Source organism: Gilliamella sp. G0441 (assembly GCF_050589305.1).
GTDB lineage: Bacteria > Pseudomonadota > Gammaproteobacteria > Enterobacterales > Orbaceae > Gilliamella.
This window is the reverse complement of sequence record NZ_JBNRJF010000011.1, coordinates 1-57,671: the sequence shown is the minus strand read 5'-3', so window position 1 is coordinate 57,671 and position 57,671 is coordinate 1. Positions and strand designations below refer to the sequence as shown.

The 57,671-nt window shown below is 34.0% G+C and carries 52 protein-coding genes, 1 other RNA gene and 1 pseudogene (1 of these 54 running past the window's edge); 21 read left to right on the top strand and 33 right to left on the bottom strand.

Annotation, left to right across the window (positions count from 1 at the left end):
• Positions 1-248 carry the 3' portion of a hypothetical protein gene (locus ACKJXD_RS09635; RefSeq protein ID WP_430876168.1) on the top strand. 184 nt of this gene lie to the left of the window's left edge, so 248 of the gene's 432 nt are visible here — the last part of the coding sequence; its start codon lies off the left edge, out of view; the stop codon is at positions 246-248.
• Positions 249-392: 144 nt separating this feature from the next.
• Here ACKJXD_RS09635 and ACKJXD_RS09630 read toward each other — a convergent pair whose 3' ends face one another.
• Positions 393-863: a hypothetical protein gene (locus ACKJXD_RS09630; RefSeq protein WP_430876167.1), complete on the bottom strand. Its 471-nt coding sequence runs from the start codon at positions 861-863 to the stop codon at positions 393-395.
• Positions 864-1,789: 926 nt separating this feature from the next.
• Here ACKJXD_RS09630 and ACKJXD_RS09625 point away from each other — a divergent pair.
• A complete protein-coding gene (locus ACKJXD_RS09625; RefSeq protein WP_430876166.1) occupies positions 1,790-2,743 on the top strand; it encodes a reverse transcriptase domain-containing protein in 954 nt (317 codons plus the stop codon).
• A 4-nt stretch (positions 2,744-2,747) separates the two neighbouring features.
• Positions 2,748-4,100 carry an AAA family ATPase gene (locus ACKJXD_RS09620; protein ID WP_430876165.1) on the top strand — a complete coding sequence of 451 codons (1,353 nt, stop codon included), beginning with the start codon at positions 2,748-2,750 and terminating at the stop codon, positions 4,098-4,100.
• A 792-nt stretch (positions 4,101-4,892) separates the two neighbouring features.
• Here ACKJXD_RS09620 and ACKJXD_RS09615 read toward each other — a convergent pair.
• The 5 genes and pseudogenes from ACKJXD_RS09615 to ssrA all read right to left on the bottom strand — a co-directional run bounded on the left by ACKJXD_RS09615 (position 4,893) and on the right by ssrA (position 6,670).
• Complete coding sequence (locus tag ACKJXD_RS09615; protein WP_430876164.1) at positions 4,893-5,270, bottom strand: tyrosine-type recombinase/integrase; 378 nt, start codon at positions 5,268-5,270, stop codon at positions 4,893-4,895.
• Positions 5,271-5,279: 9 nt separating this feature from the next.
• Entirely contained in the window at positions 5,280-5,777 is a 498-nt protein-coding gene (locus ACKJXD_RS09610) for a phage integrase central domain-containing protein (RefSeq protein ID WP_430876163.1), read from the bottom strand.
• Positions 5,758-5,946 (bottom strand): annotated as a pseudogene (locus ACKJXD_RS09605) (integrase arm-type DNA-binding domain-containing protein); the annotation flags it as partial. The pseudogene ACKJXD_RS09605 and the gene ACKJXD_RS09610, both read right to left, overlap by 20 nt.
• A 20-nt stretch (positions 5,947-5,966) precedes the next feature.
• Positions 5,967-6,119 carry a hypothetical protein gene (locus ACKJXD_RS09600; RefSeq protein WP_430876162.1) on the bottom strand — a complete coding sequence of 51 codons (153 nt, stop codon included), beginning with the start codon at positions 6,117-6,119 and terminating at the stop codon, positions 5,967-5,969.
• A 186-nt stretch (positions 6,120-6,305) separates the two neighbouring features.
• Positions 6,306-6,670, bottom strand: a transfer-messenger RNA (tmRNA) gene (gene ssrA, locus ACKJXD_RS09595).
• 653 nt (positions 6,671-7,323) lie between these two features.
• Between ssrA and ACKJXD_RS09590 the strand changes: the two genes are divergently transcribed.
• Positions 7,324-8,217 carry a DMT family transporter gene (locus tag ACKJXD_RS09590; RefSeq protein ID WP_294829289.1) on the top strand — a complete coding sequence of 298 codons (894 nt, stop codon included), beginning with the start codon at positions 7,324-7,326 and terminating at the stop codon, positions 8,215-8,217.
• An 80-nt stretch (positions 8,218-8,297) separates the two neighbouring features.
• Here the strand turns inward: ACKJXD_RS09590 and ACKJXD_RS09585 are convergent, their stop codons facing one another.
• Together ACKJXD_RS09585 and mprF are read right to left on the bottom strand one after the other, a co-directional pair.
• Positions 8,298-9,578, bottom strand: a complete 1,281-nt coding sequence (locus ACKJXD_RS09585; RefSeq protein WP_430876161.1) for a virulence factor family protein — start codon at positions 9,576-9,578, stop codon at positions 8,298-8,300.
• A gap of 1 nt (position 9,579) precedes the next feature.
• Entirely contained in the window at positions 9,580-12,183 is a 2,604-nt protein-coding gene (gene mprF, locus ACKJXD_RS09580; protein ID WP_430876160.1) for a bifunctional lysylphosphatidylglycerol flippase/synthetase MprF, read from the bottom strand.
• A 446-nt stretch (positions 12,184-12,629) separates the two neighbouring features.
• Between mprF and ACKJXD_RS09575 the strand changes: the two genes are divergently transcribed.
• Both ACKJXD_RS09575 and ACKJXD_RS09570 read left to right on the top strand, forming a co-directional pair.
• Positions 12,630-13,298 carry an HD domain-containing protein gene (locus ACKJXD_RS09575; RefSeq protein ID WP_430876159.1) on the top strand — a complete coding sequence of 223 codons (669 nt, stop codon included), beginning with the start codon at positions 12,630-12,632 and terminating at the stop codon, positions 13,296-13,298.
• A 68-nt stretch (positions 13,299-13,366) separates the two neighbouring features.
• Positions 13,367-14,209, top strand: coding sequence for an aldo/keto reductase (locus tag ACKJXD_RS09570; RefSeq protein ID WP_294829300.1), 843 nt, complete (start codon positions 13,367-13,369; stop codon positions 14,207-14,209).
• Between the two features lie 39 nt (positions 14,210-14,248).
• Here the strand turns inward: ACKJXD_RS09570 and ACKJXD_RS09565 are convergent, their stop codons facing one another.
• The 6 genes from ACKJXD_RS09565 to ACKJXD_RS09540 form a co-directional block, all read right to left on the bottom strand.
• Complete coding sequence (locus ACKJXD_RS09565; RefSeq protein ID WP_430876158.1) at positions 14,249-15,172, bottom strand: AEC family transporter; 924 nt, start codon at positions 15,170-15,172, stop codon at positions 14,249-14,251.
• Between the two features lie 24 nt (positions 15,173-15,196).
• Positions 15,197-17,851, bottom strand: a complete 2,655-nt coding sequence (gene glnD, locus ACKJXD_RS09560) for a bifunctional uridylyltransferase/uridylyl-removing protein GlnD (protein ID WP_430876157.1) — start codon at positions 17,849-17,851, stop codon at positions 15,197-15,199.
• Positions 17,852-17,950: 99 nt separating this feature from the next.
• The gene (locus tag ACKJXD_RS09555) at positions 17,951-18,391 is read right to left on the bottom strand and encodes a hypothetical protein (RefSeq protein WP_220215644.1); all 441 of its coding nucleotides are present in this window, start codon (positions 18,389-18,391) and stop codon (positions 17,951-17,953) included.
• Between the two features lie 359 nt (positions 18,392-18,750).
• A complete protein-coding gene (nrdB, locus tag ACKJXD_RS09550) occupies positions 18,751-19,881 on the bottom strand; it encodes a class Ia ribonucleoside-diphosphate reductase subunit beta (RefSeq protein ID WP_363317376.1) in 1,131 nt (376 codons plus the stop codon).
• Positions 19,882-20,017: 136 nt separating this feature from the next.
• Positions 20,018-22,303 carry a class 1a ribonucleoside-diphosphate reductase subunit alpha gene (gene nrdA, locus ACKJXD_RS09545; protein WP_430876156.1) on the bottom strand — a complete coding sequence of 762 codons (2,286 nt, stop codon included), beginning with the start codon at positions 22,301-22,303 and terminating at the stop codon, positions 20,018-20,020.
• Between the two features lie 203 nt (positions 22,304-22,506).
• Complete coding sequence (locus tag ACKJXD_RS09540; protein ID WP_220215641.1) at positions 22,507-23,847, bottom strand: replication-associated recombination protein A; 1,341 nt, start codon at positions 23,845-23,847, stop codon at positions 22,507-22,509.
• Between the two features lie 177 nt (positions 23,848-24,024).
• On the opposite strand from ACKJXD_RS09540, the gene lolA reads away from it, so the two are divergent.
• Positions 24,025-24,618 (top strand): outer membrane lipoprotein chaperone LolA, encoded by a 594-nt coding sequence (gene lolA / locus ACKJXD_RS09535; RefSeq protein WP_220215640.1) that lies wholly within the window; start codon positions 24,025-24,027, stop codon positions 24,616-24,618.
• Positions 24,619-24,782: 164 nt separating this feature from the next.
• Here the strand turns inward: lolA and ACKJXD_RS09530 are convergent, their stop codons facing one another.
• Positions 24,783-25,562, bottom strand: coding sequence for an FCD domain-containing protein (locus ACKJXD_RS09530; protein ID WP_430876155.1), 780 nt, complete (start codon positions 25,560-25,562; stop codon positions 24,783-24,785).
• A 688-nt stretch (positions 25,563-26,250) separates the two neighbouring features.
• Between ACKJXD_RS09530 and ACKJXD_RS09525 the strand changes: the two genes are divergently transcribed.
• The 3 genes from ACKJXD_RS09525 to ACKJXD_RS09515 are packed head-to-tail and all read left to right on the top strand — an operon-like array spanning position 26,251 to position 29,695.
• The gene (locus ACKJXD_RS09525; protein WP_220215638.1) at positions 26,251-27,492 is read left to right on the top strand and encodes an oligosaccharide MFS transporter; all 1,242 of its coding nucleotides are present in this window, start codon (positions 26,251-26,253) and stop codon (positions 27,490-27,492) included.
• A gap of 58 nt (positions 27,493-27,550) precedes the next feature.
• Positions 27,551-28,669 carry a glycoside hydrolase family 172 protein gene (locus tag ACKJXD_RS09520; protein WP_430876154.1) on the top strand — a complete coding sequence of 373 codons (1,119 nt, stop codon included), beginning with the start codon at positions 27,551-27,553 and terminating at the stop codon, positions 28,667-28,669.
• 15 nt (positions 28,670-28,684) lie between these two features.
• A complete protein-coding gene (locus tag ACKJXD_RS09515) occupies positions 28,685-29,695 on the top strand; it encodes a LacI family DNA-binding transcriptional regulator (RefSeq protein ID WP_220215636.1) in 1,011 nt (336 codons plus the stop codon).
• A 19-nt stretch (positions 29,696-29,714) separates the two neighbouring features.
• Here ACKJXD_RS09515 and smpB read toward each other — a convergent pair whose 3' ends face one another.
• Entirely contained in the window at positions 29,715-30,197 is a 483-nt protein-coding gene (gene smpB, locus ACKJXD_RS09510) for an SsrA-binding protein SmpB (protein WP_220215635.1), read from the bottom strand.
• A gap of 67 nt (positions 30,198-30,264) precedes the next feature.
• Between smpB and ACKJXD_RS09505 the strand changes: the two genes are divergently transcribed.
• From ACKJXD_RS09505 to ACKJXD_RS09485, 5 genes are read left to right on the top strand one after another with little or no spacing between them, the layout of a single operon-like run.
• Positions 30,265-30,693, top strand: coding sequence for a type II toxin-antitoxin system RatA family toxin (locus ACKJXD_RS09505; RefSeq protein WP_294826902.1), 429 nt, complete (start codon positions 30,265-30,267; stop codon positions 30,691-30,693).
• 1 nt (position 30,694) lies between these two features.
• Positions 30,695-30,967: an RnfH family protein gene (locus ACKJXD_RS09500; protein ID WP_220215633.1), complete on the top strand. Its 273-nt coding sequence runs from the start codon at positions 30,695-30,697 to the stop codon at positions 30,965-30,967.
• Between the two features lie 23 nt (positions 30,968-30,990).
• Entirely contained in the window at positions 30,991-31,425 is a 435-nt protein-coding gene (gene zur, locus ACKJXD_RS09495) for a zinc uptake transcriptional repressor Zur (protein ID WP_220215632.1), read from the top strand.
• On the top strand, positions 31,404-31,772 hold the full coding sequence (locus tag ACKJXD_RS09490; RefSeq protein ID WP_220215631.1) for an EamA family transporter: 369 nt from the start codon (positions 31,404-31,406) through the stop codon (positions 31,770-31,772). The genes zur and ACKJXD_RS09490 overlap by 22 nt, the downstream gene beginning before the upstream one ends.
• Positions 31,769-32,152 carry a DMT family transporter gene (locus ACKJXD_RS09485; protein ID WP_430876153.1) on the top strand — a complete coding sequence of 128 codons (384 nt, stop codon included), beginning with the start codon at positions 31,769-31,771 and terminating at the stop codon, positions 32,150-32,152. Before ACKJXD_RS09490 ends, ACKJXD_RS09485 begins: the two co-directional genes overlap by 4 nt.
• Before the next feature lie 455 nt (positions 32,153-32,607).
• Here ACKJXD_RS09485 and mutT read toward each other — a convergent pair whose 3' ends face one another.
• The 5 genes from mutT to ACKJXD_RS09460 form a co-directional block, all read right to left on the bottom strand.
• Positions 32,608-33,012: an 8-oxo-dGTP diphosphatase MutT gene (mutT, locus tag ACKJXD_RS09480; RefSeq protein WP_220215629.1), complete on the bottom strand. Its 405-nt coding sequence runs from the start codon at positions 33,010-33,012 to the stop codon at positions 32,608-32,610.
• 117 nt (positions 33,013-33,129) lie between these two features.
• Positions 33,130-35,856 (bottom strand): preprotein translocase subunit SecA, encoded by a 2,727-nt coding sequence (gene secA, locus ACKJXD_RS09475; RefSeq protein WP_430876152.1) that lies wholly within the window; start codon positions 35,854-35,856, stop codon positions 33,130-33,132.
• A gap of 85 nt (positions 35,857-35,941) precedes the next feature.
• Positions 35,942-36,280 carry a hypothetical protein gene (locus ACKJXD_RS09470; protein ID WP_220215628.1) on the bottom strand — a complete coding sequence of 113 codons (339 nt, stop codon included), beginning with the start codon at positions 36,278-36,280 and terminating at the stop codon, positions 35,942-35,944.
• A 146-nt stretch (positions 36,281-36,426) separates the two neighbouring features.
• Complete coding sequence (locus ACKJXD_RS09465; protein WP_430876151.1) at positions 36,427-37,977, bottom strand: multicopper oxidase family protein; 1,551 nt, start codon at positions 37,975-37,977, stop codon at positions 36,427-36,429.
• A gap of 129 nt (positions 37,978-38,106) precedes the next feature.
• Positions 38,107-38,469: a hypothetical protein gene (locus ACKJXD_RS09460; protein ID WP_430876150.1), complete on the bottom strand. Its 363-nt coding sequence runs from the start codon at positions 38,467-38,469 to the stop codon at positions 38,107-38,109.
• Positions 38,470-38,787: 318 nt separating this feature from the next.
• Between ACKJXD_RS09460 and ACKJXD_RS09455 the strand changes: the two genes are divergently transcribed.
• Positions 38,788-39,852 carry an MJ1255/VC2487 family glycosyltransferase gene (locus ACKJXD_RS09455; RefSeq protein WP_430876149.1) on the top strand — a complete coding sequence of 355 codons (1,065 nt, stop codon included), beginning with the start codon at positions 38,788-38,790 and terminating at the stop codon, positions 39,850-39,852.
• Positions 39,853-39,862: 10 nt separating this feature from the next.
• Entirely contained in the window at positions 39,863-40,378 is a 516-nt protein-coding gene (folA, locus tag ACKJXD_RS09450; RefSeq protein WP_430876148.1) for a type 3 dihydrofolate reductase, read from the top strand.
• A 48-nt stretch (positions 40,379-40,426) separates the two neighbouring features.
• Here folA and relA read toward each other — a convergent pair whose 3' ends face one another.
• The 11 genes from relA to trmB form a co-directional block, all read right to left on the bottom strand.
• Positions 40,427-42,685, bottom strand: a complete 2,259-nt coding sequence (relA, locus tag ACKJXD_RS09445) for a GTP diphosphokinase (RefSeq protein ID WP_220215623.1) — start codon at positions 42,683-42,685, stop codon at positions 40,427-40,429.
• A gap of 2 nt (positions 42,686-42,687) precedes the next feature.
• Complete coding sequence (gene rlmD, locus ACKJXD_RS09440) at positions 42,688-44,025, bottom strand: 23S rRNA (uracil(1939)-C(5))-methyltransferase RlmD (protein WP_430876147.1); 1,338 nt, start codon at positions 44,023-44,025, stop codon at positions 42,688-42,690.
• Between the two features lie 12 nt (positions 44,026-44,037).
• On the bottom strand, positions 44,038-44,526 hold the full coding sequence (coaD, locus tag ACKJXD_RS09435; protein WP_220215621.1) for a pantetheine-phosphate adenylyltransferase: 489 nt from the start codon (positions 44,524-44,526) through the stop codon (positions 44,038-44,040).
• A gap of 250 nt (positions 44,527-44,776) precedes the next feature.
• Complete coding sequence (gene galM, locus ACKJXD_RS09430) at positions 44,777-45,772, bottom strand: galactose-1-epimerase (RefSeq protein WP_430876146.1); 996 nt, start codon at positions 45,770-45,772, stop codon at positions 44,777-44,779.
• Entirely contained in the window at positions 45,763-46,920 is a 1,158-nt protein-coding gene (galK, locus tag ACKJXD_RS09425) for a galactokinase (RefSeq protein ID WP_430876145.1), read from the bottom strand. Before galK ends, galM begins: the two co-directional genes overlap by 10 nt.
• On the bottom strand, positions 46,921-47,970 hold the full coding sequence (gene galT / locus ACKJXD_RS09420; RefSeq protein ID WP_430876144.1) for a galactose-1-phosphate uridylyltransferase: 1,050 nt from the start codon (positions 47,968-47,970) through the stop codon (positions 46,921-46,923).
• Between the two features lie 45 nt (positions 47,971-48,015).
• Positions 48,016-49,032, bottom strand: a complete 1,017-nt coding sequence (galE, locus tag ACKJXD_RS09415; RefSeq protein ID WP_220215617.1) for a UDP-glucose 4-epimerase GalE — start codon at positions 49,030-49,032, stop codon at positions 48,016-48,018.
• A gap of 36 nt (positions 49,033-49,068) precedes the next feature.
• Positions 49,069-50,349: an MFS transporter gene (locus ACKJXD_RS09410; protein ID WP_430876143.1), complete on the bottom strand. Its 1,281-nt coding sequence runs from the start codon at positions 50,347-50,349 to the stop codon at positions 49,069-49,071.
• 331 nt (positions 50,350-50,680) lie between these two features.
• Entirely contained in the window at positions 50,681-51,838 is a 1,158-nt protein-coding gene (locus ACKJXD_RS09405) for a histidine-type phosphatase (RefSeq protein WP_430876142.1), read from the bottom strand.
• Complete coding sequence (gene nfsA / locus ACKJXD_RS09400) at positions 51,838-52,563, bottom strand: oxygen-insensitive NADPH nitroreductase (RefSeq protein ID WP_430876141.1); 726 nt, start codon at positions 52,561-52,563, stop codon at positions 51,838-51,840. Before nfsA ends, ACKJXD_RS09405 begins: the two co-directional genes overlap by 1 nt.
• Before the next feature lie 18 nt (positions 52,564-52,581).
• On the bottom strand, positions 52,582-53,283 hold the full coding sequence (trmB, locus tag ACKJXD_RS09395; RefSeq protein WP_430876140.1) for a tRNA (guanosine(46)-N7)-methyltransferase TrmB: 702 nt from the start codon (positions 53,281-53,283) through the stop codon (positions 52,582-52,584).
• Positions 53,284-53,553: 270 nt separating this feature from the next.
• Here trmB and ACKJXD_RS09390 point away from each other — a divergent pair, with 270 nt between their 5' ends.
• The gene (locus tag ACKJXD_RS09390; RefSeq protein WP_294826857.1) at positions 53,554-54,501 is read left to right on the top strand and encodes a ribose-phosphate pyrophosphokinase; all 948 of its coding nucleotides are present in this window, start codon (positions 53,554-53,556) and stop codon (positions 54,499-54,501) included.
• Between the two features lie 87 nt (positions 54,502-54,588).
• Positions 54,589-55,173 carry an aminoacyl-tRNA hydrolase gene (gene pth / locus ACKJXD_RS09385; protein ID WP_363317374.1) on the top strand — a complete coding sequence of 195 codons (585 nt, stop codon included), beginning with the start codon at positions 54,589-54,591 and terminating at the stop codon, positions 55,171-55,173.
• Between the two features lie 92 nt (positions 55,174-55,265).
• Here the strand turns inward: pth and ACKJXD_RS09380 are convergent, their stop codons facing one another.
• The gene (locus ACKJXD_RS09380) at positions 55,266-55,712 is read right to left on the bottom strand and encodes a DUF3597 domain-containing protein (RefSeq protein ID WP_220215612.1); all 447 of its coding nucleotides are present in this window, start codon (positions 55,710-55,712) and stop codon (positions 55,266-55,268) included.
• Positions 55,713-56,605: 893 nt separating this feature from the next.
• Here ACKJXD_RS09380 and ACKJXD_RS09375 point away from each other — a divergent pair.
• Together ACKJXD_RS09375 and ACKJXD_RS09370 are read left to right on the top strand one after the other, a co-directional pair.
• Positions 56,606-56,809, top strand: coding sequence for a heavy-metal-associated domain-containing protein (locus ACKJXD_RS09375; RefSeq protein WP_430876139.1), 204 nt, complete (start codon positions 56,606-56,608; stop codon positions 56,807-56,809).
• A 741-nt stretch (positions 56,810-57,550) separates the two neighbouring features.
• The coding region (locus ACKJXD_RS09370; protein WP_430876188.1) for an ESPR domain-containing protein at positions 57,551-57,671 on the top strand (121 nt) is incomplete at its 3' end.

Below are 57,671 nucleotides of genomic sequence, written 5' to 3'. Positions count from 1 at the left end.
CTGAGTATAATGAGATGTACGTTATGCCAGATGATTGGCTAGAAGAATTTGAAAACTTATTATCTCAGTTATGCTGGAGTCATGTTAATGTGATTGAAACTTATTCAGGTAACCGTTTTGTATGGCAAGCTAATAAATTTGATTTAGAACAAATAGTCGCCACAACTGAATGGCATAGAATTGTCTATGATTCTTATCATGAATTAAAGGAAATTGAGTTTCAATCAACTACCATCTATAATCGGTAGTTATTGTCAAATAAGACAAAATGCTGATATGTTAATTAAAATAGAAAGTTTTTATGGTGATTCATTACTCTCTGGCAAAGTCTCATTTGTTCATTAGAAATCTATAGCAACAAAATATTTCTTTTGATTGTTTCAGCATCATTTTTATTTACACGGATATTTTAACTTTAAAGCTTGAATATAAATAGCTGCTACATTCAAATCTTCATATATTTCTTTTTGTCTATTAGTTAATCTTGAATAAAAATTTTTGAGTAATTCTAATTCGTCATCGGCTTTAATTAACTCAGATGGTGGTCGACAATAAAGCTCATTCTGAAATTCTATTCTATATGCAGTTTTTGTCATTGAAATGGAACGAATCATACTAGTTAAATAACCAAAACCAAAAAAATATGCTTCCTTATTGCTTTCTTTTTGGTTTATTAAACCAATTAATTCATTATAAGAAAGATAGCCATTTTCTTTCATGGGAGAAAACCAGTCATATTGATTAGCTGAAATATTTAAAGATGGCAATACTAACAATAGAATGGATAAGTATCTTTTTATCATGCTGTAAATTCCCTTAATAAAATAATTATTTTGTATATATAAAATTATAACATTTACCATTATATGACACCTTAACTTTTGTAAACCTTTCGCTCTCACCAAGTCATTAATTCCTTGCGCAGTTCAAGATAATTGGAATGATTATAAATACGTCATTCTTCGTTTTTATCGTTATTAGCAAGGCGGGATTTGTTGGGGGTCAATACTTGTATTAAGGTAAGTGTTTTCATCTCAAAATTGTTTAGGGACTTCTTTAATTTTCCTATCAATACACCTCCAATATGTCACAAAGAAATTATTAAACGAAATTATGTAACATAGAATTCTATTCTAAAATGTACCAATTTGGGTTAGATTTACTAGGATTAATTTGGATAGGTTGGAAACGGATAAATATTAATTATCAACTTTTCAATTAATTGAGATGTTTAATGGATTGCTATGGAAAAATAATTTGGTGGAGCTGGGGGGAGTTGAATTTAAATTATAACAGATTGAAATATATATTAAATTAAATTCATTTAAAATATAAAGCACCCAAAAAAGTACCTATATTTTATTTTAACACCAAATTATAACAAATAGTTTAAACCATAATATTCATATTTTATTGAAAGACATTATATTACATAAGCTTTAATATCAATAGTAATAAAGGTGATAATTATGATTTTAATAATTTATTATTTTTTAGGAGGTTTGCCATATTAACAATTAGTTTTTTGTTATTGATGTTTCTTTTGACTAAAATTATAGAATATATTATTCTAGAAACATGCCAGTGACTAGGAGTATCTCCAGTCGATAAGCTGGCCTCTACAGGTCCATCAGATACATTTACTGATGCGGTATAGTTTGGTATTAACTAACTTGTACCGCACATTGTAAATTTCTATATCAATTTAACTTATCCTTCAATTATTTACTCTTTTAAAACTTATGTTAATATCAAATAGTTTTTACAGAATGATTGGAAGGAATATGACATGTCTCAAGACAAGCTCAGTTTAGAAATGCTTTTTAACTCTATGTATCATGGTAAATATAGTTATCAGGACTTCATATCTTCTAATGTTGAAAATTATATTCAACATATAAGCAATAAAATCGTTAAGACAAATAAAACTTTTAAAGTCTACCATTCATTCTTAAATCTATTTTTATTTGACTATTTACCTATAAACGAAAATGTAGTTTTCTCTTACAGAAAAGGGGTGAACATTTACGATTTGCTTATTGTTCATCGTAACAGTAAATTTTTCTTTCAAACAGATCTTAAACACTTTTTTCCAAGTATCACAAGTGAAGATATTAAAAAGCTTATTGAAAAAAATATCGATATGTTTCCAGTAGTCAAAAAGGATATTGAAACTCATATTGACAGAATAATAACTCTTACTACTATTAATAATTATTTAGCTGTTGGATACTCAACCTCTCCAAATTTAAGTAATTCGATTTTATTTGACTTTGACAACTCACTATCTGATTTCTGCCAAAAATTGAATATTAAATATACTAGATATTCTGATGATTTAATTTTTTCATCTTTAGAGAAAGAAAATTTGCAAAAAGTTGAAATTGAAATAAGTAGATTATTAGAAATTTTATTCAGTGGTAGAATACAGTTAAATACAAAAAAAAGTAAATACAATCATCAAGGAAATAAAGTAAAAATACTTGGTGCAATAATTCTTCCTAATGGTCAAATTTCAGTCGATAAAAAGATAAAAACAAAAATAGAAACAGCTATATATCTTTATTTAAATGACCGCAATAAATTTGATGATTTTTTAGAAAAAAATTATGAAAAAGGTATTAACCAAATATCTGGGACTTTTAATTACATAAAAACTATTGATTATGATTACCTTAAAAAATTAAAAAAGAAATATGGTTCAACTGTCATAAATATGTTTTTAAATCAATCAATAGGCTAATTATATGAGTTTCAGAATTCATTTAACTGATATTCAACATGTCAAAAATGCTTCATTTTCATTAGAATTGGGAAAAAACAAATTAATTTGCCTTGTAGGGAAAAACGGCATTGGAAAAACAACATTAATTAAGTCAATTAGAAATATATTATATACAGACACTTTTATAAAAACATCATCTGAATACATATTCACTGAGAAAAGTAAAATTGAATATCAAATCAAAGACATAACTTATAATTTTAATTATGAACCCAATCTTCGGTTTTTAAATTGCAAAGACCTTATTGACGAAAATGTAAAAAACATTGTAGACGTTGAACTTGCAGCACCTCATGGTAACAGATTTAATTTTTTTAAAAACATCAGTCGATTAGATCGAATCATAAGAAAAGCAATTGTATTAAAAGATTACCTACCGCCATCCAATCTAATCCATTTTCTTAACTCAGTCTATTCTACAAATAAATTTGATAATCTAGTTCAAATAAAAATCAAAAATTCTTTTTATTATTGTTTAGTACTATCTAACTATAGATATATAAGAGAAGATTATTTTAGTTCTGGTGAATATTTTTTAATAAATTTATATAAGAAAATTGAGAATAATTGTAAATGTATATTTATCGATGAGATAGATATATCTTTAGATGCAGCAGCACAAGTAAAATTAATAAATTTTCTACGCAATTATTGTGAAGAAAAACAAATTAATATTATATTTACAACACATTCCCTAGCTTTAATGAAAACATTGCAAGATGATGAGTTATTTTATTTAAGTAATATTGAAGAAAATCTTGTAGTTGAAAACAAATCATTTAACTACATTAAAAGCATCTTATTTGGATTCAAGGGTTGGGATAAATATATATTAACTGAAGATAAAATATTAAAAAATTTTCTTATTTATTTAATAGGATTACATTGTAAAAACACATTTTATGAATATCAAATAATCTATATTGGAGGTGCGAAAAATGTTGTAGATTTAATGGAGCGTAACTCAAATGAAGAATTTTTTTCAGATAGTAGAAATGTTATAACTGTACTTGATGGTGATCAACGTAATCATGGTTATGTCCAAAATAAAAATAATATTCATTTTCTTCCTTTTGAAAGCATAGAAAAAGCATTGTTAGAAAAATATAACCAAAATAAAAATTCATTACCTACATTCCCCGAATACATAGATACTAATTTTACTAATGGCAAAAAATTGGTTAAGCAATTTAAAAATCTTAATCTAATGTCTGAAAATGATATTTTTGCATTTTTATATTCTGAATATGAGCAAGAACTTGAAGGTTTATGTAACCAGCTGAAAGTTTTTTTAATCAGCAGGGATAATATATAATATTCTTCTAGAAAATTTTTATAAGCCAACTGCAAGTTTCATTTTAAATGTTTTTCTAAAAATTCGCCACATATTAAATTTTTATCCTCAGGAATATTCATTATGAAATCGTCAAAATAACGACAGTTTTCCTTAAATTCAAATTTCGTATTTTCTCCCGTCAAAATATTATATAAGGGAATGTTGACATAAAAGTATTTAATATTATCAATTAAGTCATATAATTTATTCGGTAATTTTTTTGATTCAAGAAAAGTCTTTACTGATACAAAATTTTTGTCATTTACATATTCTCTAGTCTTAACTAAAAGAATGGCTTTTTTAAAATTCGTTTAGTTTTATGAATCCTTTTCTTTAAATGATAATAAGTTTCTTTTCTGATATAACCGTGTCCAATGAAAAAATCTTGGTAAAATTTAACTATTAATGAAGTGTCATATTGTTTTATCTCTTTTAGTTTTCTATATAACAAGAGGTATTTTAAATCATTAAGACGCATAGTAAAATGAGCAAGAGAATTCTGTTCAAAAAATGTATTTTTTTAATTCTTATCTTTATCCCCTATTTCTTTATCTTCATAAACAATCTTCATTTCAAAATCAGAGATTAATTTAATAACATCATTTATATGCATTAAACCATCGTCATTCAAATATTATTGATTTAAACAAAATTTATATTGATAAAATTTAATAATTTCATGGTTTAGATATTTTATCATTTTGTCCATCCACTTAAGTTACATATATATAAATGTAAATTTAGAATCATCCTATGTGTAATGTATTTTTATTATATCAATAGCATTTCATTGTATGGATAATTCAAATCATCAAAAACAAAATCAGCCCACCATTGCATTAATTCTTTACGCTGTTCAAAATAATCTGAACGATTATATGAACTTCTGATAGTATTTTTATCGGTATGTGATAAGGCTGCTTCAATAATATCTGAATTAAATTTACCTGATTCATTAGCAGCGGTGCTTGCAATAGATCTTAACCCATGTGAAACTAATTTCCCTGTGTAACCTGCACGTTTTAATGCTGCATTGACAGTTTGACTATTCATTGGCTTATTTACATGAATATTACTTGGAAATACATATGGACTATTTGAACTGATTAGTTGCATTTTATGTAGAATTTTTAATGCTTGTTGCGACAATGGAATCTTTTATTCTACACCCATCTTCATTCTTTCTGCTGGAATTACCCACACTTTATTAGCTATATCTATCTCACTCCATTTGGTTGCAGCTGATTCATTTGGTCTTGTCATTGTGCGTAGCTGCCAAAAAAATAACAATCTTGTAGATAATGTTATATTTGTTGAGATCATATCATTAACTAAATCAGGTAAATCTTTAGGAGAAATAGTTAACATATGTTTCTTTTGGGGTGATAGAAATACTTTCCCTAATTCTGATGATGGAATAGCATCAATGATACCAATATTCATGGCATAAACAAAAATTTCATGTATTCTTTGTGAAATTCTTTTTACTGTTTCAAGAGATCCTTTTTGTTCAATTGGCTTTATTGCATCTACTAATATTTTACGTTTTAAATCAATTATTGGGATATTTCCGATTAAATTAAAAATATGCAATTCTAGGGAACGCCAAATATCTTTTGCTGTATCTTCTTTGACTCTAGTTTTTTTTGACTTCAAACCAATCTTTTGCAACAGATTTGAAAGTATTTTGTTTTTGATTAAGCAATTTTTGTTTCTCTTGTTCAAGATGAACTTGAGGATCTATATTTTTTGCAACTAAAGCCCTATATTTATCCTTAGTTTTTCTTGCATCGGCTAAACTAACACTTGGATAAGAACCTAAACTTAATTTCGCACGACCTTTGGTTAATGGTCTGTAATATCGAAACTGCCAATGCTTTTTCCCTTAGGAGTTACAATTAATTGTAATCCCTCACCATCATGTAAGGTGTAGTCCTTGTCTTTAGGTTTGGCTGTTTTGATTTCTGTATCTGTTAATGGTTTTACTATTCTGACCATAAAAACCTCATTTTGGGTACCTTAAAAATTAGAAGCATATTTAAGGTACCTAATTAAGTACCTAAAAAACGTAGATTTAATGAGACCGTTATTGATGAATATAGACAAATAAAACACCAAAAACCTTGATAATTCAGAAATTATAAGGTTTTTAAAGATATTATTGGACTTGGTAAGATAATAGGTTGGTGGAGCTGGGGGGAGTTGAACCCCCGTCCGAAATTTCTACATCCTTGGTACTACATGCGTAGTTTGTCTTTAGATTTCGCCTACCTGCTGCGGACAAACACGCTACCGATAGACTAGCTTGATTAAGTTTAATGCTTCCGCCCCAAGCAAGGCTTCCACACGATCTCGTTTGGGTTTGACTCCTCTTTATCCCCGTCCTACGAGCGGAGGCTAGGGAGAGAAGGCTCTATGCAGGTTATTAAGCTGCTAGTGCGTAGTTTTCGTCGTTTGCGACTATTTTTTTGCGGTTTATTTACGAGGCCAACCGCACCTCGGCATGCACCTTGGGTTTCGCAAATCCCGTCGAATCCAGAATCAGCCCCAATTGTGATAAGTAACGTAATACAATATCGGGGCATTATAGGTGAAATCAAGGATGAAAACAAGTTGGCTTAGTCTTGGTTGAACAATGAAGTTTTTTCTAATTTAGTTTTACTCATTTTGTAAACATTATACCGTTTCTTCTGAAAATGAGAGTTTATGAAAAATGTTGAAGAAAATTTGCTAGAAAGTGTGGCAGGTTATTAAGTATTATTTTAAAAAAGCAAAAAAGTTTACTTTTTTTGAAAAAAATTTAATTAAATAAATATTAAAAATCAAATGGTTAAAAAATAATTTTATAAAAACTCAAAAATATCTGAAATTAAATTGAACTTTTTCTGTTTTTGCTTGTCTATATTAACAGATTACGTTTTTTCATTTTTTGCCCTCCACTCGAATTTCGGGTGGATTTTTTTTATCTATTATTTTCCTTCTTTATATTTATCTATCATTATAACGACTTTAATTTGTTTGCACACAATAGAGCATAGCATTAGTATAAATGTATATTATTAAATAGCGTTATTTTTAACAATATCAAGTGAGCAATGGACATAATTTTTGTATTATTCCTAATATATTTATCAATGCACTTTAAAAGGTGATTAAAAATTTACTCAGAGACGGCTACATTGCTGTAAGTTTCGAGGTCTATATGTTATTAACAAAAAGAACACAGGGGCATTTAATTGCATTAATGACTGTGTTTTTTTGGGGAACGACGTTTATTTCCACCAAAACATTATTAATTGAGTTTAAACCGATAGAGATTTTATTTTTTCGTTTTTTACTGGGTTATGTAACTCTCTGGATTCTATGCCCGCGTTTGTTAGTCTGGCAAGGAGTAAAACAAGAGTTTATTTTTCTTTGTGCTGGATTATGTGGCATTACCTGCTATTTTTTATGTGAAAATATTGCATTAACCTATACTACTGCTTCAAATGTTGGAATTATCACAACATTAGCCCCCATTTTTACTGCGCTATTAGCTATGTTTTTTCTCAAGGCTGAAACACCACCCAAACGTTTTTATATCGGTTGTTTATTTGCCTCGGTTGGCGTTGGGTTAATCTGCTTTAATGGCAAATATGTGCTTTCCATGAATCCTCTTGGCGATTTGCTTGCCATGCTTGCTTGTTTGTTTTGGGGATGTTATTCGATCTTAACTAAAAAAAGCAGTAATCGAGGGTATAACACCATTTTATTAACCCGACGATTCTTTTTTTATGGTTTATTGCTCATGCTTCCTGCACTTTATTTATTCGATTTTAAACTGAATTTAGACCGATTTAGCAATACTACCAATCTATTTAATATTCTATTTTTAGGCGTTGGGGCATCTGCAATTTGCTTTGCATCTTGGAATTATGCGGTGAAATTAGTGGGGGCTGTAAAAATTAGTATTTATCTTTATCTGGTTCCTATTTTAACAATTATTGGGGCAGTGCTTATGTTGAATGAACCGTTTACTTGGCTTGCTGCGTTTGGCACATTATTTACGCTCTGTGGTGTTTTATTATCCGAAAGAAAAATTAAAATAAAAAAATAGGTTAATTTATATTACTGTTTTAATCTTAAAAATTAAAGGAGAAATCTCCTCTTTTTTTGTTATCTAAAACGTAGATCTTATTAGTTTATGCGCTTATCAATGGCATTCATCATAATTTGACCTAAATGTTGATAATTTTCGTCAAAATGGTGTCCTCCGGGGAGTTCAAAAGCTTCGCCTTTCATTTCTGGTTGCAAGCAGCCTGTGTCTGTTTTTTCTTCAGCCCCATAAATACAAAATAACTTATTGGCGGGTATTTTGTTTACTTCAGCAGCCGTTTGCATTTCATTACCCGATTGACCAAGCCAACCGCTAATTTCAATCTCGAAGTTTGCACTTTTTGAGAAAGCGAGCAAAATTATAGCTTGTACGCTTTTTTGATCAGTGGCTGACAGACGATTGTACAGTGCCGGTAAGATATCACCACCAAATGAATAGCCAGCAAGAATGAATTGAGTAGTTCCCCATTTTTGGCGGTATTGTTGCATTAAGTCGCTTAGATCTTTAGCGCTTCGCTCAACCGAACGGTGTTGCCAAAAAAGTTTTAGCGCATCAACGCCCACCACTGCGTAACCATGTGATGCCATATATTCGGCTGACACTTTATCCAGATCACGCCATCCACCATCACCAGAATAATATAGTGTGACAGTATTGGGGTGAACGTCGTTCCCGTTTGTGGGTAATGCTATAACGGGTAAGTTTTTATGTTCATCAAATAAAATAAATGATAAATGTGAACTTAATAATTCAACTGGTGATGCTAAATATTCACCTATTGATGTGGTCACATTAATCTTTTTTTGTTGCCTAGGAAATACCGCAACTTGATCTTCTGGTGGATTATTCCAAATGACTTGCCAAGTACCATGGCTTGCTTGAGCAGGTAATGGATCATCACAATCTTTATGATCTAACGTAAATTCAATTGATAGTGCTTTAGCATTCGCTTGTTGCTGTTGAGCTAACCAACGATAAGCAAATGCGGCACCTTCTTGCATACCTGCTACAACATAATTTCTTTCATTTAATATTTTGGTCGCATAATTAAATCGGCTGAGCTGTTCATGACAAGTTGCTTGTGGTTTTAACTCAAATTGAACTAATTTTGCTCCTGTTTTTTGCGAGAGATCTAAGAGTTGTTGTGGAGTAAAATGATTGGTTTTAGTTGCAACAATAACTGCAGCAGCTTCGGCTGAATGTTTAGGCGTTGCCATTAATACCGAGAATTCTTGATTTATTGGGATGTTTTTAATCGTAGCCGTTGCATGACCTTTGGTAAAATACCAAATAGCACCAGCAAATAAACTCGTTAATATCACCATTATAACAAGTAAGCGATAGCGGATAATTTTTTTCATTTTATCGACTCTTCTTCCTTTTTAATCCTGTTATGCCCCCCGATATGAGTAAAGTCGTATCAAGTATTGCCATAAAAGGATCTAAGCCAGCCGGTACAGCCATATAACGCGGTTCCCAATGCGTGGCAAATTTTTCTTTAAATCGTCGTAAACCTTGGAAGTTATAAAAGCGTCCACCTCGTTTAAAGACTAATGCGCCTAATCTTTGAATTAATGGCGCGCCATGTCGTCGTTGCATTCCTGCAAGCGGAACCATTCCCAAACTAAAGAATTTAAACCCCTGATTCTTATAATGAAGGATTAATCCAACCATAAAAAATTCCATGGTTAATTTAGGAATGCCTTGTTTTACTCGCATTAAATCAATACTGGCATACTGTTTTTGATTGGTTTCGAGCAAATTAACAAAAGCGATAATTTGCCCTTCATGTTTGATGACAGCAATAGTAAAGTGATCAAGATATTCTTTGGAAAATGTCCCTAGCGAAAATTGTTTTTCTTTGGCATTTTTTCCTTTTAACCATTCGTCAGATACTGCTTTTAATTCATCATAAGGTGCTGTAGATGATGTGTAAAATTCAATTGACAGTCCATCACGCTGTCCTCGATTCCAGGTATAGCGAAGATCTTTGTTACCTTTATTGGCTAGATCAAATTTATCTAAATCGACTAAGGCTTCTTCCCCTAATTTAACGGCTTGTAATCCAATATCCATATACAGAGGTAAATTCGCTGCTTTAACTTGGTAGAAAACAGGGCGTAAATGGTGTTGATCGCAAAGGTCTCGAAATGTCCAGATTAAATCTGGGCGATCGGCACAATCTCCAATCGGATCGTAAAGTGCTACCATACTTCGACCTTGTTTAGCGTACATGATGAAGGCTGTTTGTGATTCATTAAACAGAAGTGACTTATCACCTGCTAAGGCAAGTCCTCCTTCAGGTTGTTTGGATTCTGAAATAATTTGATAGGTGGTATTTAGCTCTTTCTTTGTTGGTTTTGTCAAAATGGGTAATGCAGGACGAAATAACCAAAATAACATAATGCCACTTAATAGAATAAAACTACCTAAAGCCGCACGCAATGCTCGTGGCACTCGGCTGTCTAATTCTAATTGCCACCACAATGAGTGGCTATAAGGTTCATCTTGATAGATAAAAAATATTAACCATACTAGAAAAGCGATCAAACAAAAACAGATTACAAACGATTTGAAAGATAATGGTAATATGCTCAAACGATTTTTTCGATAAAAAGCATATCGGTATTTGATAAGTAAAAGGGCAATAACAAATAAGGTGAATGCTTCAAACCAATGAAATCCACGTATTATTGAAAGTATACTACCAATAAATAATAAAACGACTGACAAACTCCATGCCATGAGTAAACGTCGTCGTAATCCCATTGCAAGCAATAAACATAGTACACCGATTAAACTCGATATTAAATGAGCAAAATTGACAACTTTATTCGGAATAAAGGTATTCACAAATTGTGCATTAAAACCGGGAGTAATACTCGAAAACATCATCACTATACCAGCAAAAAAAACAGTAGCAGCAATGACTGGAGCCACTAAACCTGTTTCATCTTCCTTGACTTGATTTGTGGCTAAATGATGTTTTGTTTCGTTCAAAAGTAGCAATATGCCAGCAATGATTAACGGGATAAAAATATAAATAATTCGATAAATCACTAAAGCAAGAGTCAATGATGCGGGACCTATTTCAGTTGAAAAAGCGCCAAGCATTATTGCTTCAAATACGCCAACACCAGCAGGGATATGACTAAGAACGCCTGCAACCAAAGCAAGAGTATAAACTAAGATAAAGCTGATAAAGTTAGGTTGCACAGGCAATAAAAAATAGAGGATTGAACCGGCTAAAATGACATCAAACAAGGTAATTATAAATTGAAAAGATGCTAAGCGAATAGAGGGCAATCTAATTGACCAATGCCATAATTTAACTGATTGATATGCATGATTGGATTTTTCGGGTAATCGATGAAAATAGAAAAAACTGAACAACAATAGATACATTACAATAATTGTGTAACTTAATAACTTTACGAAGATTACCGAAATATGTAAGGACTGTAGGACTTCATTAGATTGAGTGAGAGCGGCAATAGCAGCAAGTAGAGGTAACGAAGCACCCAATGAAAGTGTGGCAAAAATTGACATTCTGGCAATATCTATCGTGTTTAGGCCATATTGAAAATATAGTCGACATCTTACTGCACCACCTGATAGTGCAGATAAACCAATTGCATTGCCAACGGCTGAAGCACAAATACCACCTAATGTGATAACGGATAATTTCAATTTTACGCCAGCATAACGCATAGCTGACCATTCATAACCGATTAACATGAGGTAACTTCCTATTGCGGACAAACAGGATAATAAAACTGCATGAATGGAAAGTTGATGTAGAGCCAGCTTTAAATCATTGATATTAATTTCTTTAAGCAAATGCCAACAGACAAATAGTGCAATTAAAAATATTGAAAGACCTAATAGTAGCGCTAAGAATTGGCGATAGCGAGTGAAGTATTCTATAAGTTGCCAAGGCAAAACTTTACGCGCTGATATTTTCACTTAGTCAACCCCAAAAGTTGCTTTAATCCGGTTTAAAAAGTTAATTCTACCGATCGGATTTCATGAAAACAATCGAGAGATATTAAAGAAAATATAAAAAAAGATAAATTTTCTACATTTTTCTGTTTATTTCAGAGGGAAATGATATTTTTAATATATTTCACGGTAGCTTTTATATTAGTCATGTCTTTAATTGTTTATTGCCAAGTAGGACTTTGTGATAAATTGTTTCTATTAAAATTTAGCTAAAATTATTTAGATTAACAATTGGAATCAAGAATAACTCACTATAATCTTGAGTTAAAAAATCATCTTTCTGTGATGATTGATATATTTAATCAATATGATCTTTTAATTAAATGCTTAGCTTAGTGATATAAAATAGTAATATCCGTTTTTAATTTGAAAAATGGTATTAATAAGCTTATTGAATCAGGAATTAAAAAATGTTAGATCAACAAAAAATTATCAATAATGTTCAAACTTTTGTTAAACAAAAACTTGCTGACGATTTTTCTGGTCATGATATGGCGCATATTGAAAGAGTGGTTAAATTAGCACAACAAATTTTAAAACATGAACCAACAGCCAATCACTTTATCGTGATTTTGAGTGCTTATCTTCATGATGTTATCGATGAAAAAGTGGTATCAGATGTGAATCACGCCATTAATGAGTTACACGATTTTTTGATTCAACAAACTATCAGCCAAAACAAAATAGAACACATTTTTGACATTATTGAAAATATGTCATATCGAAAAAATCTTACTCAAAAAAAGGCGTTATCGTTAGAGGGACAAATTGTGCAAGATGCAGATCGATTGGATGCCATTGGTGCTATTGGTATCGCTCGGACTTTTTATTACGGAGGGAACAAGCACAATATTATGTATGATCCCACTATATTACCCAGAACATTATTAAATGAAGAAAACTATAAACAGCCTAATACAGTGATAAACCATTTTTATGAAAAACTTTTTTTACTCAAAGATAGGATGAATACACAAGTTGCTAAAAAAATCGCATTAAAGCGTCACGCTATATTGGTTGAGTTTGTGAAGCAATTCGAAAAAGAGTGGGGTGGTGATGAAGAAGAGATAATACTCTAAATTAATTGATAATATCTATATGATCGATATAATTAATCAATAATCTGAATAAAATAGAAGAGGTTATCATGACGATTTCGATCAACAGTAAAGTTATGCTTAGTCATCATGTTGCAATGCAGCAACTCGGTTTTGGCACCTATCAATTAACTGATTTTGATGAATTATCATGTGCAGTAAATGCGGCTATTAATGCGGGGTATCGAGCGTTTGATACCGCTCAGCTTTATCAAAACGAAAAGCAACTCGGGCAAATTCTTAAAGATTGCCATGTCGCACGTGATAAATTGTTTATTACCACTAAAATCAATAATAGCAATCAAGGTTATGATAAAACATTAGCGGGTTTTGATCAGTCGCTAAAAGATTTACAGCTTGATTACCTCGATCTTTTTTTAGTTCACTGGCCATTAAGCGACACTTTTTTTGATACATGGAAGGCGTTCGAAAAACTGTATGAAGAAAAGCGTGTGAGGGCAATCGGCGTTTGTAATTTTCAAATCTCGCATTTAGAATTACTCTCAACCAAAGCAAACATTAAGCCAATGATTAATCAAATCGAGATTCATCCTTATTTAACTCAAATCGAATTAGTTGAATATTTACGACAACAGAAGATAGCTATTGAAGCTTGGTCTCCGCTAGCACGCAATAAAGTTATTACTGATCCTTTACTAATTGAAATCGGTAATAAATATCAAAAATCAGCATCACAAGTGACATTACGCTGGCATATTCAAAATGGTTACATTGTGATCCCTAAATCAGCACATCCGGATCGAATTGCGCAGAATGCCAATATTTTTGATTTCGAACTCACTCCAGATGAAATACAAGCGATTAATGGACTTAACCAAAATCTACGCGTAGGGCCGAATCCAGATAACGTTTATCAAAAAAATGGTTTTTGATGGTGAAAGATAAGATCTCTCAGCTCGAGAGATCATGAATCAATATGGGATAGGTGCTCCAACCAAAGATAGAACAATAGGTAGGGTAATTAAACTGATTAAAGTGCTGAAAAAAGTGGCACTTGATACGAGTTCTGGGTGCGTATCAAATTGAACCGACATTAACGTCGTGTTTGCTGCACTTGGCATCGCTGCTAGTACGATTAGCACTTGCTTATATACTGGCGCAATAGGCATGAAGTAGACCATGGCACAAGCAACAATTGGCGATAGAATCATCCTTGTGAGGAGTGCAAAAGATAATTTTGGATAATCCAGTTGAGTGATTTTTATTTTCGCTAATTGCATACCTAATATTATCATAATCACCACGATGGATGCGTCACCAATCATCCCAATTGACGTCATAATCGATTTGGACAAAGGAATGTTACAAAGCTGAAAAAGGATACCTAAAAAAGCTCCATACGCCACAGGCATGCGAATAACTTTGTTAATGACATCTTTTTGCGTAACGATATCATCACGAGCACTTCCTTTTGCGGCATAATAGATACCTATGGTACTCATGACAAATTGTTGTAGCACCATCATAATTACGCCCAAATTAAAACCAACTGCCCCAAAAAAGACAAGTAGTACCGGTGTGCCATAATTGCCATTGTTCATAAAACAAGCGCTTAAAATCATTGCACAACGTTCTTTGCTGGAATATTTCATCAAAAAAGACCAGAGTGAAATAATAATCACCAAAACAACACAGAGACCAAAAATATAGCAAATATAAAATAAGTATTCTGTTGTTAAGGTATGCGTATAAAATGTTTTAAATGCCAAAAAGGGTGAAAGCACATACAGTGACATTTTGGACAGATTTGCCACATCAAAATGTAAGATTTTCTGTGCAATAAATCCCACCACGAAAATGCAAAAAATAGGAAACAAAATAGTAAAAAATTGCATAGGTATTATCTTTAATTTAATTGATTAATTCATTGCATCAAGTGCAACAATAATGGATTGTTTTACTTTATGACAGGTATCATCATCAAGGGCATGATTATGTTTGTTGGTTAAAATAAACAAATCCTCGATATGTTCGCCGATAGTCGCAATTTTGGCACTTCTTAACGAAATCTCCAAGTTGGCAAAAACCTCACCAACGCACGCCAAAAGTCCTGGTCTATCTAAAGCAATCAATTCCATGTAGGTTTGACTTTCGTTAAAGGATGATAAAAAGTTAATTTGTGTCGGCACTGAAAAAGAGCGTAATCGTTGCTTTGGTGGTTTTACGGTAACACCTTTATAAACCGGTTGTTGTAGTGTTTTTTCAAGTGCTTTTATTATACCTTCGTGGCGATCAGGCTGAACGGTATTGCCGTTAGGCTCAAGAACAATAAAGGTATCAAGCGCAAATCCTTGTTTATTGGTAATGATAAGTGCTTCAAGGATATTTAAATTGTGCATACTTAAGTTGTTACAAGCGGTAGCAAACAAATAAGGTCGGTCTGGTGAATATATAACGATTTCTGTGCCACCATGATACGGTGTTGGATTAATCATTACTAAAGTTTGCGTTAAGTCGTGGTTTAACAAATTTTGGGCATGCCAAACAATTTGTTCAGTGTTGTAACGTAAAAAGTAATCAACACGAAAGTTTAGCCAGAAGTTTTTGATGTGTTGTTCATCATAATTTTGTGCAATTAAGCTAGTTAGTGCATCTTGCTTGTGCTGACGAGCAATACTCCGCTGTTCAGGTATTTGGTGAATACCAATGTCAAATAAGTGTTCGGCATTAAAATACAGTTGACGTATTAAGCTTTGTTTCCAACTGTTCCAAAGCGTTTCGTTCGTCGCACAAACATCTGCAACAGTTAAACAAAGTAAATATTGTAGGCGACGGCGACTTTTAACCTGTTGAACAAATTCTTGAATCACAGCAGGATCTTGTAAATCGCGATTTTGTGCCGTGACTGACATCAGTAAATGATAGCGTACTAACCAAACAATTAGATCGGTATCTTTTGTTTCAAGCTCATGTAATTGACAAAATTTTTCAACTAATTTGGCACCAATTTCAGAATGATCGCCATGATGACCTTTACCAATATCGTGAAATAACCCCGTAATAATTAACAGTTCAGGTCTGGATAATTTAGCAAATACGGTTGAGCTATTAGGATGTTTCTGTTTTCCTTGTTCTGATTTTAAACTATCTAGCTCTACGAGTAATCGTATCGTATGTTCATCAACCGTATAGGTATGAAATAGATCAAATTGCATCATGCCAGCAATATGTTTCCAACCAGGTATATAGACCGCTAAAATACCATAACGATGCATGGGTAAAATTGCTTTTGCAATGGCATCCGGATGCTTAATGATTAACATAAATAGTGTTCTGGCTTTAGGGTGTTCACATAATAATGTGGTAAGTTTTCGCCTTGCAGAGCGTAACTGACGAATGGTATTAGAATAGAGACCGATGATTTGAGTATTGAGCAAAATGGTGTAAAACAGCTGTAATATCATTGTCGGATCTTTTTTAAAGATACTATCATCTTTTACATCAATTAATTTTTCTCGGATTTGAAAGTGCTCATCGATATCATAGGGTTTATTGCTTGGATTAATTTCAAGAATAGATTCATCAAATAATTGCAGTAACATCTGATTTAGCTCGGTAACGTTATGTGCAATTCGATAGTAATCATGCATCATTTGTTCAACAGGTGCGTTTCCTTGACCTTGATAGCCTAACAGCTTGGCGATACTTAATTGGCGATCAAAAAGCAAGCGGTTGTCATAGCGAGTAATGACACTATGAAGCGCAAAACGAATACGCCATAAAAATTTACGACAAGTTTTGAATTCGTCTACCTCTTCGGGAGTGAGATAGTGAAAATCAGCAATTTTTTGTAAAAATTCATCGCCAAAGTGACGAATCGCAATCCATTGAATGATCTGCATATCACGTAGACCGCCGGGACTATTTTTTAAATCAGGTTCAAGATTATAAGTTGTACTGTGATATTGCTGATGTCGGGCTTGCTGTTCGGCAATCTTAGCACGATAAAAAGCAGGAGAAGGCCAGATTTTATCACTAAAAATGTGTTGTCGTAGTGCATGTAATAATGGATCATTACCGGCAACTAATCTTGATTCAATTAGATTGGTCATGATAGTAATATCATTCTTGGCTTCTTGCAAACATGTTTTTAGCGTTCTGACACTATGACCTATATCCAAATGAAGATCCCAAAGCAATCGTACTAACTCGCTGACTTGTTTTTCGATGTCATGATTAAGTGGGTAATCACTTAATATTAAAATATCAATATCTGATAGAGGATGTAGCTCTGCTCGTCCATAGCCTCCGACAGCGATTAATGCAATACGATTTTTTTTTAAATGTGATGAAGTTTGAGCTGGAATTTGATAATAACACCATAATCGTGCTAGTAATTTATCGATAAATTGACTGCGTAGATGCACTAATTCATCAATGTCTGCATTCTGTTTAAATTGCATTATCGACCATTGTTGAAACTGATCAAGTTGCATTTTAAGATGATGAATATTGATTTCATCATCTCTAAAATCTAGCGGTGAAATAGGATAAAACAAATGCGCTTGCGTCATGGGAATTATATTAAATTAAAAAATTCAATTATTGTATATCGTCCCCTTTATTAAGATAGCTGTCAAGCCACAGTTTATACTATTAATCTTTTAGAAAATTTATTGTGTTATGCGGTCACAGGTGACTTCTACCTTGATTTTTTTGTTTCTCATCTCATTATTATCAAAATTGATTTCAGTTAACTCTGAAGTTTGGAATTTATTTTGTGATACATAATTGATAGTTTTTTGTACTTTGTAAGTAATTCCATTATTTGATTGGATTTTTTCTTCATTATTGTAGTAAGAATGTAAATTGTAAGGATAAGATTCGTTAGTACCAAAATTGAAATATAGCGTATTGTTTTTCATGAAATATTTGATTTTCCCATTGTCTGTTTTTATAGGGGAATAATCTTCAAATTTGCCATCTTTCCATTTTGCTTCTTGACCGATAAGAGTGCATTCCCAATCACCTATAAGCATCTCTTCTGTCACTTTGTTTTCACCACAACCAACCAAAACAAAACCGATAAGGCTACTCAATAAAAGTTTTTTCATATTAAAACCCATGTTTAATGTAAGTAAAAAATGAATTAATTTTTTTAAGATTGATTAACGATACCGCTTTAAAAGGTTAAAACAATTACAATATAACACATATTCATTAAATTTAAGGTTAAAATATTTAAATTAGATAATTTTTTGTTAATTTGTTTTTGCTTTTTTTTAATTAATCTTATTTTAATCATACAATTAATATTGTCATTAATCAATTATTGAGCGCTATTTATATCAATGGAAAAAATAATTTTGATACTTAATTGTAAATTTGATTAACCATCAAAGACAAAACTTGCCCAGGTTTGAATATAAAACCTAGGCAAGTCTGAATAAAAAAGTATTAGTGAAAAGATTAACTATAAAGTGAAATCACTCAAATCATCTTCATTGATTTCAGAATCAATTTGACCGACTAGATAAGAGCTCATTTCGGCTTCTTGTGGGGCAACTTGTACATTGTCGGATACTAACCAATTGTTGATCCATGGAATCGGGTTAGATTTGACTTCGTATGGTAGTTTAAGCCCGACCGCTTGCATGCGAATATTGGTGATATATTCAACATATTGACATAAAATATCTTTATTTAAGCCAATCATTGAACCGCCTTCAAATAAGTATGCTGCCCACTCTTTTTCTTGATTCGCTGCTTGTAAAAAAAGATCATAGCAGTCTTGTTCACACTCTTTAGCTATTTCAGCCATTTCGGGATCATCTTCACCACTACGAAGCGTATTAATCATAAATTGAGTTCCCGTTAAGTGTAGGGCTTCATCACGGGCAATGAGTTTGATGATTTTTGCATTTCCTTCCATTAGTTCTCGTTCAGCGAAAGCAAAAGAACAAGCAAAGCTGACATAAAAACGAATGGCCTCAAGGGCATTAACACTCATTAAGCAAAGGTACAGTTTCTTTTTCAATTCACGTAAACTTATGGTAATGGTTTTATTGTTAACTGTGTGTTTACCTTCACCTAATAAGTTGTAATAACTCGCATAGCTAATTAGATCATCATAATAACCCGCAATGTCACCCGCACGTTTTTGGATCTCTTTATTTGTCACAATGTCATCAAATACCACAGAAGGATCATTGACAATGTTACGTATGATGTGTGTGTAAGAGCGAGAGTGAATCGTCTCTGAAAACGACCACGTTTCTACCCAAGTTTCAAGTTCAGGAATTGAAATTAAAGGGAGTAAAGCAACGTTTGGACTACGACCTTGAATCGAATCCAATAATGTTTGGTATTTTAAATTACTAATAAAAATATGTTTTTCATGCTCGGGTAGCGCAGCATAGTCAATGCGGTCTTGAGATATATCGACTTCTTCCGGACGCCAAAAAAACGAAAGTTGTTTTTCGATTAATTTTTCAAACATTTCATATTTTTGTTGGTCATAACGCGCCACATTAACCGGTTGACCAAGAAACATGGGTTCTTTAAGCTGATCGTTATGTACATGCGAAAAGGTACTGTAATTCATATTCATAATCGTACTCCTAACTGATTTTAGTTGCTTTTACCACTACCTATCGATAGCAAAAAAGGGCAATTATTGGGGATTAAAATCCCCATCGAACGTTTTTAAAGTAATGCTTTATTTTTGTCGAAAAAGGCAATTAAATTTTACAAGCTCCGCCTTCACAACCGTCATCACTTTCAGTTAGTGCAATATCCCCTTGAATATCTTCCGCCCCATCACGTGTGTTATGGTAATAGAGTGTTTTGACTCCAAATTTATATGCGGTTAATAAATCAGCAAGTAACTGTTTCATCGGTACTTTGTCATTCGGGAATTTTGTCGGATCATAATTGGTGTTAGCCGAAATTGATTGATCGATAAATTTCTGCATGATACCAACTAGTTGTAAATAGCCCGTATTATTAGGAATTTGCCACAGCAGTTCATAGAAATTTTTTAAATCTTTATAGTCAGGTACCACTTGCTTTAAGATGCCATCTTTTGAGGCTTTGACACTGACATATCCTCGTGGCGGCTCAATACCATTAGTCGCATTAGATATTTGCGAAGACGTTTCAGAAGGCATTAATGCCGATAAGGTTGAATTACGTAAACCATGAGTTTTAATTGATTCACGCAGTGCTTCCCAATCATAATGTAATGGCTCTTTTGTAATGGTATCAAGATCCTTTTTATAGGTATCTATCGGTAATATACCTTGTGAATAGGTCGTTTCGTTAAATAAGTTACATGCACCTTTTTCTTTCGCTAAGTTATTGGATGCTTTTAAAAGATAATATTGCATCGCTTCAAATGTGCGATGAGTTAAATTATTAGCGCTACCGTCTGAATATTTTACCCCATGTTTTGCTAAATAATAGGCATAGTTAATGACACCAATGCCTAATGTACGGCGATTAATGGATGAATTGCGAGCTGCAGGAACAGGATAATCCTGATAATCAAGCAGTGAATCAAGGGCACGAACCGTTAAATCGGCGAGCTCTTCAAAATCATCTAACGATTGAATTTCACCTAAATTAAAGGCAGATAGTGTACATAGTGCTATTTCACCCTTTTCATCGTTAACATTATTCAACGGTTTAGTTGGTAACGCAATTTCCATACATAAATTAGATTGATGTACAGGTGCAAGCTGAGCATTGAATGGACTGTGAGTATTACAGTGGTCAACATTTTGAATATAAATACGTCCTGTTGATGCACGTTCTTGCATTAACAAGGCAAAGAGTTCTACCGCTTTTACCACTCTTTTTCGGATATTCACATCTTGTTCATATTGATGATACAGCGCATCAAATTTTGCTTGATCGGCAAAAAATGCCTCGTATAGACCCGGTACATCTGACGGACTGAAAAGCGTAATGTTTTCGTTTTGGATTAAGCGTTGATACATTAATTTATTAATCTGAACACCATAATCCAAATGTCTAACACGGTTTTCTTCAACACCTCGATTATTACGTAAAACCAATAGACTTTCGACTTCTAAATGCCAAAGTGGATAAAATACCGTTGCAGCACCACCACGAACTCCGCCTTGTGAACAAGATTTTACCGCCGTTTGAAAATATTTATAGAATGGGATACAGCCAGTGTGGAAAGCTTCACCACCACGAATTGAACTACCCAGTGCTCTAATTTTGCCCGCATTGACCCCAATGCCTGCACGTTGTGACACATATTTGACGATTGCGCTTGCCGTCGCATTAATGGAATCTAAGCTGTCGTCACATTCGATAAGTACACATGAACTAAATTGGCGTGTTGGGGTGCGAACACCAGCCATAATTGGCGTTGGCAATGAAATTTTAAATGTTGAAACCGCATCATAAAAGCGTTTGATATAGCTAAGACGTGTATCTTTAGGGTAATTAGCAAAAAGACAAGCTGCAACTAAAATGTATAGAAACTGTGCACTTTCATAGATTTCGCCAGTTACCCGATTTTGAACTAAGTATTTACCTTCAAGTTGTTTAACTGCCGCATATGAAAAAGACATATCACGCCAATGGTCGACGATTTTGTCCATTTGTTCAAACTCTTCTTGAGTATAATCTTCAAGCAGGTGTTTGTCATAACGGTCACTTGCGACAAGGTTCTTAACGTGCTCGTAAAGTGGTGGGGGAGTAAATTGGTTGTAAGCTTTTTTACGTAAATGAAAAATGGCTAATCGTGCTGCCAAATATTGGTAATCAGGTGCATCTTGCGATATAAGATCGGCTGCTGCTCGAATGATTGTTTCGTGAATATCTGAAGTTCGTATACCATCATAAAATTGAATATGTGAACGCAATTCAACTTGGGATACCGAAACATTTTCTAATCCTTCCGCTGCCCAAGTGATAACCTTGTGAATTTTATCAAGATTGATAGGTTCTTTCTTACCATCTCGTTTGGTCACAAATATTGATTTATTCATTTTCCATCCAGTTTTATCCCGTTTTTTTGAGGTGCCTATCATAATTGATATTTGTCAAAATATACAATATGTAGTGCCTATCAATCATTTTATTACTATATATAGTGTGTTTTTGGGCTTGTCAATAAAAATTAAATTTGTTAACTATCGGTTAGTAAACGTTTTTTTTTGTTATAAAAGGAAACTGCTTTGAAAGGTTTTACTTATGAATCATTTTTTTTATAGCGTTGCTGTGAACTCGATTTATTTTGTGCTTCTAGCCATGCCAGCTTATCGGCATAATTTTTTTCTGCGCCTCGATCAGTTGGATGGTAATACTTGCTATCAGCCAATTCTGGTGGAAAATAATTTTCACCTGCTGCAAAAGCATTCGGTTCATCATGAGCATAACGATATTGTGCTCCATAACCTAAATTTTTCATTAAACTGGTTGGTGCATTACGTAAATGTTCAGGCACATCGTAATCAGGTTTTGATTGTGCATCAATCATAGCCTGTTTAAATGCCAGATAAACAGCGTTACTTTTGGGAGCGCACGCCAAATAGACAATAGCTTGAGCGATAGCGCGTTCACCTTCTGCTGGACCAACACGCGTAAAACAATCCCATGCCGCTAAAGCAACTTGCATTGCTCGTGGATCGGCATTACCGACATCTTCAGAGGCAATTGCCAGTAGTCGACGAGCAACATAAAGGGGATCTCCACCAGCAGTAATGATTCTTGCGTACCAGTAAAGGGCAGCGTCGGGCGCAGAACCACGAATTGATTTATGCACGGCTGAAATCAAATCATAATATCGGTCACCTTGGTTATCGAATCTGGCACTGCGCTCACCCATGACTTCCTTAAGTAACGCTGGTGTTAGTTCATTGCCATCGGACATATCCACTAATAATTCAAGTGTATTCAGTGCACGTCTGGCATCTCCCCCAACAAATTCGGCAATCTGTTTTTTTGTTTCTGGTAATAACACGATATGTTTATTGCCATAACCTCGAACAGGATCATCAATAGCTTGTTGTAAAATATTTTCGATATCGGCATTGGTTAATGATTTAAGTAAATAAACCCTAGCGCGTGATAACAAAGCAGAATTGAGTTCAAATGATGGATTTTCGGTCGTTGCACCAATGAATGTGACCGTACCATTTTCAACATAGGGCAAGAATGCATCTTGTTGGCTTTTATTAAAACGATGTACTTCATCAACAAATAAGATTGTGCGGATTCCAGCTTGTTGATTGATTTTTGCACGCTCAATGGCTTCACGAATGTCTTTAATTCCGGATGTGACTGCCGATATTCTTTCGACTTTAGCATGAGCATGATGCGCTATAATTTCAGCTAATGTGGTTTTCCCCGTTCCCGGTGGCCCCCATAAAATCATGGAATGAAGATTGCCAGCTTCTATCGCTTTAGGTAATGGTTTCCCCGCTCCTAGTAACTGAGTTTGTCCAATGTATTCAGATAAATTACGTGGACGCATTTTTGCCGCTAAAGGCTGAAATTCATCGGTCGTAAAATCAAATGACATGCTAGGCATAACGGGTAGTATCCAAGTTTTAAAAGTTCATTATATTATATACTTGTTAATTGATAAGTGAAAAAGAAAAGAAAATAACTTTTCGAACTTAACGAAAAACGGTAATATTTTGACCTAATAAGTTTTTGAAATAAGATTTAACGCTTTGTTATAGATAATAAAAAGTAAGGATTCGTTATGAAAAAGTTTTTAGTGTTAATGGGATTATTAGTTAGCGTATCCGCATGGGCTGGTGATAAAGAAGTATTACAACAACGATTAGATAAGGTCGAAGGATTTTATGCACGCTTTTCTCAAAATGTGAAAACCGCTGATAACCAATTGGTTCAGGAAGGAAAAGGCGATCTTTGGGTAACAAGACCTTACTATTTCAATTGGAAAATGACTGAACCAGATGAAACGACAGTAATCTCTGATGGTAAAAATATGTGGATATATACCCCTGCCGTTGAACAAGTGACCGTCATGAATTTAAAAAAGGCTGTTGATAACCGTTTAATGTTGTTGATAACAGATAGTCATAACCCAATTTGGGATAGTTATGATGTTAGTCGTAAACAAGATTCTTTTACTTTAAAACCAAATGATGATTCTAATCAGAATTTTATAATTTCTGTCTTACCTAATGGCATGATTTCAAATTTTACGATTATTGAAGAAGATGGACAACGCAGTTTTTATGATCTATCTCGCCAAAAACTTGGAAAGGTTACGCTTAGTCAGTTTCAATTTACCCCACCAGTTGGTGTAGAAATTGATGATCAAAGATAAATTGTAAATAGAAATTAAACTTGTATTTATTAGCGATTTGACGCTATTTAACGTTGGGTCTTATACACAATATAGCGTCAATTAATTCGGATAAAGTCAAATTTTTTGATTTTAAATTAGTTGATAGCTATGCGTTAGCCAAAGCTTGATGGGGCTAGAGCTTATTAATCAAATTCATTTACGTTGATACTAATGACAGGATTATCCGAAAAAAGATAATGATCGCGTTTAGTTTCAAAATCTTTGTTGGCAGCCTCAAAAAGTGTTTTCTTGGTATTTTCAAGATGTTGCCACATGGCTAATTTTGCGGCTTTAGGATCTCGGTTTATAAGTGCTTCGATAATTTTATTGTGTTCTTCTAACCAATTATTGATTGTGTCCTCGGGAGCTTGTTCATGAAGTTTTTTCCACAATGGATTCAACGTTCGTTGTTGCCATGTCTCTTTGACAATCATTGTAAGTGCATTATTCCTTGTTATCATCGCAATTTGAGTATGGAATTTTAAATCCCAGTTTGGATCTCGCTGATGATCACCTTTTTCGGCATTATGTTGAATTTCCAGTAATTTGACAATATCTTCTTTAGTTATTTGAGTCGCTGCAAATTCTGCAATATTACTTTCAATAAGCTGTCGAGCTTGTAACAGTTCAAAAGGCCCACTTTTAACGAAATTTAAACCAGGTGATGTTGCTGAGAGATTTCTTGGTGAACTGTTACCAATAACATGGATACCTGACCCTTTGCGTGCTAATACAAATCCCTCAACTTCAAGCATTATAATTGCTTCCCTGACTACTGAACGTCCTACCTTGAGTTCTTCACAAACTAATCGTTCTGAAGGTAACTTACTGCCTACCGGATAAATACCACTAATTATACGGTTTTTCAGTTCTGTAGCTATGACTTGATAAAGCCTATGATGCTCATTTCGTTTTTGGGTCATAATTTATTTTTTAATATCCCTAAGTTGTTTAAATTTAACCTTAAAATAACATCTAATTGATTAGAGTTAAATAATATTACTCTAATTTTTTTTATACTTTTTATGCAAATATTTACATAACTGACAAGTCAATAAACAGCCTTTGTTTGTTGTTATAATTTGGCTAAATGATGTGTGTCAACTTTTTCGATTGTCATATATGTTTTTGTTCAAATTGGCTGTATTTTCTTTATCATTCTATATGTAATACAGATTAGCTTTATTGTGCTTATAAGGCAGGTTTACTATTACTATAAAATGAAAAATTTTAGCTACATTAAAAAGCTATTTATTGAATGTTATTCTAAGATTTTTAGATGTCTAAAATATTCCGAAAAATTAATGTTTAAACTTGTTTCTATGATTCAAGATCCAAATAAATTTTTTAAGGTGACCAACTTTTAAATTTATATGACATATTTTCTTAAATTGTTAGGATAAGTTAGCTTACATTTCTTTTCCAATTGATTAGGGTTTGCTATTCAAGTAGTTAGAATTATGTGTGATAACTTTATCTTATAGCGTTTATTTTATTTTATTTCTAAAAATAATTTTTGATATTGATCACATTTATCCAACAAACTCTTTAAAGCTAAATTTTTAGCTCTTCATACTCCTTCTTAGTGGTTAACTCTTCATAGGATAAATTATGACAAGTGCATTTTATAAAAAGCCAACTTATTGGTTTGCTTCGTGTTATAGCTTTATGTATTACGCAGCAGGCAGTTTTGTTTTCTCTTTTTATGCAATCTGGCTCAGTAAGGAAATAGGTTTAACAGCAAAGCAAACAGGTATTATTTATTCATTTAACTATTTTATATCGCTAATTATTATGATTCTTTATGGGATCTATCAAGATAAATTAGTTTTGAAAAAACATCTTATTTGGTTTCAAAGTATTATTATTACTTGTGCCGCACCTGCATTAATCTATGTTTATGAACCACTGTTACGCCATAGTTTTTATATCGGTGTGATTTTTGGTAGTTTTTTTCTTGGTTTTGGTTGGGTTGCAGGGATGGGGCTGATTGATTCATATTGTGAAAAAATTAGTCGGGCATTTGGGTTTGAATTTGGTCAATGCCGTACCTGGGGCTGTATTGCTTATGCAGTAGGAACGTTTTTCGCAGGAATCTTGATCAGTATTAATCCTCATCTTAATTTTTGGGCAGCGTCGATTGTCGGTATCTGTTTTATGATTTTGAACCTCAATTTCAAACCTGACTTAACTCAATCCTCGAGTGTGGTGTTTCAAAAGAAAGAAAAATTAACCTTTAATGAAATTCTTTCTGTGTTTGCGCTCAAAAAATTTTGGATATTTGTAATTTATGTACTAGGTACTTATAGTCTTTATAATATTTATGATCAGCAATTGTTCCCCGTTTATTTTACGCAACAATTTACCGATGTAAATGATGGTTATCGTTTATATGGTTTATTAAATTCTTTTCAAGTTTTTTTAGAAGCGGCAGTGATGTTTTGTGTGCCCTTTGTTGTTAATCGTGTTGGCGCAAAAAATGCACTTATCTTTGCTGCTTTCATATCGGCTTCCCGGATATTCTTAACTGGTCATGTTAATAGCATTGTTATTATATCGATAATTAAACTGATGCATTGTTTAGAAATCTCAACCATTTTAGTCTCTGTATTTAAATATATTGATAATAATTTTAATGCACGTCTTTCAGCCACTGTTTTTTTAATTGGCTATCAAGTTGCCGGTTCAGTCGGCGTAATATTGTTCTCAACTTATGTCGGTGATGTTTACGATACAGCAGGTGCTGCGACGACTTTTAATAATCTGGGGTTAGTCGTATTGGGCTTTATGATTTTTGCGATTTTTTTCTTAAGCCGAGATAAAAGATTAGGCAATACAGAACAAAAAAATTGACCATAAATTTACCAAACTTTGATATTTAGAATTTAATAAAATATATTAAGGATTTAAAATGAATATATTCAATTCAGTGACACAATTTAACTTTGAACAGACTCGAACTATTTCACCTGAAAATATGACCGGTGAAAAAGGTAAATCTTGTATGAAAGCGAGTGCTTTAGGTCCTAGCCGTAAAGGACAAGGTTGTATCTCGATTCCGGCAGGGAAAAAAATAAATATTGCGGAAATTAACGGGCCTGCTGAAATTAGGCATATGTGGTTTACCTTAACGGATAGGACACATCGAGGAAGTTTTGTATTGCGAGATGTGGTCATTCGGATTTATTGGGATGATGAAACCGTCCCATCGGTTGAAAGCCCTATAGGGGATTTTTTCTGTAATGGTTTTGGAGCACGGTGTGATATTAATTCAATGCCAATTGTGGTTAACCCAACCGGTGGTTTCAATAGTTATTTCAGAATGCCATTTAATAAAAGGGCTAGAATCGAAATTCACAATGAGCATGAAGCTGATTTACAACATTTCTTTTTTACCATTAACTATGCCATCATGCCAAAACCGTTTGAGCAACCACTTTATTTTCATGCGCAATGGCGCCGTCAACGAGTTACGAATTTTGCTCAAGATTATGTTATTTTAGATAATGTTAATGGGCATGGTTATTATGTTGGCACATATCTAGCCTTAACAGCTTTAGAACGTTATTGGTGGGGAGAAGGGGAGTTCAAATTCTATCTCGATGATGATAGTGATTATCCAACGCAACATTCAACTGGTTCAGAAGATTATTTTGGTGGAGCTTGGGCGTTCCATAACCGCGACAGTCAAGGAAGACCAAAAGCGAAATGTTTCCAAACTTTGTTTATGGGTTATCCTTATCAAACTAATCGTGATGCAACACGAGACTTTTTTCAAACAGGCGATTCAAATCCAGTACATGGTTTTGGTGATGATGCGCTTCCTATGCATGGCCTATATCGTTGGCATTTACCTGATCCAGTCGCTTTTCATAAGAATATCAAACTAGCTTTTCAACAAATTGGCAATGATGATATCAGGTTATACGAACGTTGCGATGATATTTCAAGTGTAGCTTATTGGTATCAAAATCCGTCGGAAAATCATAATCCTACTTTTCCCAATAAACAACAACGTACGCCAAGATAGACTGGAAGGTGAAATATGACGAGTAATAAATTAAGAATCAATGATATTGCTCGTTTGGCTGGCGTGTCGGCAACGACCGTCAGTCATATCTTTAATAAACGGGATAAGAAATATCGTATTTCACCGCAAACACGACAAAAAGTACTGTCAATTGCCGAACAATATAGAGAACAATCGCATATTCGACGATATTTGGTGAAGGCAAATAGTACAAATACAATTGGTGTTATTGTTCCGGATATGTCGAATTCATTTTTTTCAATGTTCTTACATCATCTGGAAGCGTCATTTCGAGAAAAAAATATACAGCTGTTAATTACATGTAGCCATTATAATAAGGATGTTGAAATTAATGTTGCACAAAATTTGGTAGAGCGTAAAGTGGATGCGATGATAGTGGTAACGTCATTGGATACAGATGATTTTTATTTGAGTATCAATCAACATACACCCGTTCTGTTTTTTGATCGTTACATTGAACAGACTAGATTACCGTTTATAACCAGCGAAGCAAGGTCTGCTGTTGCTAATCTAATAGAACCTTATGCTAAAAACTTAGATGAATTTTATTTTATTGGCTGTGATACTCAATTAACCTCGATTCAATCAAGGTTAGAAGGGTTTAAGCAAGGTTTAATAAAAGTAGGGTTAACTCCAAAACCTCATTGGATTGTGTGTGATGATTATTGCCCAAATAAGGGTTATGAGTTATTGAAACGTTTACACATAGAGTTGGGGCGTTTACCTAAAGCAATTTTTACGCCATCAGGTAATATTTTACAGGAGATATTAAGTTATTTAGTTGAAAGTAAAGTTAAACCAGAAAATATTTGTCTTTGTTCCTACGATTATAATATCTATCTTAATTATTCAAACTATCCTATAGATGCTATCGCCCAAGATTTTGAAACAATGGCACTCACTTGTGTGAGCGTGATTGCTGATTTAATCAATTTCAAAGAGCTAAAGCACAATGCATTTTTCATCAGTCCCATGATTATACGTCATCGTGGAACTGATGATTAAGGGGGGATGATCTAAAAAATTAGCGATTAGCGTTTTTCATAATGCGAGCCTTATCAACTTGCCATTGACGCTCTTTGATATCGGTACGTTTATCATACTCTTTTTTACCTTTTGCAATACCGATTTTCACTTTTGCCCAAGCATTTTTCCAGTATAACGAAAGTGCAACAACGGTATAACCTTGTCGGTTGATTTGACCAAATAATGAATTTAACTCACGCTCATTTAATAACAATTTGCGGTTACGCATCGGTTCGCAAACCACATGTGTGGAAGCGACATTAAGCGGGGTTATGGTTGCGCCAAATAGCCATGCTTCACCATCTTTGAGTAGAACATAGCTATCACTGATATTAACTTTTCCTGCACGCAGGGATTTAACTTCCCAACCTTGAAGGGATAATCCTGCCTCAATTTCCTCTTCAATAAAGTACTCATGGCGGGCACGTTTATTAAGAGCAATGGTTGCTGAACCGGGTTTGTGTGATTTTTTCTTAGTCATAATGTGCGTTATTATAGAGTTACGTGGTAATATATGCCACAATTTTTATTTTTTGTAATTTATTCTTATGGCACATATATTTCACGAAGTTATCGAACCGTATTCTATCGAACAAATGTTTGCATTAGTTAATGACATTGAGCGATATCCTGAATTTGTCCCTGATTGTATCGCAACTGGGATTATTAGAAAACAAGATAATGTTGTTGCTGCATTTATTGAAGTTGAAAAATTTGGTTTCAAAAAATCATTTACCACATTAAATCAAATTAATGAGCCTCATTCAATTGACTTAACCCTTTTAGAAGGTCCGTTTAAACACCTTTCGGGCAAATGGCAGTTTACAGCGTTAAATGATACTGAATGTAAAATTAGTTTTAGTTTAGATTTTGAATTTCAAAATAAATTATTAGATATGACTATGACACCAGTTTTTAAAGAAGTGATGACAAATATGGTAGAGGCATTTTCTAAGCGAGCAAGGCAGATTTATTAAAATGATAAGTATACAAGTTGTTTATGCATTACCAAATAATCCAACCGTTATTGATTGCAATGTTGATGAACAAACTAATGTCTTGCAAGCAATTATAAAATCAAATATCTTATCAATTTGTCATATTCAATTAGATGATCATTTAGTTGGAGTTTATGGTAAACGTTGTGAACTTAATGATTGCGTAAATAATGGCGATCGTATCGAAATTTATCGTCCCTTAATAAATGATCCTAAAGAAATAAGACGAAGAAGAGCCGCATTGAAAAAATAATGACTATTGGCAAGGGTAAGAAGATGCATAATCTGATAATAGACAAGATTGAAACCTTATGCAAAAAACGCAATATTAAACTGACTACGCAGCGTCGCACAGTTTTAGATATTATGTTAAAAGCAAATAAAGCGATGAGTGCATATGATCTTTTAGATTTATTGAAAGTCAGTGAGCCACAAGCTAAACCACCTACTATTTATCGTGCATTGGAATTTTTACTTGAACAAGGTTTTATCCATAAAGTTGAGTCTAGCAACAGTTATATTATTTGTCCTCACTTCCAAGACCCTGAACATCTTTCAATTCTGTTTATTTGTGATATTTGCCAACAAATCATCGAAAAACATTCCGAAAATATCGAAAAACAACTTAAACAGTTAGCGCAGCAAAATAAGTTTTTAATTAAGCACAGTGTGCTTGAAATTCATGGAGAATGTCACCTGTGTCAACCTTAATTATTGTACTTTGGTTGCTTAATGTTAGTTGTGATACCGTTGGGCAAATAGCTTTTAAATATGCTGCAATTACTTCCAAACATAAACAAGGTTTGGATTATTGGCATAAACTTTTTGGTAATTTTTGGTTATGGATTGGTTTCGGTTCTTATTTTGTTGGTTTTATCTTTTGGTTAGCATTTTTGAGTGAAGTCCCTTTATCTCAAGGTATTTTGTTAGGTTCATTTAATATGATAACTGTTATGCTAGCAGGACGAGTTTTATTTAAAGAACATCTGACATTATTTCGATTATTAGGCATATTTTTTATTACTACAGGAGTAGTATTAGTAGGAATGACGGAATGAGAAAATTTTATTTGGTTGGTTTTGTATTTCTATTATTTTTTGATACTTTCGGTCAGATGTGTTTTAAATTTACTACCTTATCAGCAATGCCTTTCGAGTTTAATGTTGATTGGTTAATTCGTATCTTCAGTCACTATTGGGCTTATTTAGTGATGGTTGGGTATAGTGGTGCTTTTATTACTTGGATGGTGTTATTAAAGAAAGCGCCAGTTGGTCCTGCTTTTGCCGCTTCACATTTGCAGTTGGTCACTGTGATGCTCGTATCAGTATTTGTTTTTGATGAAAAAATTACTTTGTCGCACTTATTGGGTGCAATCAGTATTATTATTGGCATTGTTTTTTTAGCTCTGGCTGAGCAAAGACTACATAATAAATCCTAGTTATTGATAATTAAAAATATTAGGTTAGTTATTTTCAGAAATAGCAGGAATATTTAATCCATTTCTTAGCATGCTTAGAAAACTAGTTGTATAAAGGTAACAATTGATAATTATTGTGGCTCATTTCTTTATTTAGAAATAAAACAGGTTAAGAAAGTCTGAAATAGTTTGTGAGCGTTGACTTTTTTCATTCTATCTTAATGAAATTGCTTTACACTCTTCCTTTGAATTTTTTTATCAGTTATTAAGGGAATTTCTACAATCACCGATTTGATAATAATATGTCGAAATCGATTGAGATTGTGCAGGATAAATTTTGAAAAAATTGATAATGTGTATTTATTCAATAGGAACTAAATACAACTGATTCAAATCATCAATAAGAATCATTAGCCAAAAAAACAAATCCAGTTTAAGAATCGAGCCTGATAACGAGATTTACCTAAAAAAAACAATTAAATTTGTTTATCTCGATTTTTCAACATCTCTATAATTGGTCTGTTAGCATCAGGAAATTCGTCAGCGTTTAAATCCTCTTGATCTACCCAACGACTAGGTTGGCCTTCTTTGGCGAAAGGAACGCCATCCCATTCTTCAACTAAATAAGCATGAATGGTAATATCACGATCATTATAGCTATGTTTCACAACTTTCAAAAACTGAGCATTATGAATAAGAATGTCGACTTCTTCGGCTATTTCGCGCTGCAAAGTTTGATAGGGTGTTTCACCGGGTTCTATTTTTCCGCCTGGAAATTCCCAAAAGCCTGCAAGGTGAGAGTCCTCTCCGCGTTGAGTGATAAAAATTTCACAATCTTGTGAACGTATAATTCCTATTGCTATTTCGATATGTTTTCTCATAATTCCATCTGTCTTTTAGTAAAATTCGGGGAAATTTAAAATTTCCCCTAAATTTGCCGGACGATGATAATCGTTTATTTTATCATCAAGATAAGTTGATGATACTAAATTTTTTATTTATTGAACAGCTCCATGGCAATGTTTATATTTTTTCCCTGAACCACAAGGACAAGGATCATTACGTCCAACTTTTGTTTCTGAACGTACAATTGGTTGTCCAGCTCTGTTTTCATTGTCATTATCATCATCAATATTAGTGATAGATTCGTGGCTAGCATGTTGCTTAGCTGACAATTTTTCCATCTCTGCTAAACGTTGTCTTTCAGCTTCTTCAACTTCTTCTTGTGAACGTATAATTACACGGCTAAGAATCCCTATTACTTCATATTTTAATGCTTCTAACATGTCGGCAAACATATTAAATGATTCACGCTTATACTCTTGTTTAGGGTCTTTTTGGGCATAACCACGTAGATGAATACCTTGACGTAAGTAATCCATAGCCGCTAAATGTTCTTTCCATAAATTGTCCAGTGTTTGTAACATCACATTTTTTTCGAAATGCCTGAATGCTTCAGAACCTGCAATTTGTTCTTTTTCTTCATAGCGTTGTTGCGCTTGTTGTATGATACGTTCACGCAGTGTCTCTTCATGAAGATTTTGTTCTTCATCCAACCATTTTGCGATAGGCAATTCGAGGTCAAAGTCGCTTTTTAATGCCGCTTCTAGACCAGGCACATCCCACATTTCTTCAATTGATTGAGGTGGTATATAACGATCGATTAACGCATTAAATACATCGCCACGAATTGAATCGATAGTTTCTTTGATATCCGAGTTATCTAATAATTCGTTTCGTTGACGGTAAATTGCTTTACGTTGATCATTGGCAACGTCATCATATTCAAGTAATTGTTTACGAATATCAAAATTGCGACTTTCAACTTTCTTTTGCGCATTGGCAATGGCTTTATTTATCCACGGATGTTCGATTGCTTCTCCATTTTTCATACCCAATTTACGCATCATATTGCCTACACGGTCTGAAGCAAAAATTCGCATTAATGGATCTTCAAGAGATAGGTAAAAACGTGAGCCACCAGGGTCACCTTGACGACCAGCACGACCACGTAACTGATTATCAATTCGGCGAGACTCATGTCGTTCAGTACCTAAAATGTAAAGACCGCCTAGTGCAATGACTTCTTCATGTCTTTCTTGCCATGCTTGTTTAGCTTTTTCAATATCTTCCGGTGTTGGATTTTCAAGTTTCGCAAGATCGCTTTGCCAATTACCACCTAGCATGATGTCCGTACCACGACCCGCCATATTCGTTGCAATGGTTACTGCGCCTTTACTACCAGCATTTGCAATAATTTCAGCTTCTTGGGCATGGAATTTAGCATTTAATACATTGTGTTTAATTCCTACTTTTTTAAATGCATTCGAGACTAATTCTGATTTTTCAATAGATGCGGTACCAACAAGAACAGGTTGTCCTCGGTTTAGGCAATCCAGAACATCGGCAACTATTGCGTCGATTTTCTCTTTTTCAGTCATGTAAACTAAATCAGATTTATCGATACGCTGCATTGGGCGGTTAGTTGGGATAACGATGGTATCTAAACCATAAATTTGATTAAATTCGAAGGCTTCAGTATCCGCTGTACCCGTCATACCCGCTAATTTTTCATATAGACGGAAATAGTTTTGGAAAGTTATTGAAGCTAATGTTTGGTTTTCATTTTGAATTTTAACATGTTCTTTTGCTTCAACCGCTTGATGTAAGCCATCTGACCAACGTCGTCCATCCATTGTTCGACCAGTGTGTTCATCAACAATAATAATTTCGTTATCTTTTACGATATAGTCCACATCACGATGGAATAAGTGATGAGCACGTAGCGCTGCATTAACGTGATGCATTAATACAATATTACTCGGCGCATACAATGACTCTTCATTTTCCATAATGCCAAGTTTTATCAATAGTTCTTCTACTTTGATTAATCCACGTTCCGTTAAGTTTACCTGACGTGTTTTTTCATCAATTGAGAAGTCTCCATCGCCTTGGAATTGGTCTGAGTCTTCTTTTTCTTGTTGAATGAGATGAGGAATGATTTTATCGATGCTGATATATTTATCAGAACTATCTTCTGCTTGACCAGAAATAATTAATGGTGTTCTGGCTTCATCAATTAAAATTGAGTCAACTTCATCGACTAGCGCATAATGTAGCGGTCGCTGAACTCGTGATTCTTTGCTAAACACCATATTATCGCGGAGATAATCAAAGCCATATTCATTATTCGTACCATAAGTGATATCAGCATTATAAGCTTCACGTTTCATTGCCGGCGGCATATTAGGTAGATTTATGCCTACCGTTAAACCTAAAAATTCAAATAAAGGTCGATTATTTTCTGCATCACGTTGTGCTAGATAATCATTGACCGTAACAACATGCACCCCTTTGCCAGTTAGTGCATTGAGGTAAGCTGGTAATGTTGCCGTTAAAGTTTTTCCTTCACCAGTACGCATTTCAGCAATACAACGTTCGTTTAATACCATACCACCAATCAACTGAACATCGAAATGACGCATACCAAAAACACGCTTACTTGCTTCACGAACGACAGCAAAAGCTTCTTCCAAAATATCATCTAACTGAGTACCAGACGCTAATTTTTCTTTAAATTCGGTAGTTTTTGCTTTAAGTTCATCATCTGTTAATGCTTCCATTGTAGGTTCAAGGGCATTAATTTTCTCTACACGCTTACGCATAGTTTTTAATACACGTTCATTACGGCTACCAAATACTTTGGTTAATAATTTTAATAACATAAATTTCTCTTTCTTCTTTTCAATAGGGAGGATATAAGGCAGAAACCTTATATAAAACATATAAACTAAGTTATAAACCAGTGAGTTAAATGATGTTTTCAGGCCCTGCTCTTATCGCATTGTGTGAAGTGATTTGAATGGGTTTGTTAAAAGAAAAATCATTATAGCTAACAGCAATAAATACAGGAATAGTACTGAGCTTATGTAGACTGATTAATGATTGTGATTCCTTTCGAAGCGATATTTGTTGATCTTGTACGATTTCTTTAATCGCCATAATACCGACGTGAGAAACCGTTGACTCATTGGGAATAGCATCTTGTTGGCATAAACTAAACCCAGTAGCAATTACACCTAATAATAAGTGCGATAAAGCCGTTTTAATTGTTAAACGTTTACTAAGTATTTGCCAGAAATTAGTCATGATCATAATGGCAATATGTTAGCATTATTTGCCAAAATGCAAAACTATTATTACTCAAGTTGCCAACGCAGTTATAAAGTTTTTTAAAAGGGAGGGGGTATCTATCTTGTCTATGATAAAGTGACAAGATAGATGAACTTAATAAACTATTTCACCATCAATTGCCCCATCATACCCAGTGTTTCATGTTCAATGATATGACAATGATACATGCGTAATCCGGGCATATTTTGTTGAATCTTTATCGTGATTGTTTCATGGGGTCGAAGATTCACTGTATCTTTTAATGCCACGTATGGAGGTGGTGTTTTTGTACCATTAAATTCATGTGAAACGACCATAAATTGTGCACCATGAATGTGAAAGTTATGATCCATATGAGAGTTATTATGAATAGTCCACTCTTCAACCTCATGAATTTTGCTTTCAAGATCGATACGATTCATATCATGGCGTTTACCGTTGATTAAAAATAACATTCCGCCACGAGGCTCTTTCATGTCCATCACTTCGGTATATTCCAATTTTTTGTGTGCGGTGGCTTGTCCGAGTTTTGGTAAGGTACGAAGTGTTGATGGCAAGGTGATTGAGTTTGACTGGGTTAAATCTAACTCTGCAAGTAACATATCTTGTTCAGGCGGTACATTGCCCATTTTGCCTCGATCGTAACCGATAGATTGTAAATAAACCGTACCCGTTTTTTTAGGAAGAATAACAATTTCTGCCCGTTCAGCAGGTGATAATAGTAATGGTTTATTTAGTGGTACAGGTTCAGACAATAATCCACCGTCAGTCCCCACTAAAAAAACATCACAATCAGGAATAGATAAGTTAAGGTATCTACCTGAACAAGCATTCCAGATTCTAACACGTGTTGCTGAATCAACCTTAATTTTAGGTCGATAACTCCCATTAATTAATACAAATTGACCTTCACGACCGTTCATCCAATCAACCATGGTGTTATCGGCTATTTCACCTTTCTCCGTTAATTTTAAATCTGAAAAGAACCAGTGTTGTTCAGGAAGAGAATTTAAAGGATCATCTTTACTTCGAACGATGAATGTTCCAGCTAAGCCTCGATAAACTTGTTCAGCTACTGTTTCATGTCCATGAGGATGATACCAAAATGTGCCTGCGTTTCCTTTAGGAACATCAAATTCATAAACACGGCTTTTTCCTGCTGGAATGGCATCTTGAGGGTTACCGTCTTGATTCGATGGAATAAGTAAACCATGCCAATGCACGGTCGTGGCTTGTGGTAAATCATTTTTTACCGTTATTTTAACATGATCTCCCTCGTTAACTTCAATTTTTGGCCCGGGAATCATGCCGTTATAAGCCCAAAATTCAGTCGTTATATCAGGGGTTAAGGCAATTTTCACGGGTTTAAGATGTAAAGTTGCTTCAAATACTCCTGATTGATTACTCTCATTTTTTAAACTGATCAAGCTAGGTAAAGGTTGGTTCTGTGTCAGTGATGAAGTAGGTAAAAGTTTTTGTGGTTTTTCATTGTGGTTCATATTCATGTTCATATTCATATGTTCGTGCATATTATCCCCCATTTTACAATCATCTGAATTGAGTTCGCAGGTCATACCAGACATAGTTGAATGATCCATTTTAGCAATGGTTTTGGTTGCAACTAATCCACCTACAGCAGCCGTAATATTCAGTAAAAAATGTCGACGTTTCATAATATTCCTATAATAAATTAACTGATTTAACAAAAACGCTGATATCGTGATGCAAAAGAGCATTACGACAGATAACGTATATTCATAACAGATAGTGATTAACAAATTCTATCTAACTGAGATAACTTATTAAGTAATTCGTGGTGGTCTTAATTCAGGAATAAATTCATTATTATTTGCAATGAACTTGAGTGATATAAAATCTGTAAATTTGGTTTGTTTGTAGAGGTTAATGGCATAATTTGAAACTACTGCCCCACATACAATACAATGATTTATTGAAGAACAAGTTAATTTTGACATTGACCCTTTGGAGTAATCAATATTTGAGTGGTCACTGAATGTCAATGAGTGTTGATCAGTTGAATGGCAAGTTGAGTCAAAATCAAATACTCGTTTAGATGATTGTAAAGCAGAATAACCACACAACAATAAAATTGTCGTTAATACAACAATTATGTTTATTCGTTTGTAGGTCACCTTAGCTGACATATTACAATCTCACGACTCATCTGATCATTGCTTAACTCTATTTTACTTCAAACATCATTATATAGCACGTTTTTTAAGCATAGCTATTTGTGTAACTACTCTATTGATTGCTAATTATTTGAATATTTTATCGATACTAAAAAAGATCTGCATATTTTTTAAATTTAAAAATGATTAATTAAATTAATATCCAAATTTATGTCATGACTATTGTAAATTATACCCCTAAATTTCCTTCTTTATGTTTAAATTAAGCAAGATAATTATTTAGTCTTCTGGTATGATATCTCGTAACTTCAATTGACTAATAATTACAATATGAAAATTCTTTTTGGTGTACAAGGAACTGGAAATGGTCATATAAGCCGTTGTCGAACGTTAGCTAAATCACTAAAAAAAGTTGGTGCTGATGTCGATTATATTTTTAGTGGGCGTGATCCAAAAGATTATTTTGATATGGATGTTTTTGGTAATTATAAGACTTTTCGAGGGGTGACTTTTGCGACACTTAACGGAAAGATAAATTTTCGTAAAACAGTTCAACGTATCCGTGCTTTTCGATTAATTAAGGATGTGCGTGATTTAGACTTATCAACGTATGATTGTATTATTAGTGATTTTGAACCTGTTAGTGCTTGGGCCGCTTATCATCAGCATCGAGAATGTATAGGGATTAGTAATCAAGTCGTCTGTCAGTATCTTAAACCTAAAGAATATGGGTTGATTGCAAATGTGATCATGAAGTATTACGCTCCTGTAACTACACCAATTGGTTTACATTGGTTTCATTTCGGACATAAATTATTACCACCAATGATTGATACATTTCAAGTAGCGCCGACAGAAAATGGTTGCATTGTTGTTTATTTGCCGTTTGAAAATATGGACGAAATCGTTGAGTTACTTAAGTTATTTCCTCAACACCAATTCATCTGTTTTCATCCGAACATAAAGCAAGTAACACAATGCAATAATGTTACTTTGCATCCTTTGTGCCGTAATGGGTTTATGGATGCGGTAATTAGTTGTTCAGGAATTATTACTAACACTGGTTTTGCGTTGATTTCTGAAGCCTTGACGTTGGGCAAAAAGATTTTAACTAAACCCGTTTCAGGGCAATTTGAACAAATTTATAATGCTCAATGTTTACAATCGCTTGATATGGCAACGGTAATGGAAAATTTAAGCAGTATTAAACTGAAATATTGGTTAGCTTTACCTTCACCGACACCAATAATTTACCCTAATGTTGCTGATGAAGTGGCTAATTGGATTGTTGATGGGCGTAAAGAATCACTTCTTTCATTAAGTCAACGACTATGGAGTAAAACAATATTTCCTGAAAATGTAAAACAGAGAATAAAATCATTAGGTTATGTGTAAAAGAACAAAAATGATAGTTAGTATTATCGTCGCGATGGCAAATAATCGTATTATTGGTATGAATAATCAAATGCCTTGGCATTTGCCAGCTGATTTAGCATGGTTTAAAAAGAATACGCTTAATAAACCTGTCATCATGGGAAGAAAAACTTTTGAATCTATAGGAAAACCTTTGCCTAATCGACATAATATCGTTATATCAAGGCAAGTAAAAGTAGAGTCTGAATCAGATCGAATTTCAAATCTCAGCTGGGTAACAACTATTGATGAAGCCATTTCTCTTGCCAAAAGGCTTAATTGCAATGAAGCGTTTATTATCGGTGGTGGTAATATTTATCAACAAGTTTTGCCATTTATTGACAAGCTTTATTTAACCCATATCGATGCGAATTTAAAAGGTGATACTTATTTTCCTTATTACGCACCAGAAACCTGGCAACAAGTTTTTCAAGAACATCATCAAGCAGATGATAAGAATCCATACAATTATTACTTTGAAGTGTTAGAACGTAACTCAACTTTTTAACGGAATGATGTTTTATTTAGCAAGACTTAGGGTAGCCTAGCAAATCGCTTACCCTTGATGGCGTCTTGCTTCAATCACATCAGGTAGTTGTTTAATTTTATTCAGTATACGATTTAACGAGTCTTGATCAAAGATTTCCATGTCGACGTCAATATTAGCCAATTGTTGCTTCATATCACTTCGACTTATCAATCCAAGAACATTGACTTTTTCGTTAGCTAAAATTGTTGTGATATCCCGCAATAAGCCACTACGATCGTTAGCGATGATCTGTATCACCATGGTATAACTTGAGTTGGTTTCATTACTCCAAACCGCACTGGTAATACGTTCAGGGGCGTGATTTTTTAAATCTTGTAACTGTTCACAGTCAGCTCGATGAATGGAAATACCTCGCCCTTGAGTCACAAATCCGACAATTGGATCACCAGGAATAGGGCGACAGCAATTTGCAATGGTGCACATCAAATTACCGACACCTTCAATGATAATTTCACTCCCTTTTTTATTACCGATTTTGTTGGTATTTTTGGTTTGGGAATTGGATTTTTGGACAATTTGTTTTAACGCTGCTTCGTCTTCTTCTTCAGCGGTTGGTTTATTAATTTGGGCATTGACAAAATTGACCAATTGATTAATTCTCACATCCCCGCTACCAATACCGGCAAGAACCTCATCAAAGGAATGGGCGTTATATTTATCAATTAGCATTTTTTCAACGCTTTTTAAGTTAATATTTAAAGGCTCAAGCTCGTTTTCTAAAATTTGTTGACCTGCAGCAATATTTTTATGTCGATCTTGTTTTTTAAACCACGCCTGAATTTTAGCTCTTGCCCGACTACTATTTACAAATCCGGTATTTGGATTCAACCAATCTCGGCTGGGATTGGGTTGTTTTTGGGTAATAATTTCAACTTGATCGCCCATTTTTAAGTTATAAGTAAATGGTACGATTCGTCCTCCCACTTTTGCACCAATACAACGGTGACCAACATCACTGTGAATGTGATAAGCAAAATCAAGCGGTGTTGAGCCTGTTGGAAGATCAACCACATCACCTTTTGGCGTAAAGACATAAACTCTATCATCAAAAATCTGACTACGTACGGCTTCTTGAATCTCACCGCTTTCTGACATCTCTTGTTGCCAAGTTAATAATTTACGTAACCAAGTAATTCGTTGATCATAGGCAGTCATTTTGTCAGTACTGCCTTCTTTATATTTCCAATGTGCCGCAATGCCTAATTCCGCATCATTATGCATTTTTTCGGTACGAATTTGGATTTCGATGATTTTATTTTGTGGTCCATAAACCACCGTATGAATAGATTGGTAACCATTGGGTTTGGGGTTTGCAACGTAATCATCAAATTCCTTAGCAATATGTTTATAATGACTATGCACAATACCTAATGCGTTATAACAATCTTCAATTCGATCACAAATAATTCTTACCGCTCGAATATCAAAAAGATCTTCAAACTCTAAGTGTTTTCGTTCCATTTTTCGCCAGATACTATAAATATGTTTCGGGCGTCCATACACTTCTGCACGAATATGATCTTTGTTCATTAATTCTTGCAAATGTTTGACAAAATTATTGATATAAGATTCACGATCAAGTCGCTTTTCATGTAGTTTTTTGGCTATAAAGCGATATTCATCAGAATATAAATAACGAAAACAAAAATCTTCAAGTTCCCATTTTAATTGACCAATACCTAAACGGTTGGCAAGCGGTGCATAAATGTTAAAACACTCTTTAGCTGCAAGCACTTGCTCTTCAATGGGCGCATGTAATAAATTGCGTAAATAGGTAATACGTTCTGCAATTTTTATTACCACACTTCTAAAATCATTGACCATCGCCAATAACATGCGACGTATGCTGTCAATTTGTTCTGAAGTGGCACTACCATTACGAATTGCTCTAAGTTGTCGAATTTCTTTCATTCGAATGATACTAGAAAGGATATGAGTCATTTCACGATCAAAATCTTCTGGTATATCTTCTCGACGAATAACCTTAGTATCAAGAAAAGGAAGTAATAAAGCTGCACACAGACTATTTATATCCATATTCAGGGTGGATAATATCTCAACCATTTCAACGGCATTTTGAAAACAAGCGACTTGTTCTGAAGCTCCCGCGCTACTTTCAAAACAAAAATCCCAAACATGTTTGAACGTCTGATAATTTTCAGCGTTAGTCAGTTGTAATTCCTGTTTTGCCCATTGTTCAACATCAAACTGAGCAAGAGAATAGTGCTCTTCACTGTGTTGATGTGCACCCCTAATTGATACCATAATTACAATCCTGATTTTGTTAACAACAACATTGATTCAATGTGCTTAGTTTGCGGAAACATATCTAAAATAGCAATTTGAGCGATTTTGTAACCAGCTTGAATAAATTGTTTGCTATCTCTAGCTAACGTCGCTGGATTACACGAAATATAAACAATTTTCGATGGTGCCATTTTGATAATTTCTGAGGTAGCATTAAGTGCTCCAGCTCTAGCAGGATCTAATAAAACTTTATCAAACGGTGATTGATTCCATGCTAAAAATTGTTGGTTATCCTCTAAATTGCTTGTTAAAAAAACAGTTTCTGCGCAAATTATATCACTATTTAATATAACGTTTAATTTTGCTTTTTCAACTAGTTCATTCACGCCTTCAATACCAATTAGCGAATGACATATTGTTGCCATTGGCAATGAAAAGTTTCCCATACCACAAAATAGATCCAACACTCTGTCTGTTGGCTTTAATGTTAGCCAGTCGAGTGCCTGTGTTACCATTTTTTGATTAATTTTATTATTAACCTGAATAAAATCCATCGGGCTAAAAGTCAGTTTTAACGTATTAATTAAATAATAATGTTCAGTTTTTCCTGTAATATGTGATAAATTTTGACCATATAAATAAAGAGAAATTTTTTCAGCTTCGGCAAAAGTTTTTAAAAGTTCTATGTCCTCGGCTAACATTGGTGTGGTATGCCTTAATACCATGATAATGCCACTATCAACAGAGATTAATTCAACATGACCGAGTGATTTTTTCGATTTGATTTTACGTAGCAGTATTTGTAGTGGCATTAATAATTGATCTAAATCTTCTTGAAGTACTGGGCAGTGATCAATATTAATAATTTGATTGGATTCAGCTTGACGGAAACCAAAGAATAATTCACCTTTAATCAAATTAATCGAAAGTCTAGCTCGTCGACGATAATGGTAGGGTTGATCGGCAATAATTTGAGGTGGTAATTCAGTAATATGAGTCAACGATTGCCCACATTCTTTTTGTAATAAATTGATAAGTGCATGGTATTTTGCATGTTGTTGTAAATGTGGTGAGATATGTTGTAATTCACAGCCGCCACATTTCTGATAATATTGACATAATGGTTTTACTCGTTGAGCACTTTGATTGTGATATTTAATAACTTTCGCTTTAGCATAATTTTTTTTATTTTCTGTCAACTGAATATCAACAGTTTCGTCAGGTAATGCCGATTTTACAAAAATGGTTTTACCTTTATGATTTGCTATCCCTTGTCCAAACGCATCTAATGCAGAGATAGTGACAGTCAATTTTTGGGTAGCTTGTTTTTTGGGTGGAGCAGTATAAAAAATAACCATAAAAATCTGAAATTAAGTTAATCGCTTTAACAATTCGGTTTTAACAAGTAATGGAACTAAATTAGAGATATTACCACCGTGATAAGCAACATCTTTAACAATGGTAGAAGAAATAAATCCCATCGCCATTGAAGGCATTAAAAATATTGTATCTAAATCAGGTTTCAGCGCCCGATTCATCTCAGCTAATTGTCTTTCATATTCAAAATCATGAGTAGTTCGTACACCTCGAACAATAACTGTCGCATTGTAAGTTTGCGCAAAATCAGCCATTAGATTATCAAAACCAATCACTTGAACATTAAGAAGGTGTTCGACCGAACTGGATGCTAAATTGACGCGTTCTTTAAGACTGAATAACGTTTTTTTATTTGGGTTTTCAGCAATCGCAACAATTAATCGAGGAAATAAAAGTGATGCTCGAGTGATAAGATCAATATGCCCATTTGTAATAGGATCAAAAGTTCCCGGAAAAATTGCAGTTAAACTTTTTGTCTTCATTTATCAAATCTTCCATTAGCAATGATACTCATATCATACAGAATTCTTAAAAAAATTGTTAGGCTATCGTGAGAAAAACCTGATTTTGATTAATTATTATAAGAAAATGATAATACTTCAAGAATTCAATTGGTTAACCTCTTGAAACAGTGATTTGAATGCTGCTCAATTGTTTTAATGCATTGTTTTTGAACGAATATGTCTTTTATTAAACGTTTGATTAAGATATCTCATCATTAATTCTGTGATTTTAGTTTACCACAAATTGATATGTTGTTTGATGTTGATACGTTTCATCGGATTTTAACCAGCAATTAGGTTGGGGCCAGTTATTGTGATGAGGGCTATCTGGTAGAAATTGTGCTTCTAGTGCGATACCTGCAAAATTGTTATATTCCCCATTATGACGGTTTGGCGTATGTTGCAGATAATTACCGGTATAAACCTGTAATGCAGGTTTGGTCGTCATGACACGCATGGTTACTTTATTATCGGATGAGGTTAATTGTGCTGCAATCGGCTGGGTTTTATCCAATAAATAGGCATGATCATAACCGCCTGTTTTTTGTCGTTCTGGACTATCAAGTAATCGTTCGGATAATTGTTTTGCTTGGCGTAAATCCATATCAAATTTAGTGACGCTAACTAGATTTTCATAGGGGATACCATATTTGTCAACGGGTAAAAATTGACTGGCATTGACTTGTAATGTGTGATTTAGAATATCTTTACTCTCCTCACCATCCAAATTGAAATAAGCATGATTAGTTAAATTAACAACAGTGGTTTGAGATGTCGAAGCTTTGAATGAGATGATAACCTGATTATTCTCTGTCAATTCATAAGTGACTTCAACTGTTAACTCGCCAGGATAACCTTGATCACCATCACAAGAAACTAAGCTAAATGTCACGTGTTGATTAGATTGAGAGTGAACTTGCCAAACTCGTTTATCAAATCCATCTGCTCCGCCATGTAATTGATTTTTTCCCTCATTAGCGATAAGTTTATAAGGTTTACCTTCAATATCAATGGATGCATTGGCAATTCGGTTGGCATAACGACCAACAGTTGCCCCTAGAAAAGCATGTTGTTGTTGATATTGTTCTAGCGAATAACAACCCAGTAATACTTCACGATTGACTTTCTCAACAGGTACTAAGCAAGAGAGCCATGTCGCTCCCCAGTTAGACAATTTAATCTGCATCCCTTGTTTATTAGAAAGTGTGATCAGTTTTAAAGACATATTGCATGCGCTCCTTTACTTGGTTGGCAGATATATATATCTGCTTTAATACCAAATTTATTCTGATAATTATTGTTAACAACGTTTTTTACTGCATCAACCTTGTCTTTATTTACCAATGCAACAATACAGCCACCAAAGCCACCGCCTGTCATACGTACACCACCTTGATCACCGATGACATTGCTAATGATTTCAACCAGATAATCAATTGCTGGTACAGTAATTTCAAAGTCATCTCGCATTGAATTGTGACTTTGCGCCATTAATGTTGATAATAATTTATAATCATGAATTGCAAGTGCATGAGATGCTAGCAAAGTGCGCTCATTTTCGGAAATAACATGATGCGCACGTCTAAAAACAATAGGATCAAGCGTTGGTTTAATTTTTAATAAATCTGATAATGTGGCGTCTCGCAATGCTTTTACGCCAAGTGCTGTTGCTGCTGTTTCACATTGCCTACGACGAGTATTATATTCGCTATCGACTAATCCGCGTTTAATGTTCGAGTTAATAATAACAACAGCCATATCATCCGGTATTGAAACTGGATGAACAGAGAGTGTACGGCAGTCAATAAGTAAAGCATGATGTTCCTGTCCAAGTGCCGAGATTAATTGATCCATAATTCCACAATTGCAACCAACAAATTGATTTTCAGCTTCCTGACCGATTAATGCTAATTTAGTGCCATCTAAAGGTAAATTATTTAGAACTTGAAACATCTTTCCGATAGCCACCTCAAGCGAAGCCGATGAACTCAATCCTGCACCTTGGGGGACATTACCGCTAATTGCTAAATCAACACCATAAATCGTATTTGTATAGTTTTGTAAATATTTAACCACACCTCGAACATAATTAGCCCATTGGTATTGAGGGTGCTTTTCAATGGGGGAATCTAACCAAAATTCATCTTGTTGATTATCATAGTCAACGGCAATTACACGTATTAATTTATCGGTACGTTTATGACCGCTTATTACTGTGCCATAATTAATTGCACAAGGTAGTACAAACCCATCGTTATAATCGGTATGTTCACCAATCAAATTAACCCGGCCAGGAGCTTGTACTGTGGTGTCGGATTGATAACCAAATTGAGTTGCAAATGCTTGTTTAGTTTTATCGATTAATGCTTTCATCTATTTATCCTTTCTTTCTTTATAATGGATATCACTCACATTACGCAGTCTTTCAGCTGCCTGTTCAGGTGTTAAATCCCGTTGCACTTCAGCTAACATCTCGTAACCGACCATAAATTTTTTGACTGTCGCTGAACGGAGTAAAGGTGGGTAAAAATGTGCATGTACTTGCCAGTATTCAGTTTTATCTTTCACAAATGGCGCGCCATGCCATCCCATAGAATAAGGGAAAGAACAATTAAACAAATTATCATAACGACTTGTTAATTTTTTCAGCGCAACCGCTAAATCAATTTGTTGGTTTTCGGTTAATAACGTTAATTGTGCAATATGCGTTTTGGGTAATAATAACGTTTCAAAAGGCCATATTGCCCAGAAAGGCACGACAGCAAGCCAATGTTCAGTTTCAACGACTATTCGCTCACGATAGATCAGTTCTTTTTCAACATAATCAACTAATAAATTTCGGTGATAAGTTTCAAAATAATGACGCATATTCTCGTCTTCACGTTTAATTTCGTTCGGTATAAAGCTATTTGCCCAAATCTGTCCGTGCGGATGAGGATTGGAGCATCCCATTGCTGCTCCTTTATTCTCGAATATTTGTACCCAAGGATAATCTTGACTTAATTCTTTTTGCTGTGATATCCATGTTTTAATCACGCTCTCAATTGCCGTTAAGTCTAATTCCGGCAGGGTTTTGCCATGATCGGGAGAAAAACAGATTACTCGACTGGTTCCTTTGGCGCTTTGCATTTGAAAAAGCGGATCATCAGTTGGCAGCAAATCAGGGGTATTATCCATTAATGCGGCAAAATCATTGGTAAAGACAAAAGTGCCTGTATAATCGGGATTTTTATCACCCGTGACCCGTTTATTACTGGGGCACAAAAAACAGTTGGGATCGTAACTGGGTTTTTGTTCTTGATTTAGTGCTTCTTGTTGACCTTGCCAAGGTCGCTTAGCTCTATGCGGTGAAACTAAAACCCATTGATCGGTTAATGGGTTATACCGACGGTGAGGATGATCAATAGGATTAAACGTCTCCATTTTTGCCTCTTTATAATTCTGCTTGAATTAATGTTTACTTGTTTTTCATTCAGGATAACCTTGTGGGTTATTCAATTGCCAGTGCCAAGAATCTTTTACCATATCGTCAAGTGTTAATTTAGTTTTCCAGCCAAGCATTTGCTCTGCTTTTTTCGCATCAGCCCAAAATGCGGGTAAATCGCCTGCACGTCTTGGAGCAAAATGCCAGTTAAGTGGTTTGCCAGATGCTTTTTCAAAAGCATTGATGACTTGTAAAACACTATAACCCACTCCAGAACCTAAATTATAGATATGAACGCCAGTGTTATTTCGATCTGCTTTTAATGCGGCAATATGCCCATCCGCTAAATCAACGACATGAATAAAATCCCGTACACATGTACCATCTTCTGTGGGGTAATCACTTCCGTAAACTGCTAATGATTCCCGTTTACCAACTGCGACTTGAGTAATATAAGGCATAAGATTATTAGGGATACCGAGTGGATCTTCTCCCATTAAACCACTTGGATGAGCGCCAACAGGATTGAAGTAACGTAGTAAAGTTAATGACCAATCGGGTTCGGCTATGCCTAAATCCATGATGCACTGTTCAACCATTAATTTACTTTTACCATAAGGGCTAGTTGGTAATCCTTGTGGCAGGGTTTCAACATAAGGTACAGGTGCTAATTCTCCATAAACAGTTGCTGATGAACTAAAAACTAATTGTTTGACGCCTGCATTTCGCATGGCTTTCATTAAAACAATACTGCCATAAACATTATTTTCATAATATTCAAGGGGTTTATATACCGATTCACCGACGGCTTTTAAACCAGCAAAATGGATTACGGCTTGAATGTCTTGTTCTTCAAAAATTCTAGCTAATAAATTAGCATCACAGACATCACCTTGATAAAATTTAATAGATTGTCCTGTTATTTGTTCTATTCTATCTATTACCGATGCTTTACTATTAAATAAATTATCAATGATAATAGGCGTGTAACCCGCTTTAATTAATTGAACACACGTATGGCTTCCTATATATCCACAACCGCCTGTTACTAATATCTTCATATTGAAACCTCAATTCATCTTAAACGTTATAGTCAGTTATTGTTGTATTTCTGACGGCTGCTTGTTTTTGTGTATAAACAGATCCCAAGGTCCCCGTCCAGATAATGTAAAAGAGGAGATGAGCGTAAAGCTAAATGCAATTAATCCAAGAACTAAATATGCTCCTTCAAATCCAATTTTAACATACATTTGCCCTGCAAAGGTGGACATAAACATAATAGCAAGTTGTTTTGCAAAGCAAAATGCAATTAAATAGACTGTAGCCGATAATCGAATAGGAAAGTGTTTAGTGATATATTTGAATGCGCCGACAAGTAATAGTGGTGCTTCAAACATATGTAAGGTTTTCAGAATAATAACTTCAACGGCTGTACTTGCAAAGGCTGAGCCAGTTATACGGATTGACATAATAGCTCCGGCAACTAACAATGTATTTTTACTCCCTATTTTTTTCACAATCCATGGTGCAATGAACATTACAGTAGCATTTAAAAATTCACCCAGTGTGGTGACATAACCAAAGGCCTCTCGACCGATTTGTTCACTTGAAAAAAACGACGTAAAAAAGTTAGCAAATTGCTGATCAAAAACATCATAAGTACAGGCAACACCGATAATATAAAGCATAAAAAACCATATTTTTGGCATTTTTAACAAATCGACAGCCAGTTTTAAATTAAATGAATCACTTTTATTTAATCCCATTTGTTCAACGATATCGGTTGTAGTGGTTTTTGCCGGATCAGCTAATTTCACTAAAATAAGTAGAATTAATGCAAAACCGGAACATAACCAATAAACTGCGTTGACATTTTTCGAAATCATAATTCCAACAAATGATGCACAAATTGCCCAACCAAAACAGCCAAACATGCGGCAACGCCCAAATTCAAAACCACTGCGCCGACTTATTTTTTCAACCAGCGCTTCAATAGCAGGCGCACCTCCACTAAAGACCATTCCAAGATATAATCCTCCCACTATTGCGCCGACAGTGACATTAAATTGTAGAAGGGGCCCTAACACAAAAATAAAAAATGGGCCAAACAGCACTAACAATAAAGTAATGAGCCAAAGGAGATGTTTTTTGAGTCCTAATTTATCTGATATCAATCCAAATAAAGGCTGAAAGAATAATGCAAAAAAAGAAATAAAAGAAAAAACATAACCTGTTTTTGCTTCATCAAGTCCGTTCATTTTCAACCAAACGGGAAAAAAAGGGCAATAGGCGCCAATAATAAAAAAGTAGAGAAAGAAATAAAAACTGAAAATCCAATAATTCTTATTATGCATTGTAGCCTTAATATTTTGATTCATAATTTACTTCCTTTAATAAAATTTGAATGAATACGCATTCATCAAGAAACCGATTACAATTGATTGAAAAATAAAATTGCTCAGTTCTGTATTGAATATTATCACCATAAAATGATGAAAAAAGTGATCTAGATAACACTTTATGAAATCGGTTACATTTGTAAGTGAAACCGTTTTCATCCATTTTATCAACTCATTGAAGATAAGGTAGGGGATAACTTTTAGGTTAGGCAATGTAAAAGGGGGGTAACAATAACGAGTTGTTAAATGTTAAAATCATCTCACGCCATGTATGATAAATACTGACGTGAGTAATGAATTGATTAAATCATCATTTAAATATGTTTAAACGCTGCTGAAAATCATGCCAGTGATAAAAACCATCTTGATTTTGCATGGCATTTTTAAGCTGCAACGTAAAATGTTGTGGTGGGTTATTCATACTGATTTGAGCACCGCTAAATAGTTGTTCAAAGCTTTGATAAACATATTCGGCTTTGAAGTAGTGTGTTCCAGACTCTAAATGACGAAAACGTTGTAAAATAACTTTACCACCGATTGGCGTTGTTTCGTATTGATTCGGTAACTGATAATGTTCAAAATCTAATGCGCCGAATAATGAAGCAATGGTACTATCATGTCCCACAAGTAAATGAATTTTTCGATCATCATGAAGCATAAGATTGTTTATCATATTAATCAATTCTGCAGCGGAATGTTTGGCAAGCGTTTTAGTTCGACAGACTAAGTTTAGATATTGATTACGTATTTGAATAAGTTGTTGCCATTGCGCTTGGCTATTGATTCTTCCCCACGCAATCTGTTCCTTAGGAAAGCCCGAATAATATTGTAATAAAAATGCATCCACTGCACTAATGCCAATCGCTAATGCACCTAAAAGAGCCGGTTCTTCATGCTTTTTTAAATAAACTTCAACAGGAATATCGGCTAAATCACATTGATATTGTGCATAAAATTTGGAATGCTTATAGTCTAAAACATCGGCTAAAATTTCATAAGCAGGTGCTAAATTTTTATAGATTGATTCTGCTGTAACAGTTTCATCAATGTCCTTAATAACCGCTTGCTTAAATTCGTCAGTGTCGATGCGTAAACTCGGGTCAAACATGGAGTCCATTTTTTCAATAGGATATTTATGCTTTATGGCAATATCGTATCCAGCAAAAGCACCGGCTGTCAAAAATTGAGCTGTAGCAACCGTTCTTTGTAGACTATTTGCATATACAAACACATCAGAATCATCTGCACTGTATTTTATATTTTGATTCTCAAGCCATGTCGCTAAGTATCGTCCAAAATAAACTTCTAGCGCACCGCCTCGGGTAGTTAAATAACCATAAGGGTGATCCCATTCAGGCCATTTAAATGGCGTAGCTTGTTCTAAAAATTCAAGTGTATTTTGTAATGGTGTACGGATTCCATGTCGGCTTAATATGACGACTTTATCCAATTGGTAGCGATTGTTCATTATTGTTTCACCCAGCCTTGTTGATGTAAATAGTTGAGAATAAATTCTCGTTGTCCTTTGTAGATCGTTTCTGCTATTTTGTTACTCCATCCGCCTTCTTTTTGATTAGAACTACGAGTTTGATAATAATCCTCTATTTGCTCATCATACTGTGCCAATAATGTCTGATTGATTGGTTGATATTGATTTTCGAAAAAGATTAATTCACTCGGTAATCTAGGTTTCATTTCGGGTTCTTGATCTGGATACCCAATACAGAGACCAAAAAGGGGGATAACATATTTTGGCAAGGCTAGTAATTGTGTCACTTCAGATATATTATTACGTAAACCACCAATATAGACTGTACCTAATCCTAACGATTGCGCTGCAATAACTGTATTTTGTGCCATTAAAGCTGTATCAATACAACCAACGAGAAGTTGTTCGGCTCGTTCAAGAGGAATCGTTGCATCGATTTGAAAATGTCGATTAAAATCGGCACAAAATACCCAAAATTCGGGTGCTTGATAAATATAGTTCTGATCACCTGAATAGTGAGCTAATTTTTTTCGCTTATCACTGTCGGTGATACGAATAATGGTTGAACATTGAAGAAAGTTAGAACTCGGAGCCGATTGTGCTGCTTGAATCATCGACGTTATCTGTTTTTCCGTTAATGGAATGGGTTTATAAGCACGAATTGAACGACGATGATAAATGAAATCAAGAGTTTGATTTTGCATAACGGCTCCTTAATAACGTTATTGTTTTTGAAACTGTAAATCCCAAACACCATGACCAAGATTTTGACCTCTTTTTTCAAACTTGGTAATAGGTCGGTCTGCTGGTCTTGGAATATAATCTCCTGTTGATGATAAATTTTTATAACCTGTCGCTTGATTCAATACCTCAAGCATATGTTCGGCGTAATGTTGCCAATCTGTTGCCAGATGTAAAATACCATTAACTTTTAATTTACGTCTGATAAGTTCGACAAAAGCAGGCTGAATAATTCGACGCTTGTTATGCCTTGCTTTATGCCAAGGGTCAGGAAAAAATATTTGTACCTTATCTAACGAATTATCTGCAATCATGTTTTCTAAAACTTCGACTGCATCATGGCACATCACATTTAGGTTTGATAATTGATTTTCTTCAATTGCCATTAAACAAGCTCCGACCCCCGGTTTATGTACTTCAATACCTAAAAAAGATTTCTCGGGGGCATTTTTTGCCATTTCGATGAGCGATGCCCCCATTCCAAATCCAATTTCTAAAACGACGTGTTGATTAGGTTGAAAGTGAATAGGGGAGCTAGCATTATATTCGACCCCAAATACGGGCCACAAATTTTGTAAAGCTTGTTCTTGACCTTTGGTCAAGCGACCTTGTCGTAGCACAAAACTGCGTATTGTTCGTTTCGGTTTTTGTTCTTCAATCTCTGTATGTAATTGTTCTGCCATTAGATTATCTACTTGTGTTATAAAATTGATTCAAGCTAATTGAAAGCTACTATAAAATAGCGATGATGAATTAGTTTACTCGATTTTAAGTTGACGTCAAAAAACATATTTTAACAAAATTACTCCTACACTTTTTTGCTAGGCAGGTTAAATTATTTTGATAATTTTTTATAATGTAGTTGAGCATGATCACTAAATGATTATATAATTGTCACTCCGAATTAACCGATTACGAATGCGTAATCATGTTTACATGCTTGAGGATTTCTCGTGCCTGATATGAAGCTTTTTGCTGGTAATGCCACTCCTGAGCTAGCAAAGCGTATAGCTAATCGTCTTTATACTTCTCTTGGTGATATTGTCGTTGGTCGTTTTAGCGATGGAGAAGTAAATGTTCAAATCAATGAAAATGTCCGTGGTGAGGATGTTTTTATCATTCAATCAACTTGTGCACCAACCAATGATAATTTAATGGAATTGCTCGTTATGATTGATGCAATGCGTCGAGCATCTGCAGGTCGTATTACAGCAGTTATTCCTTATTTCGGTTATGCAAGACAAGATCGTCGAGTGCGTTCTGCACGGGTTCCAATCACAGCTAAAGTGGTTGCTGACTTTTTATCAACTGTTGGTGTTGATAGGGTATTAACGGTTGATCTTCATGCTGAACAGATCCAAGGCTTTTTTGATGTGCCAGTGGATAATGTATTTGGTAGCCCCGTGATTTTAGAAGATATGCTACAACGTGATTTTGAACGCCCAATTGTTGTCTCTCCAGATATTGGTGGGGTGGTGCGTGCACGTGCCATAGCAAAACTATTGAATGATACCGATATGGCTATTATCGATAAACGTCGTCAACGAGCTAATGAAGCTGAAGTGATGAATATTATTGGTGATGTTGCCGATAGAGATTGTATTTTAGTTGATGATATGATTGATACAGCTGGAACACTTTGCAAAGCGGCTGATGCATTAAAAGCACGTGGTGCTAAAAGAGTATTTGCCTACGCAACGCATCCGATTTTTTCGGGTAAAGCAGTCACTAATATCAAAAACTCAGCCATTGATGAAATAGTTGTTTGTGATACTATTCCATTAACAGCTGAAGTTAAAGCATTGAAAAATGTACGTCAATTAACATTATCAGGAATGTTAGCAGAAGCAATTCGTCGCATAAGCAACGAAGAATCGATTTCTGCAATGTTCCATCAATAATTGATTTTTAATGATAAAAATGCCCCGTTTTTTGGGGCTTTTTCAATTTAACATCTTCAAATAATAACACTAAATAATTAAAACATCATGACAACCATAAAACTTATCGTAGGACTTGCTAATCCTGGAAACGAATATGCCCAAACTCGACATAATGCAGGGGCATGGTATGTTGATTTGCTTGCCCAACGTTATCAACAACCTTTAAAAAACGATCCCAAATTTTTTGGTTATAGTTCACGTATAAACATCGCAGGAAATGATATACGTTTATTAGTACCTACTACGTTTATGAATTTAAGTGGCAAAGCTGTTCAAGCGATGGCTTCATTTTATCAGATAAAACCAGAAGAAATCTTAGTTGCGCATGATGAGCTTGATTTAAATCCGGGGATTGCGAAGTTAAAATTTGGTGGGAGTCATGGCGGTCACAATGGTTTAAAAGATATTGCTAGCAAATTAGGTAATAATCCGAATTTCTATCGATTAAGAATCGGTATCGGGCATCCGGGTGATAAAAATAAAGTGGTCGGTTTTGTATTAAATAAGCCTTCTAAACCAGAACAAGAATTAATAGATAAAGCAATTGATGAATCTGCACGCTGCACAGATATTTTATTATCCCAAAGTCTAGAAGCAGCAATGAATCGACTACACGCTTTCAAAGCTTAATAAATTTAATTGAAACTAATTTATATCAAAGTTATCGATTAAAAAATCCACCTGAAGATCAGGTGGATAACAAATCACGTATCAATCTTGAATTAAGAAAATAAATGAGTGATATTACCGCCTTTTTCAGCAATTCGTTTAAATACTTCTTTGATTAACCAAGTATTCATTGCTGCGGTATCATCAGTACTGCCTGTATAATTAAGCTCTTTTGCCAATTTTTTACGAGCATCTAGACTATTATCTATCCCTAATAATTTTAGCAGATCAACAATCGATGTTTTCCAGTTAAGTTTCTCAGGAAATTTACTCGCTAAATTATTAAGAATTGACATAACATCCACGTCAGAGATTGGCGTTTGGTTGTCTGAATGTTGTTGATTTTGATTTTGGTCTTGATTCTGATTATTTGATGCTGTTGCATCTTTATCATGACCTGTAATGCTGTTGACTTGATTTTTAACAGCGTCAGCGACATTACCGACAGCTGCTTGAGCACTTGGAAAGATTTTAGAAAAAATATTATTTAAGATACCCAAATTACACCCCCCTATGTTTAAACTGCTTTTGAAAAAACTGCTTAACTATTCAGATGTACAAAATATCGCCTTTAGTATAACGTTTTAGTAACAATAGTGTCAAAGAAGTTCTGGATTAATAGCATTTTTTGTTGTTGATTCAGAAGTAAATAACTTAAATGCATCGATAAATTTATATATAGAAAAACGGAAATTGAGTTATAAATTAAGACAGTTATTTTTAAAAACTTAAACAGTTTACGAATCACTAATTATTTATAATAACGATATTAATCCAAGATTATTCAATTTATTGTCCAATAATAGTAAAAGGTATTGGAAACTAATTGATTTAAAACATTACGTTATTTGCAGGATGATAATTTATTGGAGTCAGTTTGCTCGAAACAAAAAATTGTGTATGATAAAACAACTGATGTCATTGTCGCTTTCTTAAATGAAAAATTCTTTTTCGCAAACAATATAGATTATCTTGCAAAATTTTAGCTTTATTAACTTTTCAATGCGAAATTCTTTGTTGTTTCACAAAAATTGTGGCGATAACAAATTGGTTTGAACGTTATTAAAATGTTAATTATGCAGCGTCTATAGGTCGATCAAGAAAATGAAGTACAATCTAAATTGGATAATCCGACTCCAGCCACGAGCCTGATCATGTGTCAAAAGATACTTATGAGTATGATGAAAATGATTTATTTGACACCGTAAAAAATGCTTCGGGGATAGATGCCAATCAATTGTTATAATATTTGGGTTTAATGATAGTTGTTCTTCATATATATAATTATTTTATTACAAGGTAGAACAGTACAATTTAATAAATTAGTTAGTTGGTTTATTATTTAGTCTTCTTAATTTTTTAACTAAGATTTAATTTAAAAGAGAGGTCAATCATGAAATTAATTGTCGATAATATGAGTTGCCAGCACTGTGTTAATGCCATTACCAAAGCGATTAATGATATTGATCCAAAATCGAAAGTAACCATTGATTTAGCCAAACATGAAGTTGATATTGAGGGTGGAACCATATCCCAAGAAGCCGCTATAGCTGCTATTAATGAAGCAGGGTATGAATTTGTGGGAATTTCGTATTAATTGTTAAAAGTTTTACTTGGTATTTTTTTCGGGCGATTGAGGTAAACTTGATTTTATCGAGGTTTAATCTGCGTCCGATTCAAAGTAACATATTGACTTATTTTAATATTATTCAAATAAGATACAATTATTATTTAACTAATATTGATAACGATCCAAAGCAGGTTTGATATTGATTAGATAGTTAAATATCAAATAAAATACAACCCTAAAATCATCTGAATCTACTTAATTTTCCTCCAATATTATCGTTTTCATCTAAAATAAGATTATTTGATGATCTATCTCGGATCAATATTTGCCAAATAAATGTAGACAAACTAATCTTCTTTACAGTAATATGCTAAAGTGTAAATTTATAGTAATAAATGTTAATATTATTTAAGTTTTGTGTTTCGGTATTGTTTTTTTAGATTGGTGTCTTGAAAATTTTTGCGGTTGTATCTTTTATTAATATAGCTTTAACTAATTGATTGTCAAAGATTTATTTGCTTGTGGGATTAAAGCAAAATACTTCAAAAGCCTTATACCATATACCCTCAAATATTCATTTATTACCATTCAATGTTAACTGATTTATCTATTTACTCATTAGGTTTGTTTAGTCAGTACGTTATTTTTTATGCAAAAATAAACAAAGATTACAACAAAACCATGAATAAATTGAACTGTTTTAATTAAACCAAACCAAAATGGATAAATACAGCAAGATTAAAAGTATTTATGTAAGGAATATAGAACATGAACAAGTATTTATATCGGGTTATCTTTAATAAAAAACGTGGCATGCAGATGGTGGTGGCTGATATAGCAAAAACCCCTACCGGTCACGAAAAATCAACATCAGGTTTAGGTCAGACTT

What these genes read in the sequence shown, in the direction of transcription:
- ACKJXD_RS09460 (WP_430876150.1), bottom strand. Translation starts at nt 38,469, where the DNA reads ATGTCAGCTAAGGTGACCTACAAACGAATAAACATAATTGTTGTATTA.
- ACKJXD_RS09625 (WP_430876166.1), top strand. Translation starts at nt 1,790, where the DNA reads ATGTCTCAAGACAAGCTCAGTTTAGAAATGCTTTTTAACTCTATGTAT.
- galM (WP_430876146.1), bottom strand. Translation starts at nt 45,772, where the DNA reads ATGTCTTTAAAACTGATCACACTTTCTAATAAACAAGGGATGCAGATT.
- ACKJXD_RS09455 (WP_430876149.1), top strand. Translation starts at nt 38,788, where the DNA reads ATGAAAATTCTTTTTGGTGTACAAGGAACTGGAAATGGTCATATAAGC.
- zur (WP_220215632.1), top strand. Translation starts at nt 30,991, where the DNA reads ATGCATAATCTGATAATAGACAAGATTGAAACCTTATGCAAAAAACGC.
- ACKJXD_RS09540 (WP_220215641.1), bottom strand. Translation starts at nt 23,847, where the DNA reads ATGCCTAGCATGTCATTTGATTTTACGACCGATGAATTTCAGCCTTTA.
- ACKJXD_RS09485 (WP_430876153.1), top strand. Translation starts at nt 31,769, where the DNA reads ATGAGAAAATTTTATTTGGTTGGTTTTGTATTTCTATTATTTTTTGAT.
- galK (WP_430876145.1), bottom strand. Translation starts at nt 46,920, where the DNA reads ATGAAAGCATTAATCGATAAAACTAAACAAGCATTTGCAACTCAATTT.
- ACKJXD_RS09375 (WP_430876139.1), top strand. Translation starts at nt 56,606, where the DNA reads ATGAAATTAATTGTCGATAATATGAGTTGCCAGCACTGTGTTAATGCC.
- ACKJXD_RS09505 (WP_294826902.1), top strand. Translation starts at nt 30,265, where the DNA reads ATGGCACATATATTTCACGAAGTTATCGAACCGTATTCTATCGAACAA.
- secA (WP_430876152.1), bottom strand. Translation starts at nt 35,856, where the DNA reads ATGTTATTAAAATTATTAACCAAAGTATTTGGTAGCCGTAATGAACGT.
- glnD (WP_430876157.1), bottom strand. Translation starts at nt 17,851, where the DNA reads ATGACGCAAGCGCATTTGTTTTATCCTATTTCACCGCTAGATTTTAGA.
- ACKJXD_RS09405 (WP_430876142.1), bottom strand. Translation starts at nt 51,838, where the DNA reads ATGAACAATCGCTACCAATTGGATAAAGTCGTCATATTAAGCCGACAT.
- ACKJXD_RS09620 (WP_430876165.1), top strand. Translation starts at nt 2,748, where the DNA reads ATGAGTTTCAGAATTCATTTAACTGATATTCAACATGTCAAAAATGCT.
- ACKJXD_RS09575 (WP_430876159.1), top strand. Translation starts at nt 12,630, where the DNA reads ATGTTAGATCAACAAAAAATTATCAATAATGTTCAAACTTTTGTTAAA.
- nrdA (WP_430876156.1), bottom strand. Translation starts at nt 22,303, where the DNA reads ATGAATAAATCAATATTTGTGACCAAACGAGATGGTAAGAAAGAACCT.
- ACKJXD_RS09585 (WP_430876161.1), bottom strand. Translation starts at nt 9,578, where the DNA reads ATGAAAAAAATTATCCGCTATCGCTTACTTGTTATAATGGTGATATTA.
- ACKJXD_RS09630 (WP_430876167.1), bottom strand. Translation starts at nt 863, where the DNA reads ATGGTAAATGTTATAATTTTATATATACAAAATAATTATTTTATTAAG.
- smpB (WP_220215635.1), bottom strand. Translation starts at nt 30,197, where the DNA reads ATGACTAAGAAAAAATCACACAAACCCGGTTCAGCAACCATTGCTCTT.
- ACKJXD_RS09410 (WP_430876143.1), bottom strand. Translation starts at nt 50,349, where the DNA reads ATGAATCAAAATATTAAGGCTACAATGCATAATAAGAATTATTGGATT.
- rlmD (WP_430876147.1), bottom strand. Translation starts at nt 44,025, where the DNA reads ATGGTTATTTTTTATACTGCTCCACCCAAAAAACAAGCTACCCAAAAA.
- coaD (WP_220215621.1), bottom strand. Translation starts at nt 44,526, where the DNA reads ATGAAGACAAAAAGTTTAACTGCAATTTTTCCGGGAACTTTTGATCCT.
- ACKJXD_RS09520 (WP_430876154.1), top strand. Translation starts at nt 27,551, where the DNA reads ATGAATATATTCAATTCAGTGACACAATTTAACTTTGAACAGACTCGA.
- ACKJXD_RS09465 (WP_430876151.1), bottom strand. Translation starts at nt 37,977, where the DNA reads ATGAAACGTCGACATTTTTTACTGAATATTACGGCTGCTGTAGGTGGA.
- nrdB (WP_363317376.1), bottom strand. Translation starts at nt 19,881, where the DNA reads ATGAATTACAGTACCTTTTCGCATGTACATAACGATCAGCTTAAAGAA.
- galE (WP_220215617.1), bottom strand. Translation starts at nt 49,032, where the DNA reads ATGAAGATATTAGTAACAGGCGGTTGTGGATATATAGGAAGCCATACG.
- trmB (WP_430876140.1), bottom strand. Translation starts at nt 53,283, where the DNA reads ATGGCAGAACAATTACATACAGAGATTGAAGAACAAAAACCGAAACGA.
- relA (WP_220215623.1), bottom strand. Translation starts at nt 42,685, where the DNA reads ATGGTATCAATTAGGGGTGCACATCAACACAGTGAAGAGCACTATTCT.
- ACKJXD_RS09515 (WP_220215636.1), top strand. Translation starts at nt 28,685, where the DNA reads ATGACGAGTAATAAATTAAGAATCAATGATATTGCTCGTTTGGCTGGC.
- mutT (WP_220215629.1), bottom strand. Translation starts at nt 33,012, where the DNA reads ATGAGAAAACATATCGAAATAGCAATAGGAATTATACGTTCACAAGAT.
- ACKJXD_RS09555 (WP_220215644.1), bottom strand. Translation starts at nt 18,391, where the DNA reads ATGAAAAAACTTTTATTGAGTAGCCTTATCGGTTTTGTTTTGGTTGGT.
- ACKJXD_RS09525 (WP_220215638.1), top strand. Translation starts at nt 26,251, where the DNA reads ATGACAAGTGCATTTTATAAAAAGCCAACTTATTGGTTTGCTTCGTGT.
- galT (WP_430876144.1), bottom strand. Translation starts at nt 47,970, where the DNA reads ATGGAGACGTTTAATCCTATTGATCATCCTCACCGTCGGTATAACCCA.
- ACKJXD_RS09490 (WP_220215631.1), top strand. Translation starts at nt 31,404, where the DNA reads ATGTCACCTGTGTCAACCTTAATTATTGTACTTTGGTTGCTTAATGTT.
- ACKJXD_RS09590 (WP_294829289.1), top strand. Translation starts at nt 7,324, where the DNA reads ATGTTATTAACAAAAAGAACACAGGGGCATTTAATTGCATTAATGACT.
- ACKJXD_RS09500 (WP_220215633.1), top strand. Translation starts at nt 30,695, where the DNA reads ATGATAAGTATACAAGTTGTTTATGCATTACCAAATAATCCAACCGTT.
- ACKJXD_RS09470 (WP_220215628.1), bottom strand. Translation starts at nt 36,280, where the DNA reads ATGACTAATTTCTGGCAAATACTTAGTAAACGTTTAACAATTAAAACG.
- ACKJXD_RS09565 (WP_430876158.1), bottom strand. Translation starts at nt 15,172, where the DNA reads ATGCAATTTTTTACTATTTTGTTTCCTATTTTTTGCATTTTCGTGGTG.
- ACKJXD_RS09530 (WP_430876155.1), bottom strand. Translation starts at nt 25,562, where the DNA reads ATGACCCAAAAACGAAATGAGCATCATAGGCTTTATCAAGTCATAGCT.
- ACKJXD_RS09600 (WP_430876162.1), bottom strand. Translation starts at nt 6,119, where the DNA reads ATGGTCAGAATAGTAAAACCATTAACAGATACAGAAATCAAAACAGCC.
- lolA (WP_220215640.1), top strand. Translation starts at nt 24,025, where the DNA reads ATGAAAAAGTTTTTAGTGTTAATGGGATTATTAGTTAGCGTATCCGCA.
- ACKJXD_RS09570 (WP_294829300.1), top strand. Translation starts at nt 13,367, where the DNA reads ATGACGATTTCGATCAACAGTAAAGTTATGCTTAGTCATCATGTTGCA.
- folA (WP_430876148.1), top strand. Translation starts at nt 39,863, where the DNA reads ATGATAGTTAGTATTATCGTCGCGATGGCAAATAATCGTATTATTGGT.
- nfsA (WP_430876141.1), bottom strand. Translation starts at nt 52,563, where the DNA reads ATGCAAAATCAAACTCTTGATTTCATTTATCATCGTCGTTCAATTCGT.
- pth (WP_363317374.1), top strand. Translation starts at nt 54,589, where the DNA reads ATGACAACCATAAAACTTATCGTAGGACTTGCTAATCCTGGAAACGAA.